Source organism: Halalkalibacter oceani (assembly GCF_023715605.1).
Taxonomy (GTDB): domain Bacteria; phylum Bacillota; class Bacilli; order Bacillales; family Bacillaceae_D; genus Halalkalibacter; species Halalkalibacter oceani.
The window spans coordinates 114,426-171,363 of the sequence record NZ_JAMBOL010000003.1 but is presented as its reverse complement, the minus strand read 5'-3'; the positions used below and the strand labels follow the sequence as shown (position 1 = coordinate 171,363).

Below are 56,938 nucleotides of genomic sequence, written 5' to 3'. Positions count from 1 at the left end.
TCGTCGAGGTCGTTATCGAGAATGTACCGGTCGGCCTTGGCAGCCATGTTCATTATGATCGCAAGCTAGATGCGAAAATCGCCGCTGCGGTCATGAGCATCAACGCGTTTAAGGGAGTTGAAATCGGCATCGGCTTTGAAGCGGCTCATTTGCCGGGCAGTCAGGTTCATGATGAGATTATTTGGGATGAGGAGCACGGCTATCGCCGCAAAACAAACCGGCTCGGTGGGTTTGAAGGCGGAATGACGACGGGAATGCCGATAGTCGTCCGTGGTGTGATGAAGCCGATTCCGACTTTATATAAGCCGTTGCAAAGTGTCGATATCGATACGAAGGAGCCTTTTGCGGCGAGCATTGAACGTTCCGACAGCTGTGCCGTTCCGGCGGCTTCCGTCGTCGCTGAAGCGGTCGTCGCATGGGAGGTCGCCAATGCGCTGCTTGAAACCTTCGGCCATGACCAAATTCCGGTTATTCAGGAGAATGTCAAGCGTCACCAGGAACAAGCGAGGGAATTTTAATGCGGAAGGTCGCAATTAAAACGCCGTCAAAGTCGTATGAGGTTTTTATTGAAGCGGGACTGCGCCGGGAAATCGGTCGGCGGATGGACGATGTGCTGGCGCAGCCGGCTTCGTCCGTGCTGATTATTAGCGACTCTGTCGTCGCCCCGCTTTATTTGGATGAAGTGAAAAACAGCTTTTCCGATCTGGCTGTTCATACAGCCGTCATTGAAGCTGGCGAAGCGTCGAAGTCGTTTACTGTGTTTGAACAGCTGCTGACAAAGGCGCTTGAGGCCGGCCTTGACCGAAAGTCGGTCATCGTCGCCCTTGGAGGAGGCGTTGTCGGCGATATCGCCGGGTTTGTCGCCGCGACCTTCATGCGGGGCATTCGCTTCATTCAAGTGCCGACGACCTTACTGGCGCATGATAGCAGCGTCGGTGGCAAGGTAGCGATCAACCATCCGCTCGGGAAAAACATGGTCGGCAGCTTTCATCAGCCTGAGGCTGTCTTTTATGACACGGAGGTTCTCTATTCCTTGTCAGAGCGGGAATGGCGTTCAGGCTTCGCGGAAGTGATGAAGCACGGCCTGATTCGCAAGCCGTCTTTTCTGACATGGCTGCAAACGACGATTTCGTCGCTTGAAAGCATTCCGGTTGAGGTGCTTGATGAGCTGCTTGAGCAATCGATTGCCGTGAAGGCCGAGATTGTTGCCGAAGATGAAAAGGAAGCCGGCGTGCGGGCCTATTTGAATTTAGGTCATACGTTAGGGCACGCGCTTGAAACGAAGCTCGGCTACGGCAAGCTGACTCACGGCGAGGCCGTCGTGATCGGTATCGTCTTTGCGATGCGGCTGAGCGGGAAGCTTTGCGGGCTGTCTGCGAATGTGGATGACTATGAAAAGTGGTTTCAAAGACTTGGCTACGACACAAAGATTCCGGCTCATTTGCAGGCCGATGAATTAATTGAGACGATGATGAAGGATAAGAAAACCGAGGGCGGAACGATTCGGATGGTGCTGCTGCGCAGCATTGGCGAAGCAACGACAATGACAGTTTCGTCTGACGAAATTAAACAATTACTAGTGGAGCAGGTGGAGGTGGACTGACGCATGGTGCGCGGTATCAGAGGAGCAACGACGATTGATGTTAATACTGAACAAGCAATCAGTGAAGCGACAAGCGAGCTTGTGACGAAGATGATTGAAGCAAATCAGATTGTGCCTGAAAGTGTCGCTCACGTTCTCATTACGGTAACCGAGGATGTGACAGCCGCCTTTCCGGCCAAGATCGTCCGGCAGTTTCCGGGATGGTCCTATGTCCCTGTCGTTTGCGCACAGGAAATTCCGGTACCTGGGAGTCTGCCGAAATGCATCCGGATTTTAATGACGGTCAATACGGATGTCAAGCAGGATCAGATTGTTCATGTGTATCAGCGTGAAGCGACCAAGCTTCGTCCGGATTTATCGACGAGCGAATCTTGATAGTTTTAAGGAGTAAGGAAAAAAATCTAACATGTTCAGGTGGATTTGAGGAAGGGCACTGGCCTCCCACGCGTTACGTTCTCCATGAAAGAACCTCACTTTCATGGAGAACAAAGACCGTTGTAACGGCTCCGCATAGAGCTTCAAAGAAAAGACGCCTGTGGCGTTTTTTTTATTGACGAATGATTCAGAAAAGTGATAAACTGTATGCAGCAGAGTTGAGTGAAAGTATGAGTTTACTTGTTAGATCACAAGAGTATGAGTTGAGAATGAGAATGAGCTGAGGAGAGCAGAGTTTAGTTGAGGAATAAAGGAACATTCAATCCTCCTACCTCTTATGGTCCGGGAGGATTTTTTATATGAGATGCATTGGCCGTTGCCGCGCTCAGGCGGTGTCCGTGCCACCCGTTTCGTTTGCCTCCCCTCTTTTTCATTCCTTCTATTTTAAGGAGGATTGCGATGATTACCCCATCATTACACGATTTTCAGACATCTTGCCAGAATTACAAAACGATTCCCGTTGTGCAGCGTTTTTTCGCCGACGGTCTTACCCCTGTACAAATTGTTCACCAGCTTGAATCCCAGGTCAGCTTTTTACTTGAAAGCAAAGATGAGCAGTCGCCTTGGTCACGTTATTCCTTTATCGGCTTGAATCCGATGCTTGAATTGGTAGAGGAGCAAGGCGCGTATCGGACATATACGGATCAGCGCGAGCTTGTCGTCGAAAAAGAGTCGTTTCAGGCGGCGTTTCAAGCGACGATGTTGTATTTGAACGTCGAACCGGTTGACGTGCCGATCCCGTTTCGCGGCGGGGCGGTCGGCTATATGAGCTATGATGCGATTGAAACGATCGAACCGACCCTTCAAACGGAGACGGCGGAGCGTGTTCCGCATTATCAGTTTTTATTTTGTCAGACGCTGATCGCTTACGACCATACGAAAAAGGAATTGACGATTTTGGTTCATTCCCGTCCGGAGGCAGGCGAGGAAGAACGGGCTTACGGTGAAGCTCTTGCGGAAATCGAACGTGTCTCCTCCCTGCTTGAACAGCCGGTAAGCGGCTTAATGCTGAAGCAGCTGCCGCAAACCGATGAAGACGTATCATTTGAGCATGTCATCTCGAATTATAAAAAGGAAGCGTTCCTTAAAGATGTGGAGAAAATCCAGGAATACATCCGCGCGGGTGATGTGTTTCAAACGGTGCTGTCACAGCGATTTGAAATGAATGTTTCAGCGACGGCGCTTGAAGTATACCGGGTATTGCGGATGATCAACCCGTCCCCTTATTTGTTTTATCTGAAATTTGATCAGCTGGAAGTTGTCGGCAGCTCGCCGGAAAGGCTCGTTCAGGTTCAGGATGGTCATGTGGAAATCCACCCGATTGCCGGCACGAGAAAGCGGGGCAGGGACGAGGCCGAGGATGCCCGCCTGGAAGCGGATCTGCTCGCTGATGAAAAGGAGCGGGCCGAGCATTATATGCTTGTTGATTTAGCGCGAAATGACGTCGGCCGCATTGCCGAATACGGCTCTGTCGAAACCCCGACTTTACTTGAGATCGGTCGCTTTTCCCATGTGATGCACATCATTTCCAAGGTGACAGGACGGCTGCGCCGTGATACGGAGCCTTTGGAGGCTTTAATGGCTTCCTTCCCGGCCGGAACGGTGTCCGGTGCGCCGAAGATTCGGGCAATGGAGATTCTGCAGGAGCTTGAACCGACGAAGAGAGGCTTATACGCCGGAGCGATCGGCTATTTAGGTTTTGATGGAAATATTGATTCCTGTATCGCCATTAGAACGATGATCATTCAGCACGGGAAAGCCTATATTCAGGCCGGTGCCGGAATCGTCGCAGATTCTGTTCCGGAAAAGGAATTTGAAGAAACGGAGAATAAAGCGAAGGCGTTGATCCGTGCTGTACAGGTCGCGGAAAAAATGTTTGGCTCAGAAGCAAAGCAAAGTGAAAAAGGGGAGGTCGTCAAGCATGCTTAAATTATTGCTGCGGAAATGTATGAACGGAGAGACGTTGACAGAGAAGGAAGCGCAGGCGGCGATGGATGAAATTATGCGCGGCGAAGCGACGCCGAGCCAGATTGCGAGCCTCGTGACGGTTATGCGGTTTCGCGGGGAAACGGTCGACGAAATGACCGGCTTTGCTCGTTCGATGCGGGCGCATTCGGTAACGATTCCCGAGACAAAGCTCGATGTTGTCGACACATGCGGAACAGGCGGCGATGATCTTGGCACGTTCAATATTTCAACAACGACGGCGATCGTCCTGTCGGCGCTCGGTGTACCGGTTGCCAAGCATGGCAATCGCGCGGTTTCCTCAAAAAGCGGCAGTGCTGATGTGCTGGAGGAGCTTCAAATGTCGATCCAGTATTCCCCAGAAGAAGCGCAGCAGGCGCTGCAGCAGACAAACCTGTGCTTTTTATTTGCGCCGCTTTACCATCAGTCGATGAAGCATGCGGTTGCTCCGCGGAAGGAAATCGGCTTCCGGACGATTTTTAATTTGCTTGGTCCATTGACGAATCCGGCCAATGCGAAACATCAGCTGATCGGCGTCTATGACGAGGCATTTGCTCGGAAAATGGCTGAAACACTGAGCCGGCTTGGGACGACGCGCTCGCTGCTCGTTACCGGAGGAGAGGGACTTGATGAGCTTTCCATTACGACAGAATCGCATATTATTGAAGTGAACGGCACAGAACAGAAGCAGTATTCGCTCACACCGGAAGAGGTCGGCTTGACGCGCGGGACGCTGGATGAGATTCAGGTTGAGACGCCGAAGGAAAGTGCGGCATTAATTCGAAAGGTGCTAGCCGGAAAAGCGAATGCGTCGGCAGAGGGTATCGTCGCGCTTAATGCCGCGGCGGCACTTTATGCGTCAGAACGGGTTGCTTCGATAAAAGAAGGCGTATCGCTTGTGCAGAAGGCGATTTCCTCCGGCCATGTCTATCGCCATTTTGAAAAGCTGACAACTGAGCAGAAGGAGACTGAACAACATGCTTGAGAAAATTTTGCAATCAAAGCAGAAGGAAGTAAGCGAGCTCGTTCTTCCCCCTCAGGAAGACGTGACGCACTATTCCTTGTTTGAAGCGTTGCGCGCGCCGACGCGACAAACCGCTCTCATTGCCGAAGTGAAAAAAGCCTCGCCGTCAAAGGGGCTGATCCGCGCTGATTTCAATCCGGTGGAGATTGCCAAAGGCTATCAGGCGGGCGGAGCCGATGCGATTTCGGTTTTAACCGACCGGGATTATTTTCAGGGAGACCCGACTTATTTGTCAGCGGTCAAGCGCGCGGTTCAGCTGCCGGTTATGCGCAAGGATTTCATTATCGATGAGGCACAGGTCGAGGAAACGGTCCGGATCGGCGCTGATGCGATGCTGTTAATTGTCGGCGCAGTACCGATTAATAAGCTGAAACAGTTGTATGATCTTGCCTATGCGAAAGGGCTTGAATGCTTAGTCGAAGTCCATGCGAAAGAAGAGCTGGAAGAGCTTTTGTCCGCTTTTACACCGAAGATCATCGGCGTCAACAATCGCAACCTGAAAACATTCGAGACGTCGCTTTCCCAAACAGAGGAGATGGCTGTGCTCATCCCGGAGTCGAGCCTGTTTGTCAGTGAGAGTGGCATCTTTACAAAAGCCGATATTGATCGCGTCCAAAAAGCCGGAGCGGCCGGGGTGCTCGTCGGGGAATCCTTAATGCGGGCCGACTCACCGGAGCAGGGAATTAGTGAATTATTTGGAGGCGAAGCACGTGTCTCCCCTTCTTAAGCTATGCGGAAATCATTCTTATGAGGATACAGAAATTGCGCTACTGAGCCGAGCCGATTATGTCGGCTTTGTCTTCGCCGAAAGCAAACGCCAGGTCACGCGCGAACAGGTAAAAGAGTGGCTTTCCCGTCATCACGGCAAAAGTCGGGCGAAAATCGTTGCTTTGTTTGTCAATGCGTCAGCGGAGCAAATTGCGGCAACGGTGGACGGGCTGCCGATAGACATTATTCAATGCCACGGAGCGGAAACACCGGAGCAGGTGAAAGAGATTAAAAAACAAACAGGGCTGCCAGTTTGGAAAGTGATCCATCACAACGAGAATGCGTTGCAGGAGATGGAAGCTTATGAAGGCATTGTCTCTGGTTATGTTGTTGATTGCAAAGTCGGGAAGCAATGGGGCGGGACAGGAGTTTCCTTCGATTGGAACTATGTCCCTCGTTATATAACAGAAGGACGCCGGCAAAAGGTGCCTGTCTTGATTGCCGGCGGCATTCGTCCAGAGAACGTAGGTGAGCTGATGCGCTATCAGCCTGACGGAATTGACGTCTCAAGCGGAATCGAGCAGGGCGGCCGCAAATCAAGGGCACTAGTGGAGCAGCTAGAGGAAAGGATGAACAATCATGGCAGTGATCTATCCAGATAAACGAGGACGCTTCGGCGATTTTGGCGGGAAATACGTGCCGGAGACGTTAATGAGCGTAATTGAAGAGCTAGAGCAGGCATTGGATGAAGCGATGGCTGATGAAACTTTTGTTGAGGAGTATCATTATCAGCTGCGTGAGTATGCGGGCAGACCGACTGCGTTATCGTATGCCAGACAGCTGAGTGAGAATTTGGGAGGCGCTAAAATTTATTTGAAGCGGGAAGATCTGCTTCATACGGGAGCGCACAAGCTTAATAATGCAATGGGTCAGGCGTTGCTGGCGAAACGAATGGGCAAAACAAAAATTGTCGCCGAAACGGGGGCCGGCCAGCACGGAGTGGCGTCCGCGACGATCGCCGCCCGCTTTGGCCTGGAGTGTAAAGTATTTATGGGGGAAGAGGATATGGAGCGGCAGGCGCTCAACGTCTTCCGGATGGAGCTGCTCGGAGCTGAAGTCATTCCGGCGACATCCGGCAGCAAAACGCTGAAGGATGCGACGAACGAAGCAATCCGCTACTGGGTGGCGAATGCCGAGGATACGTTTTATTTAATCGGCTCTGTTGTCGGTCCGCATCCGTATCCTAAGATGGTTCGTGATTTTCAGCGCATTATCGGCGACGAGGCGCGCAAACAAATGCTCGAGCGGGAAGGAAAGCTTCCGACCGAAGTGATCGCTTGCGTCGGCGGGGGAAGCAATGCAATCGGGACATTTTATCCGTTTCTCGACGATGATGTCCGCTTGATTGGTGTCGAAGCGGCCGGGCTTGGCGTGGAAACCGACAAGCATGCGGCGACGATTACAAAGGGAACGAAGGGCGTCATTCACGGTTCTTTGACGTATTTATTGCAGGATGAAGCAGGACAGATTACGGAGCCGTATTCGATTTCCGCGGGCCTCGATTATCCTGGCATTGGGCCTGAGCACGCGTATCTTGCGGCAAATGGACGCGTGAGATACGATGCGGTCACTGATCAGCAGGCATTGGATGCGCTGAAGCTGCTTTCTGAAACGGAAGGGATCATTCCGGCGGTGGAAAGTGCCCATGCGTTGGCAAAGGCGTGTGAACGCGCGCAGCAGCTGACGAATGAAGATACGATTCTCGTCTGCTTATCGGGACGGGGCGATAAAGATGTGCACACATTAATGAAACATTTTCGAGGTGAATCCGATGGCGAGTAAGCGTATGGAAGCTGCGATGAATTCGCACAAGCCTTTATTTATTCCTTTTATTACAGCCGGTGATCCTTCGGCTGACGCAACGGTCGAGCTGGCGCTGATGCTGGAGGAAGCCGGGGCGAGTCTGCTTGAACTCGGCATTCCGTATTCAGATCCACTCGCGGACGGTCCGACGATCCAGGCTGCTTCGAAGCGGGCTCTTGCCGAGGGGATGAGCTTGGAGCAGGCGTTGAAGCTCGTGCCGCTCATGCGGGAAAAAGGGCTGACGATTCCTGTCGTGATCTTTACTTATTTTAATCCGCTTTTGCAATATGGTGAGCGCCGTTTTACTGAGGAAGCGGCAGAGCTCGGCATCGACGGCGTTCTCGTTCCCGACCTGCCTTATGAGGAGAGCGAAGAACTGAGCGGTCTATGTCACGAAAAAGAGCTGGTGCTCATTTCTCTCGTTGCGCCGACCTCGCGTGAACGAATGGTGAAAATTGCTGAACGGGCCGAAGGGTTCTTGTACTGTGTTTCCTCGCTCGGCGTGACTGGTGCGCGGTCTAAGCTTGACCCGCGTGTCTATGACTTTTTGACAACCGTTCGCGAAGCAAGCCGGATTCCGACAGCGGTTGGCTTCGGCATTTCAACGGCAGAACAGGTGAAAGTGATGAATGAGCATGCTGACGGTGTCGTCGTTGGAAGCGCGCTCGTTGCCGAAATCGGAGCGCGCGCGGAAGCGTTAAAACAGCCGGCGACAAGAGCAGAGGCGCTCGCGGAAATAAAAACGTTTGTTTCTTCGCTTATTTCGTCGTAACATAGAGATATACGACTAAGACATAGATGAGGTGCTGACGATGCAGGTAAAACGACAATTACTCGGTCTTCCTTCCTATAAACCGGGGAAACCGATTGACGAAGTAAAAAAAGAGCTCGGGCTGACGAAAGTAATCAAGCTTGCCTCCAATGAAAATCCGTTCGGTGCTTCGCCGAAAGCAGCGGAAGCGATTCGGGAGCTTGCGGCAAATACGGCGATTTATCCGGATGGATATGCGGCTGTCTTGCGGGAAAAGGTCGCCCAAAAAATCGGCGTCGCCCAGGAGCAGTTAATCTTCGGAAATGGTTCAGATGAGATTATTCAGTTTCTTTGCCGGGCGTTGCTCGATGAGAATACGAATACCGTTACGGCTGATCCAACCTTTTCGCAATATAAGCTGAATGCGACGATTGAAGGGGCGGAAGTCCGCGAGATCGCCTGCAAGGAGGACGGCACCCATGATTTAGAGGCGATGCTTGCGGCGATTGACGAAAATACGCGCATCGTTTGGGTATGTAACCCGAACAATCCTTCCGGTACATATATCGACAAGGCGAGCTTTGAGCAATTTATGAAGAGCGTACCTGCGGATGTGCTCGTCGTTTCAGATGAAGCCTACTATGAATACGCGATAGCGGACGATTTTCCGCAATCGATTCCTCTTCTGAAGACATACAAAAATTTGATTGTACTCCGAACGTTTTCAAAGGCATACGGATTAGCAGCGCTTCGCGTCGGTTACGGCGTCGGGGATGCTGATTTCATTGCCAAGCTTGATCCGGTACGCCCGCCGTTTAACAATACGACCTTTGCTCATGCTGCCGCTGCGGCTGCACTTGATGATGATCCATTTATTGCCGAATGCGTACAAAAAAACAGAGAAGGCATGAAGCTGTATGAAGCATTCTGTGAGGAGCAAGGGCTTACGTACTACTCATCGCAGGCGAACTTCATCTTAATTGATTTTGAACGTTCAGGAGATGAGGTTTTTGATTATTTATTAAAGCGCGGCTTTATTATTCGCTCCGGTGAAGCGTTAGGCTTTCCGACATGTGCCCGGATTACGGTAGGCAGCCAGGAAGAGAATGAGGAAATACTTTCGATCTTGAAGGAAATGTTGCAAACACAGCCTATTGGACAAAAATAACATGTTCCTGTTTGGTGGAGAGGCAGTTTTGAAAGGTCGGCATTTGACTTTTTGAAACAGCCTTTTTCAACGCTGTGTGGGTGGAAGGAGAAAAGAATGAAAAGAACGGTTTTCATCGTCGGCCTCGGTTTGATTGGCGGCTCGATTGCGCTCGCCATTCGCAAAGAACACGACGTGCATATTCGAGGCTTTGATATTTCACAACAACAAGTAAAAATGGCTTTATCGCTGCAGGTGATTGATGAAGTGGCGCCTTCATTGGAAGAGGGGGTCAAGAATGCGGATCTGATTATTTTCGCGACTCCAGTTATGAAAACAGAGGAGCTGATTCAGGAGCTGGCTGGCTATTCATTGAAGGCGGGGGCGATCATTACCGATGTCGGCAGCACGAAGAAGCGAATCGTGACGCAGGCTGACTGCCTGACGGAAAAAGGCGTGACGTTTATCGGCGGTCACCCGATGGCCGGTTCACATAAAAGTGGTGTTGAAGCGGCGAGAGCTCATTTGTTTGAAAATGCCTTTTATATTTTAACCCCGGCTGAAGGCACGGATCTTAGGCAGATTATCCAGCTGCAAAACTGGCTGAAAGGGACGAAGGCGACGTTTATCGAGCTGACCGCGGAGCAACACGACCGTCTCGCCGGCGCGATCAGTCATTTTCCTCATATTGTTGCGGCAAGTCTCGTTCATCAAGTCGCGAAAATGGACGGGGATGAACCGCTTGTTTCGCGCCTTGCTGCCGGTGGATTCCGCGACATTACGAGAATTGCCTCGGCGAGTCCGGCGATGTGGCGCGATATTTTACTACATAATAAGGAAAGCCTGCTTGAGCTGCTCTCTTCTTGGACAACGGAGATGAATGAGGTGCGAGCGATGATTGAAACAGAGAATGCCGATGATATTTTTGCTTATTTTGAACAGGCAAAAGCATTTCGCGATGGCTTGCCGGCACGTGAAAAAGGTGCGATTCCGTCCTTTTATGATTTATTTGTCGACGTACCGGACCACCCGGGGGTCATTTCGGATGTGACGAGCATTCTCGCCCAGCATGAAATCAGCATTACGAACATCCGAATTTTAGAGACGCGTGAAGATATTATGGGAGTGCTGCGCTTAAGCTTTCGTTCGGAAGAGGATCGGCAGCGGGCCCAGGTTCATTTACAGCAGGCAATGTACGACACGTATATGATGTAAGGAGGAAGGGCGAATGAGTACAGCACATGTTGAGCAGGCAAGGAATGGATTGACAGGCTCCATTCAGGTGCCTGGTGATAAATCAATTTCCCACAGGGCGGTCATGTTTGGTGCGATCGCTGAAGGGAAGACGACAGTCGACGGCTTTCTGGCCGGAGAAGATTGCTTAAGCACGATTGATTGCTTTCGGAAATTAGGGGTAACAATTGAGCAGGAAGGCGAAAAGGTGACGATTGAAGGGAAGGGCTGGGACGGCTTACAGGAGCCGGAAGAGATTTTAGACGTAGGCAATTCGGGTACGACAACGCGGCTGATGCTCGGCATCCTGGCGACGAGACCGTTTCATTCGGTTATTATTGGGGATGACTCGATTGCGAAGCGACCGATGGGCCGCGTGACGGAACCGCTGCGGGAAATGGGCTCGATTATCGATGGTCGCGGCAACGGACGCTTTACGCCATTGTCAATCCGCGGTGGACAGACAAAAGGGATTCAGTTTCAATCGAAGGTGGCAAGCGCTCAGGTGAAGTCGGCGATTCTTTTAGCTGGTTTGCAAAGTGAGGGTGTAACGTCCGTCACTGAGCCTGCGCTCTCACGAGATCATACAGAACGAATGCTGACGGCGTATGGAGTCGAAGTGAAGCGCGACGGATTAACCGTTTCAGTAAAAGGGGGACAAACGTTGACGGCTCAGGATATTACCGTGCCTGGTGATATTTCCTCGGCGGCGTTTTTCTTAGTTGCGGCGGTGATTGTTCCGAATAGTCATATTACGCTCAAGGGAGTAGGGATCAATCCGACCCGTTCGGGCATTATTGACGTGCTTCAGGAAATGGGCGCCTCGATCTCGGTTCACAACGAGCAGGTCGTTGGCGGCGAGCCGATTGCCGATCTTGACATTAAGACATCGACGTTAAAGGGAATCGAAATCGGCGGTGACCTGATCCCGCGCTTGATTGATGAGATCCCGGTCATCGCTGTTCTCGCGACACAGGCCGAGGGCAAAACCGTCATCCGCGATGCCGAGGAATTAAAGGTCAAGGAAACGAACCGGATTGACACGGTTGTCAGCGAGCTGAAAAAGCTTGGGGCCACAATCGAAGCAACGGAAGATGGAATGATTATTGAAGGGCGTACCGCGCTTAAAGCAGCGACTGTGAGCAGCTATGGCGATCATCGCATCGGAATGGCGATGGGGGTAGCGGGGTTAATCGCGGAAGGCAGAATGACAATTGAGCGCAGCGAGGCGATTGCCGTTTCGTATCCGACTTTCTTCGAGCATATCGACGAGCTGCTTGGCGGTAAGTAAACCGTGCGTGGGGAGAATGGCGCTATTGGGAACCTCATTCCGCTATTCCGCCCATTATGACTTTTTGACGGATAAAAAAGGAACGGCATTCCGCAATTGCTAGCTGGAAGTGAGCTGAAGAGCTTATTTTTGCTTAGTAACGGAATCTCGTTCCTTTTGTCATGCGTATGAAGAACGAAAGTGAGAAATAACACATTCCAGTTCTGCATACGGATGATTTTAATAAAAAAAGCCCTTGACCTGGAAACGTAAGCGTTTTCAAATCAAGGGTTAGCAAAAGCTAAAAGTTGTATGGATAGGAGTGGAGAGAAACCATACGCTTAACTTTATTATAAACGCTTACATAAAGAAGTCAATAGGGAAAATAAATAATTTTAAAAAAGAATCCGCGCAGGATGTTTCTAAAGAAAAAGACATGCTAAATTGTCTCCTCCTTTCATAGCTTGTTTATAACAAGGTTGAAAGGGAGTGAGCATTATGTATTTATTGGATCGTGCGGTGCATCTTCATGAGGATTCTTTGCAATCTCGTTCTTATTTAATCGAAAACGGACAAGTTCGCTATGTAACGGGAAATTTTAAGAAGTGGAAGCAGAAAAGAAGCGTGCTGGAAGGCATCGCTCTTGAGCCTGGAAGGGTAATGGTGGCGAATCGGCTGCTTGACGCTGCCAATTTTACAAGCTTCCGTGAGCAGCAGGCCACTTTCATTGAAAAAGGCTGTACGACTGTCATCGTTTTGCCCAAGGCTGATTATGAACGTCAGTTAGAAGCGGTGATGAAGCGTGCCAAACATTCACTCGCAAGCAGTACGCTTGATTATGTGATCGGACTTTCGATTCCTCTGTCTCTTCTCCGTTGCTCTGTAGTGCGCCGCTGTCAAAAAATGAAAATTCCCCTTCTTCAAATTAAACTGACTTCATGCCGTGACATTCAGCAGCTTCCGTGGAGTCATATTGCCCAAACGTTAATGAGCTACCCGATCTTGCTCATTCCATCGGTTAGTGAAGGCGCAGCGGATCAGCAAATGCTGTTGGAAGTATGGGAGCAGTGCTGCGACTCCTATCACATTCATACCGCGCCGCCTTTAATCGAGGAAGCGCCGTGGTCGAAATCGCTGCTGCAAAAATCAGGCCTCTATCCGGAAAAGGGTGTTCTCTTACATGGCAGCGATGCCGACTATTTGCTTTTTTCACCGAAAGATCGAGGCGGAACGGTTGCAAGCAAAGGCGGATTTGTTTATCATGATAACAATCCTAGCGTCGTCGTCATCAGAGGACAGATTATTAAAGAGAATCAGATGATTGTCGGCAAGCCGGGATACGGCCGTTATTTGCAAATCAAACGACCGGGACGTTTTTTAGCGATAGAGGATGCAACATAATCAATCAAGATAGTAGGGATGACCCATTTTCAGCAAGATAACAGGAAAACAGCGAAAGATGGCGAACCCATCTGACAGAGGAGAGTACGAGAATAGGAGCAGATAAGATGGAAGCGATGAAAGAGGTTTGGAAGCTGATTGAAGCAGGGGAAATTGAGCAGGGCTTACGCCAGCTTGCTGAGCTTGAGCGGAAAGCCGACCATCAGACAAAATATGAAATTGCTGAAGTATACCATGAGCTTGGTCATATCGAAAAAGCGAAGACTTTAATTGAAGAGCTGCTCCAGCTTTATCCCGATGAAGGCAGTTTGTATGCGCTGGCAGCTGAATTGTTGATTGATCTCGATGAAGAAGATGAAGCGATTGAAATGCTGCTTGAAATTGAGGAAGACGATGAAGCCTTTTTGCAGGCGCAGCTGCTGCTCGCTGATTTGTACCAAATGCAGGCGCTCGACGAAGTCGCTGAACAAAAGCTTTTGACGGCGGCAAAAAAGGCGCCTGAGGAACCGATTATCTCCTATGCTCTTGGGGAATTGTATATAGAGCGTGGCGATTATCAGAAAAGTATTCCTTACTTAAAAAAGGCCGTCCACTCTGCCGACCCGATTCCTGATGCCAATATTGAGCTGAAGCTCGCCGAAGCCTACAGCGCAAGCGGTCAATTTGAAGACGCGCTTGCCTATTATCAGATCGGCGTGAAAAAACGGCTCGATCCAAACGGCTTGTTCGGCTATGGCTTTACCGCCTTTCAGCTCGGTGATATGATCGTCGCTATCGAGCAGCTGGAAGCGCTGAAAACGCTCGACCCTGATTTTTCGAGCGTTTATCCATTGCTCGCAAAGGCTTATGAAGCGGAGGGCCGGCTTGATGAGGCGCAGGAGACGCTTGAAGCCGGCTTCAAAATAGATGAACATAATGATCAGTTGTATCTTCATGCCGGCAAGCTCTGCTTTAAACGGCAGCAGCCCGATGACGGCGAGCAATTTTTGCGGCAGGCGATCGCCTTAAACCCCGGAAACATCGAAGCGGTTCAGACGTTGGCTGCTTATTTAAAGCATAATGAGCAATTTGATGAACTGCTTGAGCTGGTGACGCATATTCGCTCATTTGGCGAAGAAGATACGATGTTTACCTGGTATGAAGCAACAGCGCTGCGGGAGCTTGATCAGTACGAGGAGGCTGCTGTGCGCTATGCGGAGATTGAAGGATTTCATCAGGACGATCCCGACTTTCTTGAGGAGTACGCCGGTTTTTTGCTTGAGGATGGAAAGCGTCCTGAGGCGAAAGCCTATTATAAGAAGCTGCTGCAACTACAGCCTGAAAGAAGCGACATTGAAGAGCTGCTGGCAGATTTAGAATCCTTTTCGTAAAAACGGAAAGGATTTCACCTACTGTTGGCGAATAGGAACAGTATACATGTCTTCGACAGGCATTTGCTTGAAGAATAAGGAGGGATAAAGGATGGACAGTATCGTTTCCGTTGTGGAAAAAAAGGAGTTTTTACGGGGATTCCTTCAGCAATTTGAATTGAAACGTCGAGAGTGTGCGTGGTTGCTTAACTATTTAATGAGCGACGACCAGATTATGGAACGCGTACATTTTGTGGAAAAAGCTGCCCATACGCCAAAGGCCCTGATTATTTCTACAAAAGGAGTGGACACGATCCCTTTTTCTTTTCATAAGCAGAAGCATATAACGACAGACGCGGAAAAAGCCTTTCACGATATTCGCCTAAACCAGACAGAGGATATTTACATCGAACTGCATTTTAGCGGAGCGAAGCAATACCCTCCTTTTTTATCCGTGTTAGAGGATAATCCCTATGTGCCGGAGAACCTGGAGCTGGCAGAAGCGTTTCAGCATGAAGCGGAAAAGCTGCTTGAACGCTCGATATGGAGCTTCAAGCGCAAGCAATTATTACAGGCGATCGACGAAGCGCTTGATAAAGGGGATGAGACGGAGTTTCGTCACCTTGTGCAAGAGCTGGAGCAATATCAAAAGTAAAGGAGCGATAGACTGTCCGGCTGTCCTCCTTTACGCTTACAACAGGAGATGCAAGGAAGGAACGATTGTGATGAAATGGCAGACAAAAGAAATGGATACATACTTGCAGGCGAAGGAATATGTGGATACTGCCCTTATTCCGCTTGTGCCGATTTCCTGGAAGGATGACGTGAAATCAACTGTCGCGATGGGGGAATTTATTTCGATGATTACCCATGAAGTCGAGCGTCAGTTTCACGGAAGAGTGGTGCATTTTCCTTCCTTTACGTATTTGAAGGCAGAGGAGATGACAGCTCGCCTTGAGCGGCTCGAAAGCTGGATCACGGAATTAAAAGCGGGGGGCGTTACCCATTTTATTTTCTTAACCTCGGACGGGGAATGGAAGACGAGTGAAAGCGAGATTGAAGGACTGCTAACGTGGCTGCCGACGATTCCGTTAGAGCATCTTGAGGAAAGCTACAAAAGGGAAATCATCGCGGATCAGCTGAAGCAGCTCATTCCGATTTTGACGAAAAAATGGCAGGAAAGCTAGCTTTCCTGCTTTTTGTTCTGCTTGATGATTCGTAGCCCGATAAAAACATTCAGGCAAGCCAGAAGTATAAATAAGAGAAAGAACATTTCTCCGTAGGCGACGACTGCTCCAATCAGCCAAAGCATTGCCATAATAAAATAGACAAAGCTAATGAACGGAATTTTTTGCGACTTCAATCCGATCCCTCCTCAAGCGCTACTATAGCAGAGTTTGACCAAATGGGGAAGGGAGTCGTCAGGCAGGCGAGGTCCGCATGAAGTTTTTCTCAACCGGTTTTGTCTCAGACTGTGAAAGAAGATTTGTTAAAAAAGTGAAAAATGAGGAAGGATAGAAAGAGCTAGGGTTGATTGAAGCTTTGATGAAAATATGCCGAATTTGTGCCAATTCATGTATTATCTTGCACATTAAGTTCGGATGTATTATCATGGGTATGTCCTAGTATAATATGTGTTTATTATGTGCCCGAAAATGGGTTTACCTTATTGTGTAAGGGGGGAAAATGAGTGAGCGAAAAAGATCACAAAGTATCAAGACGTCAATTTTTAACGTACACACTAACGGGTGTTGGCGGTTTTATGGCTGCGGGAATGATTATGCCAATGGCTCGATTTGCACTTGATCCTGCATTAAAAGCCGGAGCGGAATCAGACCTGATAGAGGTGTGTGACGTAGCGGAGTTAACAGAAGAGCCGCAAAAATTCTCTTTTACATTTAATCAAGTTGATGCTTGGTACGAATCTGATGTTACGCACGATGCGTACATTTATTTAAGTGGGGATGAAGTGGTAGCACTTTCACCAACATGTACTCATTTAGGCTGTACGGTGACTTACGGTCATGAAGAGCATCCGGATGGATTCCGCTGTCCATGCCACTTTGGTTTGTTTTCGAAAGACGGGATTAACGTACCCGGCACACCGCCGCAGCGTCCGCTGGATGTGTTTGAAGTGACGGTGGAAGACGGAAAAGTATTCTTAGGTCAAATCAATCAGCGAACATAAGGAGGGGCGTAATCGATGCTTCAAAAAATTTACGACTATGTTGATGAGCGTCTAGATATTACGCCTATGTGGCGCGATATTGCTGACCATGAAGTTCCTGAGCACGTTAACCCTGCTCATCATTTTTCTGCGTTTGTTTACTGTTTCGGGGGATTAACCTTCTTTGTCACAGTCATTCAAATTCTATCTGGGATGTTTTTGACGATGTACTATGTGCCAGATATTATTAACGCTTATCAATCAGTAGCATACTTACAACAGGAAGTTGCCTATGGGGTCATCGTTCGTGGGATGCACCACTGGGGAGCTAGTTTAGTTATTGTCATGATGTTTTTACACACATTGCGTGTATTCTTTACGGGATCGTATAAGAAGCCACGTGAATTAAACTGGGTAGTCGGTGTCCTTATTTTCTTCGTTATGCTCGGTTTAGGATTTACAGGTTACTTGCTACCATGGGATATGAAAGCTTATTTTGCGACAGTAGTAGGGCTTCAAATTGCGGAAAGTGTACCGATTATCGGTGGCTTCGCCAAAACATTACTTGCTGGGGGAGAAGTCATTGGAGCATCGACGCTTGCACGTTTCTTTGCGATTCACGTATTCTTCCTGCCGGCTGCATTGTTAGGTCTTTTAGCAGCTCACTTCTACATGATCCGTAAGCAAGGTATTTCCGGACCGTTGTAAGAGCCGGAAGACGCTCGGATTGAAGAGATAAGCCTGTTGACTAATAGAAAAGTTGAAAAGGAGGGAACGAGATGGAACGTGGTAAAGGGATGAAGTTTGTCGGTGACTCTCGTGTCAAGGCAAACAATCGCAAAGCGAATATTCCAAAAGACTACTCCGAATATCCAGGAAAAACAGAAGCGTTCTGGCCGAACTTCCTCTTGAAAGAGTGGATGGTTGGAGCTGTATTCCTAATGGGATACCTTCTTTTAACCGTTGCGCATCCAGCGCCGCTTGAGCGTATGGCTGATCCAACAGACTCTGGATATATTCCATTACCGGACTGGTACTTTTTATTTTTGTATCAGCTACTTAAATATTCATATGCTTCTGGTGACTATAATGTCGTCGGAACAGTTGTTATCCCGGGGCTTGCATTTGGTGCATTATTGCTTGCGCCATGGCTCGATACCGGGAAAGAGCGTCGTCCATTAAAGCGTCCGATTGCATCTGGAATGATGATGCTTGCGTTAATTGCGACGATTTACTTAACATGGGAATCTGTCGATCAGCATGACTGGGAAGCTGCCGCTGAACAGGGGGCGATCCAGGAGGAAGCTGATATTGATATGGAAGCCCAAGGGTACGAAATTTACTCTTCACAACAGTCATGTATGGGCTGTCACGGGGACACAATGGCTGGTGGATCAGGCGGTCCGAACTTACTAGAGACGGAAAAAACGCCTGAAGAGGTTATCGAGACGATCGTTAACGGTCAAGGTGCAATGCCAGGAGGTATGTTTGAAGGTTCTGAAGAGGAGCTTCAAATCCTTGCTGAATACATTGCCGCCCACGGTCATCCTGAAGAATAACAGCTTCTGAAAAACGGGATGTTTTGAAAGGTTTGTCATATACCTTTTGAGACATCCCCTTTTCTGTGGTCGATAGCGGATTACTCTACAAAGAAAAAAGGTAGGATTAAACAATGCTACATGCTCTTTTGCGCTTATTTGGAAAGAAACCGATGCTGATCATGCTGCTCTTGATCAATATTCCCGGAACGATTTATGGCTATATGTGGTACAGCTCCCAGCTGGCCCGGACGCCGGACATTTTTCTCCCGTTCGTGCCGGACAGTCCGACAGCAAGTCTCTTTTTTGTGTTCGTGCTGATCGCTTTTTTGCTCGGACGCAATTGGCCGCTGATTGAAGCGCTTGCAGCTGTTACGTTGATTAAATATGGCATTTGGGCTGTCGTGATGAATGTCGCTGCCGGTTATGTTGGCGACCCGTTAAATTGGCGCCACTACATGCTGATTTTCTCTCATGCCGGGATGGCGTTGCAGGCTGTTTTATATGCGCCTTATTATCGGATCAAACCTTGGCACCTCGCTGTCGTCGCTGTCTGGACCGTACATAATGACATCATTGATTATGTATTTATGATGCACCCGACCGTTTCGTACGGACTGATGCCGTATGTGACGCAAATCGGTTACTTTACGTTCTGGCTCAGCATTTTCTCGCTTGTGACCGTTTACGGTTTAACGGTTCGCAAACAAGCTCTTCGTCTCGAAATTGAGCGCTAGGTCGCATTTTCGCCTTTTCTTGGTCTACTCTTGTCCCACTGTACATAGGATGAGAGTAGAAAAAGGGGGGACGGATGATGCGTCAACTAGTGCTTATTTTTTTAGCCGTTTGTTTGCTGATGAGTCCAGTGTATGCCGAGACGGATGAAGAGTCATCTCTACATAGATGGAAAGAATTAAACCATACCTCGGACCAGATCCTTCAGCTGGTCAAAGCGGAAAAGTATGAGGAAGCAAAGCAATTGCTGGACTATTTTTCACGCAACTTTTTAGAGGTTGATTTTCAGGCAGAAGGGATCACGATGAGCGCGCTACGGACGGTAACGCTGACGTTCGAGAAAGCGGAGGAAGCGGTGACGGCGGCTGATTTGCCGGTGGAAGAACGGATTTATGCCATCACCTCGTTTCGCCTGGCAGTTGATGCGCTAACGAGTGAGCACCACCCGCTCTGGCTGCAAACGGAACAATCGGTGATGCAGGCGTTGGCGAAAATGCGGGAAACGGTGGTGGCGCGGGATCAACAGGCTTATCAGCATCGCCTCAATGAATTTCTCCGCCATTATCAAATGATCCGGCCGGCGTTGTTCATTCATTTAGAGCCGCCGCTTTTGCAACGGATTGAATCGCAAATCACCTTTCTCGAAAAACGGAGGGCAGAGTCGCTTGAGTCCGGCACATTGACTGCGCATTTGACGATGATGGAGGAAGAATGGCAGAAGCTCTATCAGCAGGTGAAGGAAGACAGCGCCGATCCGTCCTTATGGTGGGTGATGTTTACCATTGGCGGGATGATCGTGCTTTCGCTTTCCTATGTCGGCTGGAAAAAGTACCGGGCGGAAAAAAGCAAAGTGAGAATGAAGGAATAATGTGTCGGAATTGTGAAAACGCTTGTGCGGCAAGGAATTGAGAGGTGTTTTGTTTGACTTTCGACATGGCTGACTTTAGAATAATAATTAAATAAAAGACTACAGAGGTGACTGCAAAATATGGGGTTTTTGATTTACTTCATTCTGCTTCTGATCATTCCAATCTGGGCACAAATGAAAGTGAAGAGCGCCTATCGCAAATATTCGCAAGTCCCGGCATCTTCTGGAATGACCGGAGCACAGGTTGCTCGAAGAATTCTCGATGACAATGGCCTGTTTAATGTGAGAATCGAGGAAGTTCGCGGGCAATTGACCGATCACTATGATCCGCGCTCAAAGGTTGTTCGTTTATCAAGCGACAATTACCATGGCACCTCCGTCGCCGGAGCAGCTGTCGCGGCGCATGAGGTCGGCCATGCGATTCAGGACGCGGAAGACTACGCCTTTCTACGCTTCCGTCACGCGCTTGTCCCTGTAGCCGGTTTTGGTTCCAATGTTTCGTTCTTTTTAATTCTCGCAGGGATTTTATTCCAGGCTTCCGGCCTGCTTCTGCTTGGGATTGTTGCGATGGCAGCAGCGGTGCTCTTTCAAGTCGTTACCCTTCCTGTCGAGTTTAACGCGAGCAACCGCGCGATGGAGCAAATCGTCTCAGTCGGCGTGATTCGCAATGATGAAGAGCGTGAAACACGGAAGGTGCTGAATGCGGCTGCGCTCACCTATGTAGCCGGTGCGCTCGTTGCCTTGATGGAGCTTGTCCGCTTTATCCTGATGTATGTTGGGATGGGCAATGACGAATAAGCAGGAAGAAAATAAGCAGTTTGTTTGCGACTGGCCTGGAGAGGAGAAGTTGATTCCCCTCCAGGCTTTTTTTTAGGGTAAGGCACGTGCTACGGGCTTTAAAGGATAGTAATCGTTCCGCCTTGCACAAAGCGTAAACAGCGCTTGCCATTCAGGGGAGGTGCAAAAAGGAAACAACCTTTTTGCACCTCCCTTTTCAATGCTCGAGCGGCTGCTTGTTTTCGTCGAGAGTGAACCCTTCGCCGATGACATCCTGGACGTCGTTGACCGTAACGAAGGCGTGTGGGTCGATTTTTTCAACGAGTGTTTTCAGGCGGATTAATTCGTTGCGGCCGACGACGCAATACAGCACCTCCCGTTCACTGTTTGTGAAGCTTCCCTTTCCTTTCAACAGTGTGGCGCCGCGATCCATTTCCTTGGCGATCGCCTCGGCAATCGCCTTGCTGTGGTCGGAAATGATGAAAGAAGCCTTGGCGGAATAAGCGCCCTGCTGAATAAAGTCAATTACTTTCGCCGCAATAAAGACGGCGACGAGCGTATACATCGCCTCGCGGTAATTCAAATAAATGAGCGAGGATGTAATAACGGCCGCATCAAACATGAACATCGTTTTTCCCATGCTCCAGCCGAGATAGCGAAAGCCAAGCTTGGCGATAATATCGACCCCGCCAGTCGTTCCCCCGTACCGAAAGACAATCCCGAGGCCAACGCCGATAAAGACGCCGGCAAAAAGCGCGGCAAGTGTCATATCATCGCGCAGCGGAATGTGAATCAGCTGAACGCGCTGAAATAGTTCGAGAAAAAGCGAAACGCTGAAGGTGCCGATCAAGGTGTAAATAAACGTCGTTCTCCCGAGTATTTTCCAGCCGATAAAAAAGAGAGGAATATTCAATAGCAAATTTGAAATCGCCGGATTAAATTGAAAGACAAAATAAAGAATGAGCGTGATTCCGGTAAATCCACCGTCGGCCAAATTATTTTCCATGTTAAAATAAACGAGCCCAAAGGATAAAATCGCCGAACCGAGAATAATAAATAGACTGTTTTTCACTTTTTTGCGCATAGAATGAAGCGTGCCCCCTTTGAGGAATGAAATCATGCCAAAAGGAAAATATCCCCTATTATAGGGGCCACTGAAAACTTCCTTTTTCGTAACACGAAGAAGAGTAATGGCTCCGCGCGTTGCGCGCCTTGCTTCGAGAAACCCATTCGTAGCAAGGCTTTCAAATTCAAGCAACGGCTACGCTCATTACGAAAAAGCCGTTGAAAAAGTGAAAATCGTACTTTTTCAGCAGCTTCTATTATAGTCAGTATCACATTTTTTTTGCAAATGAAACATTAAGATTTGTCAAAATCGTCCTGATTCGCTAACATGAATGAGTAGGAATGTGAGGTGACGACAGCATTGAAGCAAAAAACGATGGAGGACATGCAAAAACAAGTTGATGATTATATTGGCCAATTTAAAGAAGGCTATTTCAGCCCGCTCGCTTTACTAGCAAGAATGAGTGAAGAGGTTGGCGAACTGGCGCGAGAAGTGAATCATGTTTATGGGGAAAAACCAAAAAAATCAACAGAAGAAAAGCGTTCCATGGAAGAGGAAATGGGGGACGTCTTATTTGTTCTAATCTGTTTTGCAAATTCATTACATATTGATTTAGAAGAGGCATTTGACCGCGTCATGAATAAGTTTGAGACTCGTGATCATGACCGTTGGACAAGAATAGAAGAAGAAGGTGTCAAAGATGAGTAATGTAAAGATTGTCATTGCCGGCCCACGCGGGAATATGGGAAAAGAAGCGGTGAAAATGGTTGAGGCGACAGACAGCTTTGAGCTGGTCGCTGTCGTTGATTCGAAGCATGATCAAATGCGGCTATCGGAAATTGGTGAATTCGCGGGAGTAGATGTGCCTGTTTATACCGATATGGAGCAGTGCTTTAGTGAACACGAACCGGATGTGCTGATTGATTTAACCGCGCCGGCTTTCGGGCGCAAGCATATGGAGCTCGCATTCGCCCATGGCGTACGCCCGGTCGTCGGGACGACCGGCTTCACGGAAAGCGATATTACGAGCTTGCGGGCGATTGCCGAAGAAAAACAGCTTGGGGCGATTATTGCGCCGAATTTTGCGATCGGGGCGATTTTAATGATGAAGTTCGCCAAAATGGCTGCCTATTATTTACCGGATGTCGAGATTATTGAGCGTCATCATGATCGCAAGCTTGATGCGCCTTCCGGAACGGCTGTCAAAACGGCTGAGCTGATCAAGGAAGTTCGCCGGCAGAAGCAGCAGGGGCATCCTGAAGAGCATGAGGATCTCGCCGGCGCGCGCGGCGCCGATTATGACGGCATGAAAATACACAGCGTGCGACTACCGGGTCTTGTCGCCCATCAGGAGGTTATTTTCGGAGGCGAAGGCCAGACGTTGACGATCCGCCACGATTCACTGAACCGGGCCTCCTTTATGCCGGGAGTAAAGCTGGCGGTTGAGACCGTGCTCCAGCTTGATACGCTTGTCTACGGATTAGAACATATTATTGAATAGAGGGAGAGAGATGCTTATGAGAATCGCGCTCATTGCTCATGATAAAAAGAAAGAGGAAATGGTCCAGTTTGCCACTGCTTACCAGGCTGTACTGGCAAAGCATGAGTTATATGGAACCGGAACGACGGGGACGCGGATTATGGAAGCGACCGACCTGAAAGTGATCCGCTTTAAATCAGGCCCGCTTGGAGGAGATCAGCAAATTGGAGCGCTTGTGGCGGAAAACAAATTCGACTTGATTTTATTTTTTCGCGACCCGCTTACTGCCCAGCCGCATGAGCCTGATGTCTCGGCTTTAATCCGGCTTTGTGACGTGAGACAGGTACCTTTGGCGACAAATCTTGGAACGGCTGAAATTTTGATTAAAGGACTGGAGCGGGGCGATTTCGCCTGGCGTGAACAGGATAGCGATGATGAGTCAGGCAACGCTTGATCTTCTCGCCTTCGGTGCTCATCCCGACGATGTTGAAATTGGCATGGGAGCGACCTTGGCGAAATACGCCGCCGCCGGCTACCGCGTCGGCATATGTAATTTGACGAAGGCCGAGCTTTCCTCAAATGGAACGGTCGAGCTGCGGCAGCGCGAGGCGGAGCATGCCGCCGACATTCTCGGGGTGAGCGAGCGCATTCAATTAAGCTTTGCGGATCGTGGCTTGAAGGCGGCCGGCTATGAGCAGCTTCAGGAGCTTGTTTCCGTCATTCGCCGCTTGCGGCCAAGACTGATCTTTTCGCCGTATGCGGTTGATCGCCACCCTGACCACGGCGCCTGTACCGAGCTGGTGAAAGAAGCGGCTTTTAATGCCGGGATTCGCCGCTATCGCTGCAAGGAGAACTTGCCGGCCTTTCGTCCAGAGGCTCATTATTATTATTTTATTAACGGCTATGAGCATCCTGATTTTGTTCAGGACACGACTCCGTTTATCGAGACAAAAATACAGGCACTGTCCGCCTATAAAAGCCAGTTTACATACAGCGGGGAAACGGTAGCGACCCCGCTTACAGACGGCTACATCACAGCGGTTGAGGCGCGTGACCGTCTTTTCGGCAAGGAAGCGGGCGTCCCTTTTGCCGAAGGGTTCATGAGTGAGCGGCCGCTGCTGCTTGGGGATTTGTTGGCTGGAAAGGAACAGAGGCATGAAGCTGAAAATCGGGATTAGCTGTTATCCGACGGTAGGCGGCTCAGGCGTGATTGCAACTGAGCTTGGAAAGCTTTTGGCGGAGCGTGGACATGAGGTGCATTTTATTACGTCGAGCATGCCGTTTCGTCTTGACCGCGTCTATCCGAACATTTTCTATCATGAGGTGGAAGTCAATCAGTATTCTGTTTTTCAATACCCGCCTTATGATTTGACGCTGGCCAGTAAAATGGCTGAAGTCGCCAAGCGTCAGAAGCTTGATTTAATCCACGTTCATTATGCCGTGCCCCACGCGATATGCGCGATATTGGCAAAGCAAATGGCCGGCTATGATTTGAAAATTATGACGACGCTCCACGGGACGGATATTACCGTGCTCGGCTATGACCCGTCACTGAAGGATATTATTCGCTTTGGCATTGAGCAGTCTGATATGGTAACAGCTGTTTCACATGATTTAGTGAAACAGACGTGCGAACTGATTCAGACGGATAAACCGATTGAAACGGTCTATAATTTCATTGATGAACGGGTTTATACAAAGCTGGAGGTCGAGGAGCTAAAACGACATTACGATATCGCCGCAGAAGAACGGGTGCTGATTCATATTTCGAATTTCCGGCCGGTTAAGCGTGTTCCGGATGTTGTCCGCAGCTTTGCTGAAATCGCCAGGCACGTGAAATCGAAATTATTATTGATCGGCAATGGGCCTGATTTGCAGGTGGCAAGAGATCTTGTTAAATCGCTTCAGCTTGAAGATCACGTGCTGCTGCTCGGGAATCAAAAGCATATTGCAGAACTGCTATCGATGAGTGACTTAATGCTGCTGCTTAGTGAAAAGGAAAGCTTCGGCTTGGTCGCACTTGAGGCGATGGCCTGTGGCGTGCCTGTCATCGGGACGAATACAGGAGGCATTCCTGAAGTGGTGGTTGACGGGGAAACCGGCTATTTATGCGAGGTCGGCGATATTGAATGTGTGGCCCACCGCGCTCTGACTTTGCTCGAGGACGAGGAACGCTATCAGGCGTTTTCAAAAAAAGCAATGGAACGCGTCGCCGCGACATTCCATTCACAGCTTATTGTGTCCCGTTATGAGCAGCTTTATCAGCAAATGCTTTAGAATACGGCATGAAGGAAAAGAGGAAATAAGATGCAAAGCGCGTGGAAGGAAGCCTTACATCTCATTCAAATAGTAGAACGGCATGGCTATCAGGCTTACATTGTCGGCGGGGCGGTTCGTGATTGGCTGCTTGCCAAGAATAGTGCCGATATCGACATTGTGACCTCTGCCAGACCCGAAGAGCTTGGGCGGGTTTTTTCGAAAACCTTTCAGATGAACACCGCTCATCAGACGGTCATCGTCCGTTCGAATGGTCACTTGTTTGAAGTGACGACGCTGCGCGGCGCGACGATTGAAGATGACCTCTGTTGCCGAGATCTGACGATTAACAGCATCGCGCTGACGGCCGATGAAACGGTGCTTGACCCGGCTGGCGGGCGCGAGGACCTCAAGCTTGGCCGGCTGCGCTCGATCGATCCGGAAAGCCGGATGACGGAGGATCCATTGCGGATGCTGCGCGTTTATCGGTTTGCGAGTCAGCTCGGCTTCGCGATTGACGAGGAGCTGCAGAAGGTTATTCATTGCAATAAGGAACGAATCCGCGAGACGGCTGTTGAACGGATCACGAAAGAATGGCTCAAGCTGTTAAAGGGGCCAGCGCGTACGGCCGCGCTGGCCGAGCTTCGGCAATCCGGGCTTCACCACGCGCTGGCCGGCCTGGCGGTAACAGACGATCAGCTTGAGGCGCTCGCTAAGCTGCCGGGCTTTGAAGAAGAGGCGAGCGAGGAGCTCGTCTGGACCGCTTTTTTTCTCTGTCGGGGAGAGACCGAGGTCAATCTTGGCAGCCTGGCGCTCTCTAAAGCATCCGCGCGGGCGATTCGGAAGCGGCTGTCTTATTTTCAGCTGCGTCGGGAGGCAGCCTGGTCGGCGTATGAGCTGTACCGCGCCTCGCTCGAAGTGGCGCGCGATGTGGAACGATTGCGGAGCTGGTTCGGCTATTCGCATGAAACAGACGAGACGCTGCAGGCGATCTGGGACGGGCTCGTCTTGAAGCAGAAGAGCGACCTGGCGATCAGCGGGCATGATTTGTTACAGAAAGGAAGAAAGCCGGGACCATGGCTTAAGAAGGAACTGGAATGGGCCGAACGGGCTGTCCTTTCCGGCCGTTTGCCAAATGACCACCGGCAGATTATCGCAGCGCTTGAGGAAAGGAGGGAGACCGAATGAAAGAAGCATTGCTGAAGATGTTTGCCGAGCATGAAGGCCAATTTTTATCAGGCGAAAAGATCAGTCAGCAGCTCGGCTGCTCGCGTACGGCGATTTGGAAGCATATTGATGAACTGCGGAAAAACGGCTATCAGCTTGAATCAGCGCCGCGCAAAGGCTACCGGCTTGTTTCCAAGCCGGATGAGATTCAGCCGCATGAAGTGAAGGTCAGCTTGCAAACGAAGTGGCTCGGTCACGAGCAAACGTACTATGAAGCCGTATCGTCGACGCAATCAGTCGCCCACCGCCTTGCCCAGGAAGGTGCAGTGGAAGGCCACCTCGTTGTTGCCAATGAGCAGACCGCCGGAAAAGGCCGGCTCGGACGGAAGTGGTATTCCCGCGCCGGTTCAACGATTTCAATGAGCCTGATCCTGCGCCCCGAGCTTCCACCGCAGCGCACGCCGCAGCTGACCTTGCTGGCCGCTGTGGCTGTCGTCCGGGCGATCAAGCAGGAAACCGGAATCGACTGTTCGATCAAATGGCCGAATGATATTTTGATCAATGGCAAAAAGCTTGTTGGCATATTGACGGAAATGCAATCCGAACCGGACGTTGTCCATTCCGTCATTATTGGCATCGGCATCAATGTCAACCAAACGCCCGATGAATTTGCCGATGAAATTGAAACGGTGGCAACGTCACTGGCAATCGAAAAAGGAGCGAGCATCAAGCGGGCACCGTTAATCGCGGCAATTCTTAATCAATTTGAAGTGCTGTACGAGCTCTATATCAGCTCGGGCTTTTCGGCGATCCGTTCTCTTTGGGAGGCGCATTCGATCAGCATCGGAACGCATCTTTATGCACGGACGACGAAGGAAGTCATTTATGGCTATGCGCAAGGGATTACCGACGAAGGAGCCCTCTTATTAAAAGATGAAGCAGGCAAAACGCATCAGATCTATTCAGCTGATATTGAAATTGCTTCCCACCCGACGTAACTTTCTGTTATACTTTTGATGAAATGGGCAGTATCGTTACGAACTGCACCAACACATAAAGGCTAATCGGATAGATGATCTGCCTTGATCCATGTTGGACTAGGACAGAGGGATTCAGCTAGCTTCAGATTGCAATTTCGCCGTGGCGGAATGGCTTCTTTCACATGAGCATCCTTCTTCCGTATTGTGAAGCGGGATTTTTTTGTGCGGTCTGGCTGAAGCTCTCCTTTTAAAAAAAGGAGGAAAACGAATGAAGACAACTGCTGGGTTGAGAAAAATGAAGGAAAACAAGGAAAAAATTACGATGATGACCGCTTATGATGCGCCATCGGCAAAGCTCGTCGAACAGGCTGGAATGGATATGATTCTTGTCGGCGATTCGCTTGGCATGGTCGTGCTCGGCTACGATTCGACGATTCCGGTCACAACCGAAGACATGCTGCTGCATGCCAGAGCGGTGAGACGGGGGGCAAGGGATACATTTATCGTCGTTGACTTTCCTTTTTTATCGTACCAAACGGATCGGACGGAAGCATTTCGCTATGCGCAAAGAGTGATGCAGGAAACAGGCGCCAATGCCGTCAAGCTTGAAGGGGCAGGGGAAGTTGTGATTCAGCTCGTCGAACAGCTTACCGCAGCTGGCGTGCCGGTGATGGGTCACTTAGGCTTGACGCCGCAATCGGTTGAGGTGCTCGGTGGCTACCGCGTCCAGGGAAAGAGCCGGGAAGCCGCGGAACAATTACTGGCCGACGCCAAAGCGCTTGAAGCGGCCGGCGCGTTCGCCCTTGTTGTCGAATGTGTACCGGAGCCGGTCGGCGCCCTGCTTAGTGAAACGTGTCAAGTGCCGATCATTGGCATTGGCGCCGGTGTGCACACGGACGGCCAGGTGCTCGTCTATCATGATGTGCTCGGCTATGGCGATGTTCACGTTCCTAAATTCGTCAAACGTTATGCGACGCTTTCACCAGTGATTGAAGATGCGTTGAAAATGTATGTCCATGAAGTGAAGGAAGGAATTTTCCCGGGGGAAGAACACCGGTTTACGATGAAAGAAGAAGAGCTTGCTGCTCTTTATGGAGGAAGCAAGTGATGAAAATTGTCAAAACGGTTTCTGCTATCCGTGAGGAAGTACGGAAAATAAAAGCAGAAGGCCGCTCGATCGGCTTAGTCCCGACGATGGGCTTTTTACACGAAGGTCATCTCAGCTTGATTGAAGCGGCGCGGGCGAAGCACGATGTTGTAATGGTGAGCATTTTTGTCAATCCATTGCAATTTGGGCCGAATGAAGATTTTGAACGTTATCCGCGCGACCTGGATCGAGATGAACGGCTGGCGCGAAACGGCGGTGTGGATATTTTGTTCTGCCCGGGAGTGGAAGAAATGTACCCCGGCGAAACGGCGATGACGATCCATGTGACAAAGGGGATCGACGTCTTATGCGGAGCCAGCCGCCCGGGCCACTTTGACGGCGTCGCGACTGTCGTGATGAAGCTGTTTCAGCTGACTGCGCCGGATGAAGCCTTTTTTGGCCAGAAGGATGCGCAGCAGGTCGCTGTTATCATGAATATGGTCGAGACGTTTAATGTACCTGTTGAGATTATCAGCTGCCCGACCGTGCGCGAAGAGGATGGCCTCGCCAAAAGCTCGCGCAATGTCTACCTAACAGAAGAAGAGCGGCAGGAAGCGCCATTTTTGTATCAAGCGCTGCAGAAAACGGCTGAACGGGCCCAAGCGGGTGAACGCAGCCGTGAACAGCTGCTTCAGTTTTTAACCGGACAGCTTGAGGGTGGAAGCGGGGCAATTGATTATGTCGACGTGTTAACCTACCCTGCGCTTGAACAGCAGGAAAAGCTTGCAGGACGAATCATTTTCGCTGTTGCGTATCACTATACACATGCTCGATTAATTGATAATATTATCATCGAGATTGAGGGAGAGGAGGCTTAGCATGTTTCGGACCATGATGAAGGCAAAAATTCACCGCGCCCGCGTGACGGAGTCAAATCTTAACTACGTTGGCAGCATTACGATTGATGAAGATATAATGGATGCGGTTGATATACTGGAAAATGAAAAGGTGCAAATTGTCAATAACAACAATGGCGCGCGCTTTGAAACGTATGTTATTAAGGGAGAAAGAGGAAGCGGTGTTCTCTGTCTGAACGGCGCGGCTGCCCGTCTCGTTCAGGAAGGCGATGTCGTGATCGTGATCTCCTATGCGCTTGTACCTGAAGAAAAAGTGAAATCGCACACGCCGCGGGTAGCCATTATGGATGAAAACAATCAGATTGTCGAAATGTTACGTTCGGAGCCAGCTTCTACCGTGCTCTAATCCGCATATTCCCCTCTGTTTCGATGAACACTTTGAGTAAAAAGCCATCGAGAGGAGGGGTTTTTTGATGGATTGGTTCACGTCGTGGCATTCTCTCTATCAACAAACAGAAAAGAAATGGGCATTCTTAAGCCCGAATGAGCAAAAGAAACAGCTGACATACTTGGAGGAGACGGCCGGGACCTTGCTCGATGAATGGACGCAAATGGATGAACTCGTCCAGAAGCTTCGTGCGGAAGGGACAGAGCAAAGCGACCTCCTGCAATACCGCTCGACCGGCACGGTGTATTATCAGCTTGAGATGTTTGCGAAAGCGGCCGATACTTTGCAATCAGAGCAGGCAAGCGGGGATGAGGATGATTTACGCCTGCTCTACACCGGCTTTGCTTTCCTGTTTGCCAACAATGAACAAAAAGCGCTGGAGTTGTTTCTTTATCTCGTTCAGGCTGCCCGGAAAAAAGTTTTTCATCATTTTGCCTATGTCGGTTTAGGCTGTATTCACGCCCGCCGCCAATGCTTTGAGGAAGCGACCGTCTGTTTTGAGCGGGCAAATCAGCTTATCACGACGGCGGATGTCGTGTATAATTTAGGCGTGTGTTATTACGTTCAAGAAGCGTTCCACCTAGCTGAATCCTATTTTCTCGATTATATCGAGCAGGTGAGTGAGGATGAAGAAGCTTACTTCTTTCTTGGCTGCTGCCAATGGCTGAAAGGGGATAAGGAGGCGGCCTGGGTTTCCTGGCTGACGAGCATTCACGTCGCTGAATCAACGACTTCCCTGCTCGCTTTGGCCCATGTGTGCGAATGGCATGGCTACCATCAAACAGCTGTCCACTGCTATAAGCGGATTCAGGAAAGCGAAGGGCTGGAGCAGAAGGTGCTCCATGGACTGGCCTGGAATTATGCCTTGGCGGGAGAAGGAAAAAAAGCGATGGTGACGTTCCGAAAAGCATTGCAATTCGACCCATTCAATTCACATATTCGTTCCTCGATCAGCTGGCTTGACGAGCATTGGCCCGAGGAAGAATGGCGTTCGCTGCTTGGGGCGGGAAAGAACGGCTTGATTAATTGAGGTGCAACCCATGATAGAACAAGAAAGATATGTGGTCGTCGATATAGAAACAACCGGCCACTCTGCTAAAAAAGGAGACCGGATCATCCAAATCGGGGCGGTTGTGATTGAGCAGGGAGAGATCGTTGAGACGTTTTCTTCGTTTGTTAATCCAGGTCTTCCGGTTCCGCCATTTATTGAAGACTTAACAGGGATTTCCGATGAGCTGGTCGAACAGGCACCTTCTTTTCACTCGCTTGTCCCTGAGATTTTACGCTTGCTGAAAAACAGTGCGTTTGTCGCTCATAATGTTGATTTTGACCGTTCCTTTTTAGCTGAGCAGCTTGAGCTGGAGGGCTATATGTTTCCTCCGGTTCCGCTGTTTGACACGGTGGAGCTGGCCCGGATGCTGTTGCCGAAACAGGAGGGCTATAAGCTGAACCAGCTTGCCGATCAGCTCGGCTTCGATCATGACCGGCCGCATCAAGCGGACAGCGATGCCGAAGTGACGGCGACCTTATTTTTAACGTTAGTACATAAACTAAAGCAACTCCCGCTCCTGACATTGCAGCAGCTTCAGCCGTTTGCCAAACGGCTGAAGAGTGATTTAGGACCGCTGCTCGCCCATTATATAAACGAAAAACTTCGACAGGGGGCCGATGATCAGCAACACTATGATTGCTACCGCCAGCTTGCTTTAAAAAGGATGCCAGAGGAAGAAACGGAGCCGGTACAGCCGGCGGCAACTGACGCGCTGTCGTTTCCTGATTTTTTCTCGACTTTCATGGACGGGAAAATGAAGGAAGCCTTTCTTCATTACGAACTGCGTCCGGGCCAGCGTCAGATGATGCAGGAGGTTGACGAGGCATTTGAACAATGCCAGCATCTGCTCGTTGAAGCGGGGACCGGAACGGGTAAGTCGCTCGCTTATCTTCTGCCCGCTGCTTATTACGCTCATTCAACAGGAAACCCTGTCGTCATAAGCACGCAAACGATTCCGTTGCAGGAGCAGCTGCTTGAGCGCGACTTGCCGCTCATCCGCCAGCTTCTACCTTTTCCGGTAAAAGCGGCTTTGCTCAAAGGAAGAAGCCATTATTTATGCTTGCGCAAGTTTGAGCAATCATTACAGTCGATTGAAACGGACAGCTATGATGTCATTTTAACGAAGGCGCTGCTGTTGATCTGGCTGACGGAAACAGAGAATGGCGATGTCGAGGAATTAAATCTGCCATCCGGCGGAAAAGGATTCTGGTATGAAGTGCAAAGTGATGCTGCCTCTGATTTAGGAAGATTCAGTCCGTGGTTTTCGCGCTGCTTTTACCACCGGGCGCGGAGACGGGCGCAGGAGGCCGATCTTATCATTACGAATCACGCCCTGCTCTGCACCGATTTAACGAATGAGCAACGGATTTTACCGTCCTATAGTCATGCTGTCATTGATGAGGCCCATCATTTTGAAGAAACAGCGAGCGACTATTTAGGAAACAGCGCTGATTATGTCACCTTTTCCTATTTGTTTCAGCGCCTCGGCGTACAGCAGGAGACAGGGATGCTGGAAACGCTTTTTGAGCTGATTGGCAAGCATCAGCTCCCGCTTCGCCAGACGAGAAAGGAAGCCGAGGACGTCCTGCTTACCGCCAAAGAAGAGGTCGATGACCTGTTTCGGATGATTCATCAATTTGTGATGCACACCCGGCAGAAAAGCTCGACCGATATCGGCCGGATTCGTTACCGCTACTCAAGCTACGAAGAGGAAGGGGCGACGTGGCAGGCGATTCTCGAATGTATGATGCGCGTTCATATGATGATGAAGGATGGAATCAACTTTTGCCGCAATCTGTCTCAGCTTTTTCAGGAAAAGCAGGAGGCGCTTTCCTATCCGGAGCGAGGCTTGATCGCTGATTTTGAGCGGATCGTTGAAGCGTTGTACGAGCAGGAGCAAAATTTGTATGAGCTGCTGCTCGAATATGATCCGAATGTCGTTTACTGGATTGAGGTTGAGCCAAGAGGAGCGCGTAATGCGACCTTTTTATACAGCAAGCCCGTCGATGTCGCTGAGCTGTTAGCCGATCATTTTTTCGCCAAAAAGAAAAGCGTCATTTTAACCTCGGCGACATTATCGGTCAATGGTGTTTTTTCCTATCAGGAGAAACGGCTCGGCCTAACTGATTTCGGCGTAAGACAATGTGTCATACCGTCGCCGTTTTCCTATGAAGAGCAGGCCCGCTTGCTGCTACCGTCCGATTTGCCTTCGATAAAGGACGTATCCGAAGAGGAATTCGCGGAAGAGGTGGCGGTGAAGCTTTGGCGGATCGCTGAAGTTTCAAGCGGGAAAATGCTCGTCCTCTTCACCTCTTATGAGATGCTGAAGCGCGTTTATCAGCATGTGAAGGATTTCAATCAGTTTGGTCATTTGCAACTGATCGGCCAGGGAGTGACGAGCGGCAGCCGGGCAAAGCTAATGAAAATGTTTAAACAGAGTAGCCAGGCGATCTTATTTGGGACGAGCAGTTTCTGGGAAGGGATCGACTTGCCGGGTGAGCAGCTTCATACGCTCGTGATTGTCCGCCTGCCGTTTTCACCACCGGATCAGCCGCTGCAGCAGGCCCAATTTGAAAAGGCAAAAGAGGAAGGCTTGAATCCGTTTATGGACATTTCGCTCCCGCAGGCGATCATCCGCTTTAAGCAAGGCTTCGGCCGCTTAATCCGGACGCAGTCTGACCGCGGCTGTGTGTTCGTCCTCGACCGGCGGATTTCCACAACGCGCTACGGAAAACAATTTATCCGCTCATTGCCAGAGGTCCCTGTTCATGAAGGAAAGCTTGAGCATTTATTAGAGCAATTTGCTGATTTTCTCTGAACGGACGGAGTATCCAACGGGAGACAACGGACCACACTAAGGGAGAGACGAGTAGTAACTCGAAGAAGAGTAATGGCTCGCGCCTTGCTTCGAGAAACCCACTCGCAGCTTTAGCGGGAGGACGATATTCATGGACATGAAACGGATACTTGGCGGTCTGCTCTTCGCCTTTGTTCTTGCTTTCTTTGGCGGAGAACAAGGCTTGGCGCTTACAGAAGACGGAACGGAGGCGGATCAGGCCGGACTCGTGTTTTTTGACCTGCCGAACGGGGAGGCGACTTATCTCAGGCTGCCCTCACAAACCTCCTATTTAATTGGCACGGGAGCGGAAGATTCGTGGCCCGAGTTAAAGCGCAGGCTGAAGAGGCTGCAAATTCAGACAATAGATGTTCTCATTTTGCCGCGTTTTGATAAAGAGTACAGCGCCAATGCTGAGCGGCTTTTCGAGCAGTTTGAGGTGAAAAAGCTCGTCGTTCCACAGGCCGGTCTGACACTGGCGGAAGCGCAATTTGCTGAAGGTGCTAAGCCGGAACTGATCGGCTGGGATCATGAGGCTGCGTACATGATCGAAGACCAGGTTCAGATTCAAACGTTGCCGACCGACCACGCTCTCCTTCCGTCGCTCTCCTTTGTCGTGTCTTTTTTCGACCGGCATCATTTTTTGTTTGCCGCGGAATCGAGCGAAAGCATTGAAGAAGCCTGGCTTGAAAGAAGCCTGCCGGCGATGACCGGGCTGAAGGTGGCTGAGTTCGGCGTCGGGGTGGAAACGACTGAACCGTTTTTAGATGCGATTGATCCCCAGGTGGCGATTGTTTTTTCAAAAAAGAACACGATTCCGAACGGCCAGCTGCTTGAACGCCTGCAGGAAACGTGGATCGATACGTACCAAACGAGACAAAATGGATCTGTTATAATAAAATTAAATGAAGATGATTATCAGCTAGTGACGGCCCATTTTTAAATAAGCTGGCTACGGAAAAAGAAGGGCCGAAAAAGGAAGGATGAAAGCATGCTATTACTAAAGGATGCGGCGATCGTCACGATGGATAAGGAGAATCCTTTTATCGACAACGGCTTTCTCGTCATCGCGGATGGGAAGCTGATTGAGGTCGGTAGCGGTTCGCCATCAGAAAAGCAGGAGGCGGATGCCGCAGAGGTGATTTCAGTCAAGGGAAAATGGCTGATGCCTGGTTTGATCAACACTCACGGCCATATCGGCATGACCTTGCTTCGCGGTCATTCAGATGATTTGCCGCTGCACCGCTGGCTGGAAGAGAAAATGTGGCCGTTTGAAGGAAAGCAGGACGAGGAGGCGGTCCATGCCGGTCGGGCGCTGGCGCTTGCCGAAATGGTCAAATCCGGAACGACGACTTTTTTGGAAATGTATCATTTATATATGGATCAGTGTGCCGAAGCCGTAGAAGAGGCGGGGATGAGAGCGACGTTAATGCGCTCGATGATCGGGCTCTGCTCTAAGGAAGAACAGGAGGCGAAGCTGGGGGAAGCGGTTCGCTTTGCCAAGCAGTGGCATGAGAGGGCTGACGGCCGAATTCGGACGATGCTTGCCCCTCATGCTCCATATACATGTCCGCCGGCTTTTATTGAACGAATTGTCGAAGAAGCGGTCCAGTTGCAGTTGCCGGTTCATATGCATCTTGCTGAAACAAAAAAAGAAGTGGCTGACCATTTGGAGCAATATGGCTGCCATCCGCTCGACCATTTGGATCAGCTTGGCGTGCTTGACGCTGTCCCATGGCTCTTCGCGCACGGTGTCCATCTTGCTGAGGCGCAGCTGGAACGACTCGCCCGGACAGAGGCCACGATCAGCTACAATCCGAAAAGCAATTTAAAGCTCGGCTCCGGCATCGCCCCGGTTAAGGAGATGCTTGAGCGCGGGATTCGCGTCTCGTTTGGCACCGACAGCGTCGCGGCGAATAATACACTTGATCTGTTTGAGGAGTTGAGAATCGGGAATTTGCTGCAAAAAGGAAGTTATCAGGACGCAACGGCACTTTCAGCTGGGACGACGCTTGAACTGGCGACGATAAACGGGGCTGAAGCCTTGCAATTTCCGGAGCTCGGCAAGCTGAAAGCAGGCTATCAGGCCGATTTTATTTTACTTGATGGAGAGCAGCTGCATGTCCAGCCGGCTGCGCATGTACTTTCCCATCTCGTTTACGCCGTAAAGGCAGCTGATGTCACCGATGTTTTTGTTCAAGGAAAGGCGCTGATGAGAAATCGCTCGCTCCTGACGTTAGATGAGGAAAAAATCCGTTATCAGGCGAACCGCCAATATAAGAAAGTTTGCTCGCTTATGTAAGTGCTCTGTACGGTGGGCATGTACAGAGCGACAAAAGAGGTGTGAGTAGGAAATTATAGTTACGTTTCATCATGCTGTTGACGATCTGGTTGAAAAAAAGAAGGGAATAGCGTCTGATGGAGCGTGACGGGAATGGCCCGATACCAGGTCGCTCCCTCCCGGCTTACTAATGCGACCGTCTCTTTATCGCGCTGAAAAGCCTCAGCGATTGTCGTTTTTGACACGACATAAGCCCCCTTTCCGGCTTATGTATAGTATCACCAGCTGGCCGCCGGCTATGTTTAGAAAAACTTGCCGCACATTTGGCAGAGGAACGGAGGAATAAAAGTGGGACAGAAAATGGAAGTGTTATCAACAGTTAGAGTGCAAAAGGCTGCTGACCTCTATAAAATTGTTGATTCGCTTAATCGCACATTGAAAGAGAAAGACCTGATGTTTGGTCTGGCGCTTGATGAGAAAGATGAGGAGAAAATGGTTTTTACCATTTACAGAACATAAGAATGAAAAAATGGATTGTTAGCGGGATTATCGTGTTGTTTCTTGTTGTGTGCGGTGCTGTGGCATACAGCTATAACAGCATTCGCACTCCTTTAGACGAGCAATATGCGCGGGCAGAGGCTTATGCGATCAATGAAGCTGGACTACATACGATTACAGATATTACTTATTATCATGGGACAAATACGTATTATGTTGTGACCGGGAGTGATACAGAGCAGGAGCAGATTATCTGGATTGCCGATGACTTTCAGTCTCATCACATGGAAGCAGCGGCTGATGGCATCACAAAACAGCAAGCGCTCGAAATAGCGGCCAGTCAAGTCGATATCGATCACGTGCAGGCGATACGCTTAGGCTTTGAGCGGCAGCTGCCGGTGTATGAAGTAACCTACATTAATTCGGAAGGAAATCAAGCTTATTATTACATGACATTTGCTGACGGGACCTTTATGAAACGCTATCAGCTCAGAGTCGGATAGTCAGTTGGAAAATAGTTCTGTCTATTCTGAATTGACACTTGATTGTTGACAGCGGACACTCTATAGTGGATATAGTACATAAACTGGAGGGACAATTGTCATGAAATTAGCAAAGCGAGTATCGACGTTAACCCCGTCTTCCACTTTTGCGATTACCGCGAAAGCGAAGGAGTTGCGGGAGCAGGGCCATGATGTGATTGGACTTGGAGCCGGCGAGCCGGATTTTAATACACCGGCTTATATTATTCAGGCAGCGATTCGTTCGATGGAAGAAGGTCATACGAAATATACACCTTCCGGCGGGCTGCCGAAGCTAAAGGAAGCGATTATCGGCAAATTCCAGCGCGATCAACAGCTAAGCTATTCAGCGGCTGAAATTATCGTCGGTTCTGGAGCGAAGCATATTTTGTATACGTTATTTCAGGCAATCCTTGACGAAGGCGATGAAGTGATCATACCTTCTCCTTACTGGGTGAGCTATCCGGAACAGGTTAAACTGGCAAACGGCACGCCTTTGTTTATTGAAGGAAAAGAGGAAAACGGCTTTAAAGTAACAACGGACCAGCTGGAAAAGGCGATTACACCTCAGACGAAGGCATTTATTTTGAATTCGCCAAGCAATCCGACTGGGGCGATGTATGCAGAAGAAGAGCTCCGCCAGCTTGGAGACGTCTGCCTCAAGCACGATGTGTTAATCATTTCTGATGAAATTTATGAAAAGCTTGTTTACGATGGGGCGACTCATACGTCGGTTGCCCAGCTGTCTCCCGAGTTGAAAGAGCAGACAATTGTCGTAAATGGCGTATCGAAATCGCATTCGATGACGGGCTGGAGAATCGGCTATGCGGCCGGTAATGCAACGATTATTAAAGCGATGACCAACCTCGCCAGCCACAGCACGTCCAACCCGACAACGAACGCTCAATACGGAACGATTGCCGCTTATACGGAGGACGACGGTTCGGTCGAGACGATGCGTCAAGCTTTTGAGCAACGTTTAAACGGGATTTACGAACGGCTTATCACCATTCCAGGGATCACATGTGTCAAACCGCAGGGCGCTTTTTATTTATTCCCGAATGTCAGGGAAGCGGCAGAATTAAATGGGTTCGCCGATGTGGACAGCTGGGTTGAAGCATTGTTGGAGGAAGAGAAGGTCGCGCTCGTTCCAGGCTCCGGCTTCGGGGCGCCGAACAATGTGCGCTTGTCCTATGCGACCTCCTTTGAAGCACTGGAAGAAGCATTGACGCGGATCGAGCGGTTTGTGAAAGCGAAAGCAAGAGCGTAAGAGGGATGCTCAAGAGTCAATAGAAAAAACGTGCAAGCAGGCAGGACAGAGTGGGCGTGTTAAAAGGAAAAACACCTTTTGGCACGCCCACTTGTTGACTTCAAAAAAAATACAACGGTATAATGTAGGGTGTTATCGAGGAGGTATTACATGAAAACGACAATAGCAAAGATTGGTCAATATGAAGGACAGGAAGTGACCATTGGCGCCTGGCTTGCCGGCAAACGATCCAGTGGTAAAATTGCCTTCCTCCAGCTGCGTGACGGAACCGGCTTTATCCAAGGTGTGGTCGTCAAAGCTGAGGCGGGGGAAGAACAGTTTCAACAAGCGAAAAACCTAACTCAGGAAAGCTCACTCTATGTAACCGGCACGGTGAAGGCTGATGAACGTTCTCCTTCAGGGTACGAGCTGGTCGTTTCTCATATCGATCTGCTGCATGCGGCAACGGACTATCCAATTACACCGAAGGAGCACGGAACCGAATTTTTGATGGATCATCGTCATTTATGGCTTCGCTCGAAACGGCAGCACGCCGTAATGAAGATCAGAAATGAAATCATCCGGGCGACGTATCAATTTTTTAATGAAAATGGCTTTGTGAAAGTTGATCCGCCGATTTTGACCGGCAGTGCTCCGGAAGGGACATCTGAGCTGTTTGCGACGAAATATTTTGATGAGGACGCCTATCTTTCACAAAGTGGTCAGCTCTATATGGAAGCGGCGGCGATGGCATTAGGTCGTGTTTTTTCCTTTGGCCCGACATTCCGCGCGGAAAAATCAAAAACGAGACGGCATTTGATCGAGTTTTGGATGATTGAACCTGAAATGGCTTTCGTTGAATTTGAGGAGAATTTAGAAATTCAGGAGCAGTATGTTGCCTATATCGTTAAGGCCGTGCTCGATGCCTGCCAACTTGAGCTTAACGTGCTTGGGCGCGATACGAGCAAGCTCGAACAGATTACGGCACCATTTCCGCGGATTCATTACGATCAAGCGATCACCTTCCTCCAGGAAAAAGGATTTGACGATATTACATGGGGCGATGATTTCGGGGCGCCGCATGAGACGGCAATTGCCGAGCATTACGACAAGCCGGTGTTCATCACCCATTACCCGACATCATTGAAGCCATTTTATATGCAGCCGGATCCCGAGCGCGACGATGTTGTCCTATGCGCCGATTTGATCGCACCGGAAGGCTACGGAGAAATCATCGGCGGTTCGCAGCGGATTGACGATGCTGATTTATTGAAGCAGCGAATTAAAGAGCATCAGCTGTCCGAGGATGCGTATAAATGGTATATGGAACTGCGGCATTACGGCTCTGTCCCGCACTCTGGCTTCGGCCTCGGTCTTGAGCGAACCGTTGCATGGCTTGCCGGCGTCGAGCATGTCCGCGAGACCATTCCGTTTCCGCGCTTGCTGAATCGCCTGTATCCATAACGGTATGAGCCTGTCACGCTTCACTTAACGGCGAAAGGAGCTGTCCAGCCATGTTTCGGATAGCTCCTTTTTTATATGACAAACGACGGAATGGCAAAGCCGTGTTATACTAAGAAGTGAGGTGTTTCCACGATGCAAGAGAAAATCTTATTAAAATGGGCTACACAAAAGCAGCTCACTGTACCGACATTATTACTGCAACATTACGCTGAAATGGGGCTAAAAGAAAATGAGCTGATCGCCCTTTTACAGGTGCAAACATACATTGAAGCGGGCAATCAATTTCCGACGCCCGACTTAATCAGTGAGCGGATGACGCTGACGGCTTCTGAATGTGCTGAGTTATTAGGGCGCTTAGTACGGCGGGGGTTTCTTGCGTTGGAGCGGAAATCGGACGAACAGGGTATCGTTTACGAATGCTATTCGCTTGAGCCGCTTTGGATAAAGCTGATTGAGCTGCTAAAAGGCGAAACGCTGCGGGCGAGAGAAGAAGACCGGCACGAGCAGGAGGGCCAGCTGTTCAAGCGCTTTGAAGAAGAGTTTGGCCGTCCGCTTTCGCCGATTGAAGCGGAAACCCTTTCGATGTGGCTTGATGAAGATCGCCATTCCCCGACGTTAATCGTCGCCGCTTTAAGAGAAGCTGTCGTCTCGGGCAAAGTCAACTTCCGCTATATCGACCGGATTTTATTTGAATGGAAGCGAAATGGCGTGACAAGTCTCGAGCAAGCAAAGCTCCACGGGGAAAAATTTCGTAAATACAACCAAGTAAAGAAGCAGGAGAAGCCGCGGGCGGGCGCTGATTCTTATCCGGGCTTCAGCTGGCTTGAACAGCGCTGAGTAAGGAGAGAATGAGTATGATGTCAAAGAAACAAACCATTGAAGCACTGGATCTGATCGCCGAAATGTTTCCGGATGCGGAATGTGAATTGACCCATTCCAATCCGTTCGAGCTGCTAATTGCTGTTGTGCTTTCCGCACAGTGCACCGATGCGCTCGTTAATAAAGTCACACCTGGTCTGTTTGCGAAATACAAAAAACCGGAGGATTACATAGCTGTTCCACTTGAAGAGCTGGAGCAGGATATCCGTTCGATCGGCTTGTTCCGCAGCAAAGCAAAAAATATTAAGAAGCTGTCACAAGCCTTACTTGAGCAGCATAACGGTGAAGTACCAAAAACCCGCGAAGAGCTTGTGAAGCTGGCCGGTGTCGGCAGAAAGACGGCGAACGTCGTAACATCGGTTGCTTTCGGCGTGCCGGCAATTGCTGTTGATACGCATGTCGAGCGCGTTTCAAAACGGCTCGGCATTTGCCGCTGGAAGGACAGCGTCAAGGAAGTAGAAGAAACATTGATGAAAAAAATTCCAAAAGAACGCTGGTCCGATGCCCATCATCAATTTATTTTTTTCGGCAGGTATCATTGCAAGGCCCAATCGCCGCAATGTGATACCTGTCCGCTGCTTGATCGCTGTCGGGAGGGGCAGAAGCGGATGAAAGCGCGGGAAGGCAAATGAAGATTCCCGCTTCATTTCGCCGCCCACCTTTTTTTCAGAAAGAAACCGAGCTTACGCCGGCGCAAGCTCAGTCATTTCCGGAAACGTTGCTAAAGACGCCTTTTTATTATGACTTGACGCAGGAAGAGCGGCCTTGGCTTCATAAAAGGGAGACGGTTCCGCTCTTGTTCGCGCTTTGGCGGCAGATCGAGCCTCAGCTGGCAGCGTGCTACAGTGAACGAAAGCCGCAGGCCGCAAAACAGCGGATGATCGCGATGAGTGCGTTGTATATGAACTGCCTTTGGTGGAGCCACGGACGCCCAGTGACCTCTTTACACCAGCTTGAAGAAACAAGCGAAGCATTGCTTTATAAACCGGTAAACATCGGGGAACGGCTCCATTATGTCCTGAGCGACCTTCCCCGTTTTCATGCTTTTCTGCAATTGAAGGCGCTGTTTGACGAGCAGCAGAAAATATTTGCGAAAATGCTCATGCTTGAAAAGCGGGACGAAAACAAACGGATGTCAAATTTATGAGTAGGTGATTATCATCGTAGTGCGAGATCTTGAAAAGAAAGCAAATCTTTTAGAAATGACAGAAAAGGAAAAAGAACGGTTAACGATTGTCGAAGAAAAGCGGAAAAATACCGCCTTTCAGGTCGCCTTTTGCGGTCACTTTTCCGCGGGAAAGTCAACGATTTTGAACCATTTGCTTGGAGCGGAGATGCTGCCGACGAGTCCGATTCCAACAAGTGCGAATATTATTGGAATTCAAAATGGTGAGCTTGGCTTAACCGTTGTTGGCACGAACGGAGAAGAGGAAAGCTGGGAAGGGGAAATACCTTGGCAGCGGGTGCGTGAATGGGGGATGAATGGCGGCGAGATTGCTTCGCTGACGATTTCGGCACCGCTTCCGTTTTTAGGACAGGAGAGCATTATTTATGATACGCCGGGGGTTGATTCAACCGACCCGACCCATCAGGCTGTTACGCTCGAAGCGCTTTATACGACCGATTTCATCGTGTATGTGTTGGATTATAACCATGTTCAATCGGAAACGAATTTAACGTTTTTGAAGCAGCTTTCCGATGAGAAGAAGCCGCTTTACTTAGTGATCAATCAAATTGACAAGCATGATGAAGCGGAGCTGTCGTTTTCTCATTTTGACCAATCTGTGCGACAGACATTTTCAGAATGGGGCATTAACATTTTGAAATTGAGTTACACGAGCATGAAAAACCGCTCCCATCATCTAAATCAGCTTGACCGGTTTGACCGTGATATGAAGGCGATGCTCTATCACGGCAATGAGCTGTTGCCATACGCGAAGCAGCGGCTTTTGCAAGGTTTTTATTTAAGCATTGCTGCCCGGCTTCAAGAAGAAATGGAAGCGGAAATGGATGAAATCAAAGAGCGGGTAAAGGAAGAAGGCTTCGCGCTGGAGTGGCTGGAAGAGCGGGAAAAGACCGCTGTCGCTTATGAACGCGCGCAGCAGGCGAAGCAGCTGTTGGAGGAAGAAATCGAGGCTGACATTCAGAAGCTGATGAAGGATGTGACGATTTTTCCTTATACGACGACAGAGCTTGCGCGCCAGTGGCTTGAGAGCATTCAGCCGAACTTTAAGGTTGGACTGTTGTTCGCAAAGAAAAAAACCGAAGAAGAACAGGAGCGGCGTTTGAAGCGGCTGCTTGATGAAGTGCAGGATAAAGTGAAAAGCCAGCTTGAATTTCATCTTCATCAACTATTTAAGCGCTATGATTTCACGTTGCTGAGCAACCGCGAGGAGGTTGAGCGGGCGCTCGATAATCTTACCCTCTCGCTCGATGCTGATTTCTTTACAAAAGCAGTGCAGGCTGGACCGAAAAACCGTGAATATGTCTACACCTTCACGAAGGAACGGACGGCTGCGGTCACGAGAGAGCTGCGGCAAAAAGCGGCGACGGTAATCGCTTTACTCGTCAAGGGGATGGAAACACATTGGCAGGTCGAGCGAAAAGAGCTGAAAGAAAAGCTGGAGCAGTTGAACGAAGTAAAAAAATATGCTGATGAGCTGAAGCAGACAAGTGCAGCGTATCAAAGTGGGATGGTGCATTACCGCCAGCAGGCTGACCAATTTCAGGATGCCGGGGGCTACGAGCGTTCGTTGAAGGAAGCGATGGAAAAAGAAGTGCCCGCATTTGAACAAACGACGTTTTCCGATATTCGTTTGCCCGAAGAAACGGTGATTGCCACCGACTGGGAGCAAGGCGGTACATCAAGCCGCCCGCTGTTCGACCAACAGCTCGCTGAGCAGTGGACGGCGAAGCTGATGGAAGCACTGAATGAGTCACGCGGAGAAGAGAGAATGGAGATAGAGCGTGAGGAACTTGCCGAACGGACGGCTAAATTTCAGCAGCAGACGTTTACGATCTCGTTGTTTGGGGCGTTCAGTGCCGGAAAGTCGAGCTTTGCCAATGCTTTATTAGGCAAGTCGGTGCTTCCCGTATCGCCACATCCGACAACCGCCACGGTCAATCTTGTCAAACAGGCGGAGGAGGGCCATCCGTCAGAAACAGCGGTCGTCCATGTGAAAACAAGGGAACAGCTTGACGCTGAAATTAAAGCCGTTGCCGAACAGCTCGATCAGCAGCTGTCATTTGATTCATTGGCAGGCTGGAAGGCAAATCCAAAAGAGGCCCAAACAAGCTGGCAGAAAACATACCAGGCTTACTTAACGACGCTGCATAAAAGCATTGCGGCGGAAAAATGGGAGCTCGGCTCGTCATTTGAAGTAACGCTTGATGAACTGCAGCCATTTGTCGCCAATGAAAACGATGCCTGCTTAATCGAGCAAGTCACGCTTTACTTCGACAGTCCGATCACAAAGCAAGGGATTGTGCTTGTCGATACGCCGGGGGTGAATTCGATTCACGGCCGCCATACAAATGTCGCCTTTAAGCAATTGCGTGATTCCGATGCGATTTTTTACGTCAGCTACTATAATCACGCTTTCTCAAAGGCCGATCAGGCATTTTTACAGCAAATGGCCAAGGTCAACGGCGACTTCCAAAATGATAAGCTCTACTTTATTTTAAACGCGGCTGATCTGGCCAGCAGCGAACAGGAATTAAACGGGGTGCGGAAGCATGTCTATGATCAGCTCGTTCATAATGGCATTGATGAGCCGCGGCTTTATCCGTTATCAAGTAAAAAAGGCTTGCAGGCCAAACAGGGGAATCAAGAGCAGGATCCGTTGTTCGCCGCTTTTGAAACAGCGTTTTACGAGCAAACCATCTCCGAGTTGAAACGGTTGAGCTTTGAATTGCTGCGCGAAGAAACAAAACGCTATACGATGACGCTGGCGAAAGGGCTTGAGTATGCGACGAGTGAGGAAGCGACAAAGACAGCGAGACGGCAAGAGCTTGATGACCGCGTCGAGCAGTGGAAGGACGACATTCAGCAATCCCAGCCTTTACAGGTCGAGCAGGCGATAAAAATGGAAACGAGCCAGCTTTTCCTTTACCTTCGTGAGCGGATTCGCTTTGTGTTAGGGGATGAGTTTCAGGCGGCGGTCAATGTGACGACGGTCGTCGGCGCAAGCAAGCGGGCCCAGCAGCAGGCGCTGCTTCAGGCGTTAAAGGAGTGGAGGGGCGAGGGAGAGCATTTTCTCCAGCAGGAGCTCCGGGCGACATTCGTCCGCCTCGAATTAGCGCTGTACCGGGCGGTTGACCAGTGGCTTTCTGAAACAGTAGAGCGGCTGAGAAAGGACTTTCCATCCTTTGCTCTTCCGGCAGAGCAGAAGAAGCAGGAGCTGCAGCTTGAGCTTTCGAACCGCTTACTCGATTTGCGTCTTGAAGACTACAGCGCCAGCTTTCAGTCGCTAAAGGCTTTCTTTGAAGGCCAGCAAGTACGCGCGTTGAAGGATAAGCTTGTTGAAGACGGAACCGTCGTCGCAAGTGATGCGCTGCGAAACATCGAAGAAGAAACACTCGTCCAGCTTGAATCGGCGTTCGCCCAATCATTAGCCGCGGCTAAGTCCGCCTTTGTCGAAGGACTTAACCGCGAAGTAGAACGGTTCGACGCCCTGACCGATCCAAAACACCAACAAGGCCTCCAACAAGAATATGACCGGTTTCAGTCGCTAATTCAATAGGGCGACTTACCCTATTGAATTAGCGACGAAGCAGCGAGCGAAGTTTGCACCCGAACGTAAAGCTGGCAGGAAAAGAGGCCACTGAAAAAAAACTTCCTTTTTCGTCAGTCGAAGAAGAGTAATGGCTCCGCGCGCTGCGTGCCTTGCTTCGAGAAACCTATTCGAAGCAAGGCTTTCAAAATCAGGCAACGGCTACGCTCATTACGAAAAAGCTGCTGAAAAAAATGAAAATCGTACTTTTTCAGCAGCTTCCAGTATTTTCTTAAACTACAAAACGCCTGTCGACTTTTTGCATCTTATCATTAAGAAAGTTATTGGCGGTTTATTGTCGCTATCCTTATTCGGTTCATCAATTTCCGAAAACGCCTCCAGCCCGTATTCGCTAAATTCCTGCTTAATCGAGTCGGCGTCATAAAAAAACAGCTTTACACCGTCCTTTGTCTCAAAATAGTCCTGATCCAACTGCTTGCCTTTTCCAAACATCGGTGCTTTTTTTGAAACGGTTGTAAACATCATCGTGGCACCAGGCTTTAGCTGATGGTAGCAATCTTTAATAAACGTCGCTCTTTCTTCCTTATTCAATAGATGGAGCAGGGCATGGGAGAAAATGCCGTCATATTGTTTAGAATCGAAAGGCATCTCGGTTACTGAACCATGGTATATTTTACAATTAATCCCGTTTTTCCTCGCCAAATCAATCGCCGTTTGTGAAATCTCAATTCCTGTAACAGCGATTCCATTTTCAATAAACACTTTTGCGTTTCTTCCATAGCCAATTCCAGGCAGTAGGATATCGTTCGCATTTCTTTCAAGGAATAAGTCCTTTGCCAAAATGGCCGAGTCAGTGGGCGCGAAGCCCCACATCATTTGTTTTTCGATAAAACTGGACTCCCAGAATTCCATTTTACGACTAACTCCTTTCTGATTAATTATAGATATAATCACTCTTTAATAACTGTAATTGATTTTCAGCTTCCTGTAAACAAAATAAAGAAGGCTTGAAGAAAAGGGTGTTCTTTACCTTTTCTCCAAGCCTTTACGCATCTACGCTAAGCCGTTTGGCCCAGCGTCTCTCTACGTTTCGCTTCCTTCGTCAGCTCCTTCATCGGTTTCTGGACCAGGAGGCTGTTCTGCATCTCCGTTGTTGTTGTCATCCGGATTGTTGCCATTCCCGTTGTTATTGCCGTTTCCGGGACCGCCGTTCCCATTCCCGTTGTTGCCATTATTGCCGTTTTCTTCTGGAGGGGTTTCTTCATCCTCTCCCGGCTGATTGCCATCGGGATCCAGTTCGTCAAGCGGGTCCGGAATCTCTTCTTCATCCTCATCAATGGCATCTTCAATGACGACACGGGCTGAAGCGGAATCACTTTGGACATTTGGATTTTCATCTGAAATCGCGCGAACCGTAAATTCATACGTCGAGCCGTGCTCAGGTGAGTTAAAAATAAATTGCATGTCTTTCATTCGATCGAGTAATTGCGGGCTATTGCCATCAATGGACACTTGAAGCTCGAACGTCACTTCATCTGCGAGATCACTTGGATAATCCCAGCTGACGATAATTTGATCGGCGTCCGCTTCATAGCTGGCCATCATACCCGACGGGGCAGCAAGCTCCATGAACTCTTCGGAGACACGGGTCGGCTCGTTACCACGGACAAACAATTCATAAACAATTTCACTTTGCGGTGTATACGGACTAGGCAGTAAGCCGGTTGAACGCTCGACACCGACGCGGACAACGGAATTCGGCATCGTGAAATCCTCTGTTTGTTTATTAGCCGAAACTTCCTGCATGACCGCTTTAAAAATCCGTTGCGCAAGCAGGCGCTCTTCCCCGCGTCTAAGGTAATTGTTCGGGCCATTGCGGCTGAAGCCGGTCCAGACGGCAGCCGTATAATTCGTTGTATAGCCGGCAAACCAAATGTCCGGCACTTCATTTTCCGGGATCCCGTGGGTCCGACGGGTATCTTCATCAAAATTCGTTGTCCCCGTTTTTCCAGCCATCGGTAAGCCCGGAATGTTTGCTGTCGTTCCGGTTCCGTCCGTTACGGCTGTTTTTAGCATATCGGTAATCATATAGGCGGTGTAGTCGCTCATTGCTTTTTGTGATTCAGGCGCCATATTGATTTCCCGTCCGTCAGGAAAGACGATTTTCCGGACTGTATATGGTTTTGTGTACGTTCCGTTATTGCCAAAAGCGGCGTAAGCGCCGGCGAGATGGAGGGTGGAAATCCCATCGCGGAAACCTCCAAGTCCAAATGCTTCGGGCATCTCACCATCATCGTATTCAATCGGAACACCGAGACCTTTGGCGAATTCTTCGGCACGGTCAACGCCAACTTCCTGCAATGCTTTAATTGCCGGAACATTTCGCGAGCGGGCTAAGGCCCGCCGCATGGAAAGGGCGCCGTCGTAGGAACGGTCAAAGTTGCGAATCGGTACACCGACACTGTATTCATGAGGTTCGTCGACTAAGACGTGGCCGGTTGACCATTGCAAATACTCAATTGCCGGTCCGTAATCCAAAATCGGTTTGATCGTTGAACCAGGTTGTTTACGAATATCGGTCGCATAGTTAAACCCACGCTGGACATCAGTATCCTGCAAGCCGCTTCCGATCGCCTTGATCTGACCGGTTTTTGTATCAAGCAGCGTAATACCGGCCTGAAAGTCTTCATTATCAGGAAAGCTCGTAATGTACTGATCCGTTTGCAGGACGGTTTCCACATGCTCCTGTGCATGAACATCAAGCGTTGTATACACCTTTAGTCCGGCATTGTACAAATCATTAACAGTAATGCCTTCCATCTCTTCAAGCTCTGCTAGCACTTGATTATAAAAGGCTTCATACGGGTAAGATTCGCGCTCTGTTAAGTGAAGCTGATCCTCCAATGGAATCGCTTTGGCCGCTTCGGCCTCTTCACTCGTAATTTTTCCGTGCTGCTCCATTAAAGAGAGGACGAGGTTACGTCTGCTCTCGGCGGCTTCCGGATTTTTCGTCGGATCATAAAAGCTCGGGCGCCGCGGAATCCCGGCGAGCAACGCGGCATCAGCGAGCGACAATTCGCCGACTGATTTATTAAAGTACGTTTGCGAGGCGAGTTCCACGCCGTACACGCCGGAGCCTAAATAAATTTGATTCAAGTACATTTCAAGAATCTGGTCCTTTGAATAGCGCTGCTCCAGTTTGATCGCTAAATATTGCTCCTGAATCTTTCTCGTTAAACGTTTCTCCTCGTTCAGAAAAAGGTTTTTGACGAGCTGCTGGGTAATCGTACTCGCTCCTTCAGCTCCAAATCCCTCGGTTATATTGGCGGCGACTGCACCAAACAAGCGGCGGATGTCGACCCCGAAGTGCTCGCGGAAGCGAATGTCCTCGACGGAAAGAAACGCATCCTCGACGATTTGCGGGATATCCTGAATGCTGACATTGACCCGCCGTTCACTTGAGTCGAGCTGTGAGACAAGCTCATCATTCTGGTCAAACATTTGCGCTGCCTGCGATAAAGTCAGCTTGTCTTCATCGAGCGCCGGTGCTCCTTGAATCATCGCGAAAACGGTAATTCCGCCGGCGATGGCTGTGATGATACCAAGCGTGACAATGAATAAGAATATTTTTTTCCAAAGGCCTTTCGTTGACGTCTTTTTCCCCTTTTTCATTGATTGACGTGCTTGACGACGCCCTTGTCTTGTTTTTATTTCTTTTGACATCGTGTGTCTCTCCCTTTCTGCATCCACTACTTTTTGAAGTAGACCGATTCGACTACTTTCAAGTAATCAATTCGTGGATGATATCCTATTTTAATCGAATACCCTAACTGTTCAATATCCGACTTTCGGATGGATTTTCGGGTTTGCTCCTGTCTGTCGTAAAAAGAAAGGAGGTGGCTGGCATCCAGTAAATAGATTTCATCTGTTACCGTAAAGCGAAGAATAACAAACGCAATCCCGCCCTGGCCGATGACCTGGCGCATATGTTCAATTTGATGCTGATGAAAATTCTTTAGCGGAAAGGAGGTTTTATTCTTCGTTTCCTTCGCTTCGAAATCAATATAGCGCCCTTTAAAAACACCGTTATAGTCCGTCGTGGAGGCCTGTTTGAAATAGGCTTCTTTAATGACGGCAGCGCTGCGCCGCGGATAGTCGACGTCGACTATTTGCACAGGAGTCGGCTTCTTATGAATGACGGCGAGCTGATGCTCTAAATAGTACTGGTTCGTTACGTTTAAGTCTTCTTCCAGCGTCATTCCACGATTGCTGTACATATTCGTTGCGCTTGAGCCCGCTTTTTTTGCAGGGGGCGTATTTGCTTCAAAGCGCCTGCCGTTTGGGTAATGAATCGCCATAACCGCTCACAAACCTTTCTAAAACAATGCATGGAATCAAAGATAGAGATCAAAATAAGGTAGATTCCATCACATAATCTTACCATAAATGGCCCCGGAAAAGGTAGGTCATTTTTTGGGGATACGATGAAAGAAAGGCTGAAAATCATGAAAAAACATGTAATACATACGATAAAAAAGCGCGCAGCACGAGGTAATCTCGATAATATTTCACGTACCGTACTATATGAGCAGTTTTACATGAAGCACCCGGAAATAAAGTGGGCGCTGCTCGCCGGACTCGTTTCCCGTAACGCCGGCTGGAATATGACGGATCTTTGGAGCAAATGGTTTCACGTTCTCATTAGCACAGAGGAGAGGAATCTACTATTTTCAACGTATGAGCGGGCGAATTGGACGATTTTTGCCGATGCCTATCCGCAGCTGCTCTGGTATGAGCGGGCAAAGAAAAAAAGGCGCCCTGATTATTCCTTGCTTGCGGCGTTAGGGGCGAGCCAATTCATGCAGAACGAGTGGAGACGATTTTGGGAGAAGCGCGATGAGCAACGGCTTTGCACGGCGCTGATTATTAATGAACAATTTGTCATTGAAGAGCCGGTGCTGCGGAAGCCGCCTTATCAAAACCGGGTATTTGCCACCGCGCTATATGCTGCTGAAGAGCATGCTCATTTCAGCTACGTCCTCTTTCCAACGAAGAGCGGCAATCTCTACGGCTTATATACGCGCGATTTTCGCGATGTCCACAAGCGTATCTGGCTTGGAAAGCAGCTGGCAAAGCTGTTATTTCATCAGCAAATTCATGCTGAGATTATTCAGTTTTTGCGCGATACACCGCCGACCGGCTCGCGCCACGATTATAGTCAATATATGGATTGGTCGTTTTCCAACACCAGTCCGGCGCTCCGTGGGACGGTACCTCTCGTCGCCCATCACTGGTCGAATCGAAAGGACTGGTATTTACGGACAGACGAGAATGTCATGGCGCTCTTTGCCGAGGAAGAAAAAATAGAGCCAGTTGAACGAACCAACTGGCTGCAAATGAAGATGGGTGAGCTTTATCTTCTGATGAAGGTGAAACAGCTGCTTCGGGGTTGAGGCAAAACTAGTTAGCATGGAGTAGCAATGGCTTCATTCGCCACAAGAGCTTGAGACATGGCAATGGCTTCACACGCCACAAGCCCGTTGTGAGAAACCCACTCACAACGGGCTTTAAAAAGATCGTGGCGGTTCCACTCATTGCTTAAAGGCTGTGACAAAAAGGTAAAAAAACAACCTTTTGCCACAGCCTCTTTAAAAGATCGTGGCGGTTCCGCTCATTGCTTAGAGACTGGACCAAAGGGTAAAAACAGCCTTTTGGTCCAAGTCATTCAGCAGGGCGGTTTGGTCCACCGAGCTTTTTATCGCCGGTATACGAATTGAGCCCTTTGGCTGTTTGTTCCCGTTCATTCTTTTGCTTGTCGCTTTTTGTGCGTTTATTTGTCATCATACGTCCCTCCTTATGAATAGTTTGTCGGATCATTGCATTTCCATGCATGTTCAGTCAAAATTCCGCCTTCTGTTCCGTTTCTTACGGAATGAGCACTTTGTTTGCCGAATCCATTCTACTTTTGTCAGGCGCAAAGGAATTCGCAGGAGGCGGCGAGAAACTACCCTCAAGCTTATTATTTAAAAGGAGGGACCGACAATGAGAACATTTAAAACGAAGGAAGTATCGGATCAATTAGGTGTGAACCCGACGACGGTCCAGCGCTGGGTAAAATATTTCGGCTTAGAATGCGAAACGAACGAACATGGGCATTATCTGTTCACGGCGGAACATGTAGAGATTTTGCAGCATATTCAACAGGAGCTCGCTCTCGGAAAACGGATGAGAGAGATTACATTGGAGCAATTCCCGGGAATGAAAGGCGAAAGACCGGCAAAGCTGCAGCAGACGATTGATACAGAGCTATATGAAAAAAAGCTGCAAGAAGTGATGAAAAAAGTCCAGGAGCTCGAATATCGGCTTAGTAAAAAAGCCGATGAAGTTGTCAGCTATCAACTGTTGAAGCATCGGTCGGAGCTGGAGGAAATGATGAAGCTCATTAAAGGATTGGAGAAACGGCTGGCGCAAATGGAACAGAAAATTGACTATCCGCAGCACGGCCATGAGAGAGAGCTGCCGTTAGTTGCCGGTGACGAAATCAAAAAGAAACGGCGGACGTTGATGCAGCTGTTTTCTTTCTAATTCTCTGATGAAGAGGACAAAGGACTTTGAAGCATGACAGCCATTTGGTAAGATTGAGAACGGAGGTGCTGGCTATGAGCAGGGAAATACGTTCTCAATTACAGCAATATACAAGCGATTTACTCGCTCTTAATAAAGAAGCAGAAGATTACTACCTCGACGTCGTTCGCCGGCATGACAGCTATGAACCGGACTTTTTCGGCAAGGTGAAGCCATTTGCCGATCGCGTGGCGGCGGTCAGGGAGCAGTGGCTGCCCGCGGCAACCGCCTTTGTCCAGAAGGAAAGACCGCTGCATCTGCATCCGAGTCAGCTTCAGCAGACAGCGGAAAATCTCGAAATCGTCGCGATCAAATCGTTTTACAAACAGACAAGCTTAAAAAGACAAATGGAAACCTTTAAATCTGTCGAGTACGTCCTCAATCAGCTGCTCGACGCGATTTCAACAGCAGCAGGCAAATGAACGAATAGGAAAAGGCAGCAAAAAAGCAGCGGAAGCGCTGCTTTTTTACTTATCCATTATCGCGAAAAGCTAAAAACGTCATAAAAATAATCGTCGCAAAGGACAGAACAGCTAAAATTGTTACGAGCATCCCGGACGGCTCTGCGTGGGCCACTTCCTCAGCACCGCTTTCTTCGGCGGCCGCAGCCAGAACCTGAAGCGGAACTAGGAAAGCAACGAGACAAGCTCCGAAAAATGAAATCACTTTACCCAAGATCAACCCTCCTCTTTTCACATATGTATCTTTTCCTTTAAAACCTCAATGACTGTCAGATGATCCCATTGACTATCCCTTTTATTATAGGGAGCGAAAAACAAATAATCAACCTAAATCAGCGCGATAAAATATGGCTAATCTGTGAGCGAATCAAAAAGAATACAGTTTCTTTCATCCGCTACGTTAGTGCTTTGTTCGATATTCTAGTCACAGGCGGTATGCAGACTGTTTCGCAAACCTTTGCGCGTTGTCTCAAGCTCGAATGCTAGATCATCTCTCGAAGCTCTGGGGGTTCGCAAACGATAGGCGTTATGATAAGATGAATGTACTATGCAAGTAGTCGAAGTTATTGTAAGATTCAGTTTGAAATGAAAGGACAAGACGATGGGAACTGTACATATTGAAGATATCATTATTGCGAATCAACGCTTAAAAGACGTCGTAACGCATACGCCACTTCAAAAGAATCAAGTGCTGTCAGAACGTTATGATTGTCAGGTTTATTTGAAAAGAGAGGACCTCCAGGTCGTACGCTCCTTTAAGATTCGTGGAGCCTTTTACCAAATTTCGAGCTTATCCGTTGAAGAACTGAATAATGGCGTCGTCTGCGCCAGTGCGGGAAATCATGCACAGGGTGTCGCGTATTCCTGCCAGACGCTCCGCATTAACGGAAAGATTTTTATGCCATCAACGACTCCGCGCCAAAAAGTCGATCAAGTGAAGTTTTTCGGAAAAGAGTACGTTGAGGTTATTTTAACCGGAGATACGTTTGATGATTCCTTTAACGAAGCAATGGCATACTGCACGGAGCATCAGATGGCGTTCATCCATCCATTTGACCAGGAGAAAATCGTCGCCGGACAAGGGACGGTCGGAATGGAAATTATGAACGATATTGATGAGAATATCGACTATTTATTTTCTTCAATTGGCGGCGGCGGCTTAATTAGTGGAGTCGGTACATATATCAAAAGCATCAGCCCGCGGACGAAGGTGATTGGCTGTGAGCCGAGCGGGGCACCGTCAATGAAGGAATCGCTGAAACAGGGAAAGGTAGTCGAGCTTGAGAAGATCGACAAATTTGTCGATGGGGCGGCGGTCAAAAAAGTAGGGGAGCTGCCGTTCGAAATTTGCAAAAACATCCTGGACGATATTGTGCTCGTACCAGAAGGCAAAATTTGCACGACGATTTTAGAGCTGTATAATCAAAACGCGATTGTCGCCGAGCCGGCCGGCGCGATGTCGATTACGGCGCTCGACTTTTATAAGGAAGAAATAAAAGGCAAGACTGTCGTATGTGTAGTAAGCGGGGGGAATAACGACATTGGGAGAATGCAGGAAATGAGAGAACGTTCCTTAATTTACGAAGGACTTCAATACTATTTCATCGTTCAATTTCCACAGCGGGCCGGAGCATTAAGGGAGTTTATCACCGATGTGCTCGGACCGGATGACGATATTACAAGATTTGAGTATACGAAGAAAAACAATAAATCAAATGGACCCGTCCTGATCGGAATTGAATTGAAATGCCATAAGGACTATGAGCCGCTGATCAAACGTTTACAGAAAAAAGGCTTTGATTATCAGGAAATCAATAAGGATGCCAGCCTGTTTAATTTGTTAATCTAGCTGTCGCGACGTAAAAACAAGGGGAGGATTTGCGGTGATTCAACAGAATAAAGAGATTTTATTAGAAAGTGGAACAAATGAACTGGAGGTAATCGTCTTTCAAGTCGGCACAGGAGTATTTGGGATTAATGTGATGAAGGTGCGCGAAATTATTAAAGCGCCACCGGTCACTTCGATGCCAAACAGTCATCCGCATATTGAAGGAATTGTGCGTTTGCGTGATGAAGTGCTGACCGTTGTGAATCTGACGACAGTGCTCGGGTTTCCCCCGTCGGAGCATCCCGAGGAAGACAAGCTGATCATCTCCGAACTAAATCAATTAAAGGTGGCCTTCAGAGTACAGAGCGTCTCACGTATCCATCGCCTGTCATGGGAGCAGATTGAAAAGCCGACCGATTTATCGCAAAATCTTGAAAGTGCAGCCACAGGGGTGGTCAAGCTGGACGACCAGATGATTTTACTGCTTGATTTTGAAAAGGTCGTCGTCGACATTAATCCGGACAAGGGAATTAATGTTTCCCAGGTGAAAACATTAGGCAAGCGCGAAAGACGTCATAAAAAAATTGTCGCCGCTGAAGATTCAGCGATGCTGCAGAAGCTGTTGCACGACACACTTGCAGAAGCTGGCTACGACCAAGTGACATTTTTTCAAAATGGTAAGGAAGCATGGGAGTACCTTGAATACTTGAAATCGACGGGTGATGTCCACAATGAAGTGCAGCTGATCATTACCGACTTGGAAATGCCGAAAATGGACGGTCATCATCTTACTCGAAAAATAAAAGAGGATGAAAGCCTAAAGGACATTCCTGTCATCATTTTTTCCTCACTGATTACAGATGACCTCTACCATAAGGGCGAACGGGTCGGAGCTGACGGGCAAGTGAGCAAGCCGGAGATTGTCAAATTAATCGGGCAAATCGACCAACTGATTTAATCGATGTATGATATCCTGTATAACACTCATACAGGATATTTTTTATTGGTTCAAAGCACTTCGCGAAAAAAGGAGACAGTATCCTGTTTACACCCGTTCCTGTCAACATTTGTCAGAAAATTCAAATGAATAAAAATACATTGATATTCATTGACCGGTCACCGTTTATCCCGTAGAGTAAAAGGGAGGTGATCGGATGAAAGAACGCGTAAAACAACTGATCTTCGTTTTGCTAGGTCTCGTGTTAACGTCTGTCGGGCTGCATCTTCTTGACATTCATCAGTTAACATTTGGAGGAACAGCAGGACTTGCGACTGTACTGACTTTTTTGACCCCCTGGTCGTGGGCTGTGCTGTTTTTCTTTGTCAATCTGCCCTTCTTTTTAATGTCGGTGAAAGAGCTTGGAAAATGGTTTACAATTTCGAGCTTTATGTCGATTACGGCCATTTCAGTCATTCGCGATGGGCTTACGCTATTGCCGACGGTTGAAATGCTGCCATGGCTTGCGGCAATCGTTGCCGGTATTTTGATCGGAGTCGGCGTAACCTTTGTACTGAATAACGGCTCCTCGCTTGGCGGGATTCATATTCTGGCCTTGTATATCGATCACCGCTGGGGCGTGAACCGCGGCTGGACGATCTTCGTTAGCGATCTGCTGATCGTGCTCAGTGCCGCTTTTCTCGTCGGCTGGAATTTGGCGTTGCTGTCAGTCGTCACGATTTTTCTCGCCAGCGCGATTATTGGCCGCTACAAGAAGTCGCCGATTAAGGCGGACGCTGCGTCCACATATCAAGCGGCTGTCTCGCCAGGCTCTGACCTGAAGACTCCGGCGAAATAATCGACTACACCGCCTAAAAGCGTTTGCCGCCAAGATAGCGATGTGACCAATAAGGCTGGTCTAATGAAGAAACCGTGACGCCGGTTGATGAGCCGGCATGAATAAATTGCCGGTTTCCTAGGTAAATGCCGGCGTGAGAAGGGCCGCTTTGAGCTGTGGAGAAAAAGACGAGATCACCAGTCTTTAGCTGGGAAACCGATTGTCCACTGCGAAAAAGCTCTCTTGTCGTCCGCGGAAGCTGCTTGTTATGCTGGCGGAACACATATTGAATAAACCCGCTGCAATCGAAGCCGGCCGTTGAGGTGCCGCCCCACGCATAGGGAATCCCCTGCAGGGAAAGCGCGGTTTGAATAAGCGAATTCTGAACGGGCTGCTCGACCTGCTGTTCGACTTGTTGTTCCTCCGGTTCAGCGCTGATTGCCGCCGCTTTAACTTGCGGTGCCTTCAGTGCTTTTTTTGTTTCAGGTCCGATAATACCATCGACCTGAAGCCCATGCGCCTGCTGGAATTGCTTGACAGCTGCGGTCGTTCTCGGACCGAAT

59 protein-coding genes (2 of these 59 only partly in view) are annotated in these 56,938 nt (G+C 49.2%); 50 read left to right on the top strand and 9 right to left on the bottom strand.

Features of this window, described 5'->3' with window-relative positions:
* The 16 genes from aroC to M3202_RS05745 form a co-directional block, all read left to right on the top strand.
* Positions 1–518 carry the final stretch of a chorismate synthase gene (gene aroC / locus M3202_RS05820; RefSeq protein WP_251222401.1) on the top strand. 655 nt of this gene lie to the left of the window's left edge, so 518 of the gene's 1,173 nt are visible here — the last part of the coding sequence; its start codon lies beyond the left edge, outside the window; the stop codon is at positions 516–518.
* A complete protein-coding gene (aroB, locus tag M3202_RS05815; protein WP_251222400.1) occupies positions 518–1,603 on the top strand; it encodes a 3-dehydroquinate synthase in 1,086 nt (361 codons plus the stop codon). Before aroC ends, aroB begins: the two co-directional genes overlap by 1 nt.
* A 3-nt stretch (positions 1,604–1,606) precedes the next feature.
* Positions 1,607–1,978 carry a chorismate mutase gene (aroH, locus tag M3202_RS05810; RefSeq protein WP_251222399.1) on the top strand — a complete coding sequence of 124 codons (372 nt, stop codon included), beginning with the start codon at positions 1,607–1,609 and terminating at the stop codon, positions 1,976–1,978.
* Positions 1,979–2,437: 459 nt separating this feature from the next.
* Positions 2,438–3,967: an anthranilate synthase component I gene (gene trpE, locus M3202_RS05805; RefSeq protein ID WP_251222398.1), complete on the top strand. Its 1,530-nt coding sequence runs from the start codon at positions 2,438–2,440 to the stop codon at positions 3,965–3,967.
* Complete coding sequence (gene trpD, locus M3202_RS05800; RefSeq protein WP_251222397.1) at positions 3,960–4,988, top strand: anthranilate phosphoribosyltransferase; 1,029 nt, start codon at positions 3,960–3,962, stop codon at positions 4,986–4,988. The genes trpE and trpD overlap by 8 nt, the downstream gene beginning before the upstream one ends.
* Positions 4,981–5,754 carry an indole-3-glycerol phosphate synthase TrpC gene (gene trpC / locus M3202_RS05795; protein WP_251222396.1) on the top strand — a complete coding sequence of 258 codons (774 nt, stop codon included), beginning with the start codon at positions 4,981–4,983 and terminating at the stop codon, positions 5,752–5,754. Before trpD ends, trpC begins: the two co-directional genes overlap by 8 nt.
* Positions 5,738–6,397: a phosphoribosylanthranilate isomerase gene (locus tag M3202_RS05790; RefSeq protein WP_251222395.1), complete on the top strand. Its 660-nt coding sequence runs from the start codon at positions 5,738–5,740 to the stop codon at positions 6,395–6,397. Before trpC ends, M3202_RS05790 begins: the two co-directional genes overlap by 17 nt.
* Positions 6,375–7,577: a tryptophan synthase subunit beta gene (trpB, locus tag M3202_RS05785; protein WP_251222394.1), complete on the top strand. Its 1,203-nt coding sequence runs from the start codon at positions 6,375–6,377 to the stop codon at positions 7,575–7,577. Before M3202_RS05790 ends, trpB begins: the two co-directional genes overlap by 23 nt.
* Positions 7,567–8,370, top strand: a complete 804-nt coding sequence (gene trpA, locus M3202_RS05780) for a tryptophan synthase subunit alpha (protein WP_251222393.1) — start codon at positions 7,567–7,569, stop codon at positions 8,368–8,370. Before trpB ends, trpA begins: the two co-directional genes overlap by 11 nt.
* 40 nt (positions 8,371–8,410) lie before the next feature.
* Entirely contained in the window at positions 8,411–9,517 is a 1,107-nt protein-coding gene (gene hisC / locus M3202_RS05775; RefSeq protein WP_251222392.1) for a histidinol-phosphate transaminase, read from the top strand.
* 96 nt (positions 9,518–9,613) lie between these two features.
* Positions 9,614–10,711, top strand: a complete 1,098-nt coding sequence (locus tag M3202_RS05770) for a prephenate dehydrogenase (RefSeq protein ID WP_251222391.1) — start codon at positions 9,614–9,616, stop codon at positions 10,709–10,711.
* Positions 10,712–10,724: 13 nt separating this feature from the next.
* Positions 10,725–12,020, top strand: a complete 1,296-nt coding sequence (gene aroA, locus M3202_RS05765; protein WP_251222390.1) for a 3-phosphoshikimate 1-carboxyvinyltransferase — start codon at positions 10,725–10,727, stop codon at positions 12,018–12,020.
* A 477-nt stretch (positions 12,021–12,497) separates the two neighbouring features.
* Complete coding sequence (locus M3202_RS05760; RefSeq protein ID WP_251222389.1) at positions 12,498–13,400, top strand: hypothetical protein; 903 nt, start codon at positions 12,498–12,500, stop codon at positions 13,398–13,400.
* Between the two features lie 107 nt (positions 13,401–13,507).
* Positions 13,508–14,770 (top strand): tetratricopeptide repeat protein, encoded by a 1,263-nt coding sequence (locus M3202_RS05755; protein WP_251222388.1) that lies wholly within the window; start codon positions 13,508–13,510, stop codon positions 14,768–14,770.
* 91 nt (positions 14,771–14,861) lie between these two features.
* The gene (locus M3202_RS05750) at positions 14,862–15,404 is read left to right on the top strand and encodes a ReoY family proteolytic degradation factor (RefSeq protein WP_251222387.1); all 543 of its coding nucleotides are present in this window, start codon (positions 14,862–14,864) and stop codon (positions 15,402–15,404) included.
* 70 nt (positions 15,405–15,474) lie between these two features.
* Positions 15,475–15,936, top strand: coding sequence for a YpiF family protein (locus tag M3202_RS05745; RefSeq protein ID WP_251222632.1), 462 nt, complete (start codon positions 15,475–15,477; stop codon positions 15,934–15,936).
* Here the strand turns inward: M3202_RS05745 and M3202_RS05740 are convergent.
* On the bottom strand, positions 15,933–16,112 hold the full coding sequence (locus tag M3202_RS05740) for a hypothetical protein (RefSeq protein WP_251222386.1): 180 nt from the start codon (positions 16,110–16,112) through the stop codon (positions 15,933–15,935). The two genes, M3202_RS05745 and M3202_RS05740, sit on opposite strands and share 4 nt — an antisense overlap.
* Positions 16,113–16,439: 327 nt before the next feature.
* Here M3202_RS05740 and M3202_RS05735 point away from each other — a divergent pair, with 327 nt between their 5' ends.
* The 6 genes from M3202_RS05735 (at position 16,440) to M3202_RS05710 (ending at position 20,855) form a co-directional block, all read left to right on the top strand.
* A complete protein-coding gene (locus M3202_RS05735; RefSeq protein WP_251222385.1) occupies positions 16,440–16,937 on the top strand; it encodes a QcrA and Rieske domain-containing protein in 498 nt (165 codons plus the stop codon).
* A gap of 15 nt (positions 16,938–16,952) precedes the next feature.
* Positions 16,953–17,624 carry a menaquinol-cytochrome c reductase cytochrome b subunit gene (qcrB, locus tag M3202_RS05730; protein ID WP_251193954.1) on the top strand — a complete coding sequence of 224 codons (672 nt, stop codon included), beginning with the start codon at positions 16,953–16,955 and terminating at the stop codon, positions 17,622–17,624.
* Between the two features lie 71 nt (positions 17,625–17,695).
* Entirely contained in the window at positions 17,696–18,475 is a 780-nt protein-coding gene (locus tag M3202_RS05725; RefSeq protein ID WP_251222384.1) for a menaquinol-cytochrome c reductase cytochrome b/c subunit, read from the top strand.
* A 113-nt stretch (positions 18,476–18,588) separates the two neighbouring features.
* The gene (gene lhaT / locus M3202_RS05720; protein WP_251222383.1) at positions 18,589–19,191 is read left to right on the top strand and encodes a lipoprotein heptaprenylglyceryl N-acetyltransferase LhaT; all 603 of its coding nucleotides are present in this window, start codon (positions 18,589–18,591) and stop codon (positions 19,189–19,191) included.
* Between the two features lie 74 nt (positions 19,192–19,265).
* Entirely contained in the window at positions 19,266–20,057 is a 792-nt protein-coding gene (ypjB, locus tag M3202_RS05715; RefSeq protein ID WP_251222382.1) for a sporulation protein YpjB, read from the top strand.
* Between the two features lie 120 nt (positions 20,058–20,177).
* The gene (locus M3202_RS05710) at positions 20,178–20,855 is read left to right on the top strand and encodes a zinc metallopeptidase (RefSeq protein WP_251222381.1); all 678 of its coding nucleotides are present in this window, start codon (positions 20,178–20,180) and stop codon (positions 20,853–20,855) included.
* A gap of 196 nt (positions 20,856–21,051) precedes the next feature.
* Here M3202_RS05710 and M3202_RS05705 read toward each other — a convergent pair whose 3' ends face one another.
* On the bottom strand, positions 21,052–21,918 hold the full coding sequence (locus tag M3202_RS05705; protein WP_251222380.1) for a YitT family protein: 867 nt from the start codon (positions 21,916–21,918) through the stop codon (positions 21,052–21,054).
* 342 nt (positions 21,919–22,260) lie between these two features.
* On the opposite strand from M3202_RS05705, the gene M3202_RS05700 reads away from it, so the two are divergent.
* The 14 genes from M3202_RS05700 to M3202_RS05635 all read left to right on the top strand — a co-directional run bounded on the left by M3202_RS05700 (position 22,261) and on the right by M3202_RS05635 (position 36,364).
* Positions 22,261–22,608, top strand: a complete 348-nt coding sequence (locus tag M3202_RS05700; RefSeq protein ID WP_251222379.1) for a nucleotide pyrophosphohydrolase — start codon at positions 22,261–22,263, stop codon at positions 22,606–22,608.
* Positions 22,601–23,401, top strand: a complete 801-nt coding sequence (gene dapB, locus M3202_RS05695; protein ID WP_251222378.1) for a 4-hydroxy-tetrahydrodipicolinate reductase — start codon at positions 22,601–22,603, stop codon at positions 23,399–23,401. Before M3202_RS05700 ends, dapB begins: the two co-directional genes overlap by 8 nt.
* Before the next feature lie 16 nt (positions 23,402–23,417).
* The gene (gene mgsA, locus M3202_RS05690) at positions 23,418–23,834 is read left to right on the top strand and encodes a methylglyoxal synthase (protein WP_251222377.1); all 417 of its coding nucleotides are present in this window, start codon (positions 23,418–23,420) and stop codon (positions 23,832–23,834) included.
* Entirely contained in the window at positions 23,815–24,558 is a 744-nt protein-coding gene (bshB1, locus tag M3202_RS05685; RefSeq protein ID WP_432805963.1) for a bacillithiol biosynthesis deacetylase BshB1, read from the top strand. The genes mgsA and bshB1 overlap by 20 nt, the downstream gene beginning before the upstream one ends.
* On the top strand, positions 24,536–25,657 hold the full coding sequence (bshA, locus tag M3202_RS05680; RefSeq protein ID WP_251222375.1) for an N-acetyl-alpha-D-glucosaminyl L-malate synthase BshA: 1,122 nt from the start codon (positions 24,536–24,538) through the stop codon (positions 25,655–25,657). Before bshB1 ends, bshA begins: the two co-directional genes overlap by 23 nt.
* Positions 25,658–25,687: 30 nt before the next feature.
* Positions 25,688–26,824, top strand: a complete 1,137-nt coding sequence (locus M3202_RS05675; protein WP_251222374.1) for a CCA tRNA nucleotidyltransferase — start codon at positions 25,688–25,690, stop codon at positions 26,822–26,824.
* Positions 26,821–27,801, top strand: a complete 981-nt coding sequence (locus M3202_RS05670) for a biotin--[acetyl-CoA-carboxylase] ligase (RefSeq protein WP_251222373.1) — start codon at positions 26,821–26,823, stop codon at positions 27,799–27,801. Before M3202_RS05675 ends, M3202_RS05670 begins: the two co-directional genes overlap by 4 nt.
* 250 nt (positions 27,802–28,051) lie before the next feature.
* On the top strand, positions 28,052–28,891 hold the full coding sequence (panB, locus tag M3202_RS05665) for a 3-methyl-2-oxobutanoate hydroxymethyltransferase (RefSeq protein WP_251222372.1): 840 nt from the start codon (positions 28,052–28,054) through the stop codon (positions 28,889–28,891).
* Complete coding sequence (gene panC, locus M3202_RS05660) at positions 28,891–29,748, top strand: pantoate--beta-alanine ligase (RefSeq protein ID WP_251222371.1); 858 nt, start codon at positions 28,891–28,893, stop codon at positions 29,746–29,748. Before panB ends, panC begins: the two co-directional genes overlap by 1 nt.
* Position 29,749: 1 nt before the next feature.
* Entirely contained in the window at positions 29,750–30,133 is a 384-nt protein-coding gene (gene panD / locus M3202_RS05655) for an aspartate 1-decarboxylase (RefSeq protein ID WP_251193968.1), read from the top strand.
* Positions 30,134–30,200: 67 nt separating this feature from the next.
* Entirely contained in the window at positions 30,201–31,205 is a 1,005-nt protein-coding gene (locus M3202_RS05650; RefSeq protein WP_251222370.1) for a tetratricopeptide repeat protein, read from the top strand.
* A gap of 10 nt (positions 31,206–31,215) precedes the next feature.
* Positions 31,216–34,044 (top strand): ATP-dependent DNA helicase DinG, encoded by a 2,829-nt coding sequence (gene dinG, locus M3202_RS05645; protein WP_251222369.1) that lies wholly within the window; start codon positions 31,216–31,218, stop codon positions 34,042–34,044.
* A 130-nt stretch (positions 34,045–34,174) separates the two neighbouring features.
* The gene (locus M3202_RS05640; protein WP_251222368.1) at positions 34,175–35,005 is read left to right on the top strand and encodes a ComEC/Rec2 family competence protein; all 831 of its coding nucleotides are present in this window, start codon (positions 34,175–34,177) and stop codon (positions 35,003–35,005) included.
* A 48-nt stretch (positions 35,006–35,053) separates the two neighbouring features.
* On the top strand, positions 35,054–36,364 hold the full coding sequence (locus M3202_RS05635) for an amidohydrolase (protein WP_251222367.1): 1,311 nt from the start codon (positions 35,054–35,056) through the stop codon (positions 36,362–36,364).
* Positions 36,365–36,423: 59 nt separating this feature from the next.
* Here M3202_RS05635 and M3202_RS05630 read toward each other — a convergent pair whose 3' ends face one another.
* Positions 36,424–36,588 (bottom strand): hypothetical protein, encoded by a 165-nt coding sequence (locus M3202_RS05630; protein WP_251222366.1) that lies wholly within the window; start codon positions 36,586–36,588, stop codon positions 36,424–36,426.
* A 103-nt stretch (positions 36,589–36,691) separates the two neighbouring features.
* Between M3202_RS05630 and M3202_RS05625 the strand changes: the two genes are divergently transcribed.
* The 8 genes from M3202_RS05625 (at position 36,692) to M3202_RS05590 (ending at position 45,696) form a co-directional block, all read left to right on the top strand.
* On the top strand, positions 36,692–36,862 hold the full coding sequence (locus M3202_RS05625; protein WP_251222365.1) for a YpmA family protein: 171 nt from the start codon (positions 36,692–36,694) through the stop codon (positions 36,860–36,862).
* 2 nt (positions 36,863–36,864) lie between these two features.
* Positions 36,865–37,344: a cell wall elongation regulator TseB-like domain-containing protein gene (locus M3202_RS05620; protein ID WP_251222364.1), complete on the top strand. Its 480-nt coding sequence runs from the start codon at positions 36,865–36,867 to the stop codon at positions 37,342–37,344.
* 100 nt (positions 37,345–37,444) lie between these two features.
* Positions 37,445–38,632, top strand: a complete 1,188-nt coding sequence (locus tag M3202_RS05615) for a pyridoxal phosphate-dependent aminotransferase (RefSeq protein ID WP_251222363.1) — start codon at positions 37,445–37,447, stop codon at positions 38,630–38,632.
* A gap of 150 nt (positions 38,633–38,782) precedes the next feature.
* Positions 38,783–40,075, top strand: a complete 1,293-nt coding sequence (gene asnS / locus M3202_RS05610) for an asparagine--tRNA ligase (protein ID WP_251222362.1) — start codon at positions 38,783–38,785, stop codon at positions 40,073–40,075.
* 132 nt (positions 40,076–40,207) lie between these two features.
* Entirely contained in the window at positions 40,208–40,912 is a 705-nt protein-coding gene (locus M3202_RS05605) for a DnaD domain-containing protein (RefSeq protein WP_251222361.1), read from the top strand.
* Positions 40,913–40,929: 17 nt separating this feature from the next.
* Positions 40,930–41,586 (top strand): endonuclease III, encoded by a 657-nt coding sequence (nth, locus tag M3202_RS05600; protein ID WP_251222360.1) that lies wholly within the window; start codon positions 40,930–40,932, stop codon positions 41,584–41,586.
* Positions 41,583–42,101, top strand: a complete 519-nt coding sequence (locus M3202_RS05595) for a YpoC family protein (protein WP_251222359.1) — start codon at positions 41,583–41,585, stop codon at positions 42,099–42,101. The genes nth and M3202_RS05595 overlap by 4 nt, the downstream gene beginning before the upstream one ends.
* 19 nt (positions 42,102–42,120) lie before the next feature.
* Positions 42,121–45,696 carry a dynamin family protein gene (locus M3202_RS05590; protein WP_251222358.1) on the top strand — a complete coding sequence of 1,192 codons (3,576 nt, stop codon included), beginning with the start codon at positions 42,121–42,123 and terminating at the stop codon, positions 45,694–45,696.
* A 267-nt stretch (positions 45,697–45,963) separates the two neighbouring features.
* Here the strand turns inward: M3202_RS05590 and M3202_RS05585 are convergent, their stop codons facing one another.
* The 3 genes from M3202_RS05585 to recU all read right to left on the bottom strand — a co-directional run bounded on the left by M3202_RS05585 (position 45,964) and on the right by recU (position 50,045).
* Positions 45,964–46,599, bottom strand: a complete 636-nt coding sequence (locus M3202_RS05585; protein WP_251222357.1) for a class I SAM-dependent methyltransferase — start codon at positions 46,597–46,599, stop codon at positions 45,964–45,966.
* Positions 46,600–46,770: 171 nt separating this feature from the next.
* Positions 46,771–49,410, bottom strand: coding sequence for a transglycosylase domain-containing protein (locus M3202_RS05580; protein ID WP_251222356.1), 2,640 nt, complete (start codon positions 49,408–49,410; stop codon positions 46,771–46,773).
* 26 nt (positions 49,411–49,436) lie between these two features.
* On the bottom strand, positions 49,437–50,045 hold the full coding sequence (recU, locus tag M3202_RS05575) for a Holliday junction resolvase RecU (RefSeq protein WP_251222355.1): 609 nt from the start codon (positions 50,043–50,045) through the stop codon (positions 49,437–49,439).
* 147 nt (positions 50,046–50,192) lie between these two features.
* Here recU and M3202_RS05570 point away from each other — a divergent pair, with 147 nt between their 5' ends.
* Positions 50,193–51,140, top strand: a complete 948-nt coding sequence (locus tag M3202_RS05570; protein WP_251222354.1) for a DUF2515 family protein — start codon at positions 50,193–50,195, stop codon at positions 51,138–51,140.
* 268 nt (positions 51,141–51,408) lie between these two features.
* Here the strand turns inward: M3202_RS05570 and M3202_RS05565 are convergent, their stop codons facing one another.
* Positions 51,409–51,528 (bottom strand): spore protein, encoded by a 120-nt coding sequence (locus M3202_RS05565; protein WP_251222353.1) that lies wholly within the window; start codon positions 51,526–51,528, stop codon positions 51,409–51,411.
* A 201-nt stretch (positions 51,529–51,729) separates the two neighbouring features.
* Between M3202_RS05565 and racA the strand changes: the two genes are divergently transcribed.
* Positions 51,730–52,272 carry a chromosome-anchoring protein RacA gene (racA, locus tag M3202_RS05560; protein ID WP_251222352.1) on the top strand — a complete coding sequence of 181 codons (543 nt, stop codon included), beginning with the start codon at positions 51,730–51,732 and terminating at the stop codon, positions 52,270–52,272.
* Positions 52,273–52,346: 74 nt separating this feature from the next.
* The gene (locus tag M3202_RS05555; RefSeq protein WP_251222351.1) at positions 52,347–52,733 is read left to right on the top strand and encodes a YppE family protein; all 387 of its coding nucleotides are present in this window, start codon (positions 52,347–52,349) and stop codon (positions 52,731–52,733) included.
* Between the two features lie 49 nt (positions 52,734–52,782).
* Here the strand turns inward: M3202_RS05555 and M3202_RS05550 are convergent, their stop codons facing one another.
* On the bottom strand, positions 52,783–52,986 hold the full coding sequence (locus tag M3202_RS05550; RefSeq protein ID WP_285890221.1) for a hypothetical protein: 204 nt from the start codon (positions 52,984–52,986) through the stop codon (positions 52,783–52,785).
* Between the two features lie 387 nt (positions 52,987–53,373).
* Here M3202_RS05550 and ilvA point away from each other — a divergent pair, with 387 nt between their 5' ends.
* The 3 genes from ilvA to M3202_RS05535 all read left to right on the top strand — a co-directional run bounded on the left by ilvA (position 53,374) and on the right by M3202_RS05535 (position 56,396).
* A complete protein-coding gene (ilvA, locus tag M3202_RS05545; RefSeq protein ID WP_251222350.1) occupies positions 53,374–54,621 on the top strand; it encodes a threonine ammonia-lyase IlvA in 1,248 nt (415 codons plus the stop codon).
* A 37-nt stretch (positions 54,622–54,658) separates the two neighbouring features.
* Positions 54,659–55,558, top strand: coding sequence for a chemotaxis protein (locus M3202_RS05540; RefSeq protein WP_251222630.1), 900 nt, complete (start codon positions 54,659–54,661; stop codon positions 55,556–55,558).
* A gap of 196 nt (positions 55,559–55,754) precedes the next feature.
* Positions 55,755–56,396, top strand: coding sequence for a YitT family protein (locus M3202_RS05535; protein ID WP_251222349.1), 642 nt, complete (start codon positions 55,755–55,757; stop codon positions 56,394–56,396).
* Between the two features lie 13 nt (positions 56,397–56,409).
* On the opposite strand, the gene M3202_RS05530 is transcribed toward M3202_RS05535, so the two are convergent.
* Positions 56,410–56,938, bottom strand: partial view of a C40 family peptidase gene (locus tag M3202_RS05530; RefSeq protein WP_251222348.1) — the end only. 539 nt of this gene lie beyond the right edge of the window; only the last 529 of its 1,068 coding nucleotides appear in the window; the start codon falls outside the window, past its right edge; the stop codon is at positions 56,410–56,412.

What these genes read in the sequence shown, in the direction of transcription:
- aroB (WP_251222400.1), top strand. Translation starts at nt 518, where the DNA reads ATGCGGAAGGTCGCAATTAAAACGCCGTCAAAGTCGTATGAGGTTTTT.
- aroH (WP_251222399.1), top strand. Translation starts at nt 1,607, where the DNA reads ATGGTGCGCGGTATCAGAGGAGCAACGACGATTGATGTTAATACTGAA.
- trpE (WP_251222398.1), top strand. Translation starts at nt 2,438, where the DNA reads ATGATTACCCCATCATTACACGATTTTCAGACATCTTGCCAGAATTAC.
- trpD (WP_251222397.1), top strand. Translation starts at nt 3,960, where the DNA reads ATGCTTAAATTATTGCTGCGGAAATGTATGAACGGAGAGACGTTGACA.
- trpC (WP_251222396.1), top strand. Translation starts at nt 4,981, where the DNA reads ATGCTTGAGAAAATTTTGCAATCAAAGCAGAAGGAAGTAAGCGAGCTC.
- trpB (WP_251222394.1), top strand. Translation starts at nt 6,375, where the DNA reads ATGGCAGTGATCTATCCAGATAAACGAGGACGCTTCGGCGATTTTGGC.
- trpA (WP_251222393.1), top strand. Translation starts at nt 7,567, where the DNA reads ATGGCGAGTAAGCGTATGGAAGCTGCGATGAATTCGCACAAGCCTTTA.
- hisC (WP_251222392.1), top strand. Translation starts at nt 8,411, where the DNA reads ATGCAGGTAAAACGACAATTACTCGGTCTTCCTTCCTATAAACCGGGG.
- M3202_RS05770 (WP_251222391.1), top strand. Translation starts at nt 9,614, where the DNA reads ATGAAAAGAACGGTTTTCATCGTCGGCCTCGGTTTGATTGGCGGCTCG.
- aroA (WP_251222390.1), top strand. Translation starts at nt 10,725, where the DNA reads ATGAGTACAGCACATGTTGAGCAGGCAAGGAATGGATTGACAGGCTCC.
- M3202_RS05760 (WP_251222389.1), top strand. Translation starts at nt 12,498, where the DNA reads ATGTATTTATTGGATCGTGCGGTGCATCTTCATGAGGATTCTTTGCAA.
- M3202_RS05755 (WP_251222388.1), top strand. Translation starts at nt 13,508, where the DNA reads ATGGAAGCGATGAAAGAGGTTTGGAAGCTGATTGAAGCAGGGGAAATT.
- M3202_RS05750 (WP_251222387.1), top strand. Translation starts at nt 14,862, where the DNA reads ATGGACAGTATCGTTTCCGTTGTGGAAAAAAAGGAGTTTTTACGGGGA.
- M3202_RS05745 (WP_251222632.1), top strand. Translation starts at nt 15,475, where the DNA reads ATGAAATGGCAGACAAAAGAAATGGATACATACTTGCAGGCGAAGGAA.
- qcrB (WP_251193954.1), top strand. Translation starts at nt 16,953, where the DNA reads ATGCTTCAAAAAATTTACGACTATGTTGATGAGCGTCTAGATATTACG.
- M3202_RS05725 (WP_251222384.1), top strand. Translation starts at nt 17,696, where the DNA reads ATGGAACGTGGTAAAGGGATGAAGTTTGTCGGTGACTCTCGTGTCAAG.
- lhaT (WP_251222383.1), top strand. Translation starts at nt 18,589, where the DNA reads ATGCTACATGCTCTTTTGCGCTTATTTGGAAAGAAACCGATGCTGATC.
- ypjB (WP_251222382.1), top strand. Translation starts at nt 19,266, where the DNA reads ATGATGCGTCAACTAGTGCTTATTTTTTTAGCCGTTTGTTTGCTGATG.
- M3202_RS05710 (WP_251222381.1), top strand. Translation starts at nt 20,178, where the DNA reads ATGGGGTTTTTGATTTACTTCATTCTGCTTCTGATCATTCCAATCTGG.
- M3202_RS05705 (WP_251222380.1), bottom strand. Translation starts at nt 21,918, where the DNA reads ATGCGCAAAAAAGTGAAAAACAGTCTATTTATTATTCTCGGTTCGGCG.
- dapB (WP_251222378.1), top strand. Translation starts at nt 22,601, where the DNA reads ATGAGTAATGTAAAGATTGTCATTGCCGGCCCACGCGGGAATATGGGA.
- mgsA (WP_251222377.1), top strand. Translation starts at nt 23,418, where the DNA reads ATGAGAATCGCGCTCATTGCTCATGATAAAAAGAAAGAGGAAATGGTC.
- bshB1 (WP_432805963.1), top strand. Translation starts at nt 23,815, where the DNA reads ATGAGTCAGGCAACGCTTGATCTTCTCGCCTTCGGTGCTCATCCCGAC.
- bshA (WP_251222375.1), top strand. Translation starts at nt 24,536, where the DNA reads ATGAAGCTGAAAATCGGGATTAGCTGTTATCCGACGGTAGGCGGCTCA.
- M3202_RS05675 (WP_251222374.1), top strand. Translation starts at nt 25,688, where the DNA reads ATGCAAAGCGCGTGGAAGGAAGCCTTACATCTCATTCAAATAGTAGAA.
- M3202_RS05670 (WP_251222373.1), top strand. Translation starts at nt 26,821, where the DNA reads ATGAAAGAAGCATTGCTGAAGATGTTTGCCGAGCATGAAGGCCAATTT.
- panB (WP_251222372.1), top strand. Translation starts at nt 28,052, where the DNA reads ATGAAGACAACTGCTGGGTTGAGAAAAATGAAGGAAAACAAGGAAAAA.
- panC (WP_251222371.1), top strand. Translation starts at nt 28,891, where the DNA reads ATGAAAATTGTCAAAACGGTTTCTGCTATCCGTGAGGAAGTACGGAAA.
- panD (WP_251193968.1), top strand. Translation starts at nt 29,750, where the DNA reads ATGTTTCGGACCATGATGAAGGCAAAAATTCACCGCGCCCGCGTGACG.
- M3202_RS05650 (WP_251222370.1), top strand. Translation starts at nt 30,201, where the DNA reads ATGGATTGGTTCACGTCGTGGCATTCTCTCTATCAACAAACAGAAAAG.
- dinG (WP_251222369.1), top strand. Translation starts at nt 31,216, where the DNA reads ATGATAGAACAAGAAAGATATGTGGTCGTCGATATAGAAACAACCGGC.
- M3202_RS05640 (WP_251222368.1), top strand. Translation starts at nt 34,175, where the DNA reads ATGGACATGAAACGGATACTTGGCGGTCTGCTCTTCGCCTTTGTTCTT.
- M3202_RS05635 (WP_251222367.1), top strand. Translation starts at nt 35,054, where the DNA reads ATGCTATTACTAAAGGATGCGGCGATCGTCACGATGGATAAGGAGAAT.
- M3202_RS05620 (WP_251222364.1), top strand. Translation starts at nt 36,865, where the DNA reads ATGAAAAAATGGATTGTTAGCGGGATTATCGTGTTGTTTCTTGTTGTG.
- M3202_RS05615 (WP_251222363.1), top strand. Translation starts at nt 37,445, where the DNA reads ATGAAATTAGCAAAGCGAGTATCGACGTTAACCCCGTCTTCCACTTTT.
- asnS (WP_251222362.1), top strand. Translation starts at nt 38,783, where the DNA reads ATGAAAACGACAATAGCAAAGATTGGTCAATATGAAGGACAGGAAGTG.
- M3202_RS05605 (WP_251222361.1), top strand. Translation starts at nt 40,208, where the DNA reads ATGCAAGAGAAAATCTTATTAAAATGGGCTACACAAAAGCAGCTCACT.
- nth (WP_251222360.1), top strand. Translation starts at nt 40,930, where the DNA reads ATGATGTCAAAGAAACAAACCATTGAAGCACTGGATCTGATCGCCGAA.
- M3202_RS05595 (WP_251222359.1), top strand. Translation starts at nt 41,583, where the DNA reads ATGAAGATTCCCGCTTCATTTCGCCGCCCACCTTTTTTTCAGAAAGAA.
- M3202_RS05585 (WP_251222357.1), bottom strand. Translation starts at nt 46,599, where the DNA reads ATGGAATTCTGGGAGTCCAGTTTTATCGAAAAACAAATGATGTGGGGC.
- M3202_RS05580 (WP_251222356.1), bottom strand. Translation starts at nt 49,410, where the DNA reads ATGTCAAAAGAAATAAAAACAAGACAAGGGCGTCGTCAAGCACGTCAA.
- recU (WP_251222355.1), bottom strand. Translation starts at nt 50,045, where the DNA reads ATGGCGATTCATTACCCAAACGGCAGGCGCTTTGAAGCAAATACGCCC.
- M3202_RS05570 (WP_251222354.1), top strand. Translation starts at nt 50,193, where the DNA reads ATGAAAAAACATGTAATACATACGATAAAAAAGCGCGCAGCACGAGGT.
- M3202_RS05565 (WP_251222353.1), bottom strand. Translation starts at nt 51,528, where the DNA reads ATGACAAATAAACGCACAAAAAGCGACAAGCAAAAGAATGAACGGGAA.
- racA (WP_251222352.1), top strand. Translation starts at nt 51,730, where the DNA reads ATGAGAACATTTAAAACGAAGGAAGTATCGGATCAATTAGGTGTGAAC.
- M3202_RS05555 (WP_251222351.1), top strand. Translation starts at nt 52,347, where the DNA reads ATGAGCAGGGAAATACGTTCTCAATTACAGCAATATACAAGCGATTTA.
- ilvA (WP_251222350.1), top strand. Translation starts at nt 53,374, where the DNA reads ATGGGAACTGTACATATTGAAGATATCATTATTGCGAATCAACGCTTA.
- M3202_RS05535 (WP_251222349.1), top strand. Translation starts at nt 55,755, where the DNA reads ATGAAAGAACGCGTAAAACAACTGATCTTCGTTTTGCTAGGTCTCGTG.